The organism is Rheinheimera pleomorphica (assembly GCF_011634895.1).
GTDB classification, from domain to species: domain Bacteria; phylum Pseudomonadota; class Gammaproteobacteria; order Enterobacterales; family Alteromonadaceae; genus Alishewanella; species Alishewanella pleomorphica.
The window spans coordinates 1-56,344 of the sequence record NZ_SIRR01000025.1 but is presented as its reverse complement, the minus strand read 5'-3'; the positions used below and the strand labels follow the sequence as shown (position 1 = coordinate 56,344).

The following is a 56,344-nucleotide window of genomic DNA, read 5'->3' as shown; positions in this document are numbered from 1 at the left end:
GCCAGTACCGCCAGTGCAGAGGAGGTGGTGGTTTTGCCTACACCGCCTTTACCGCCAATGAGCAGCACGCGTTTATTGGTTAACAGCATTTAATATTGTCCAGTGGTGAGTGTTCCATGCCCATGCGGGTATGCCAGTCGTGAAAGCGCTCGAGCAGCAGCGGCTGCAGCTCGAGGGTGTAGTAACTGGCGGGGTTGGGTACGCCCATCATTTCAGAGAAGATAAGCAGCATAAATAAATCATCCTGCTCACGTTTGGCGCGCGCTATCGCACTGCGATAGGGCGCGTTATAGGCTTCTTCAGCGTAAAAACTGGCCTTTTGGAACCAGGCCTTGAATTTATCTAAACTCATGTGTTTTGCGTGGCGGTTTTCGCTTTGTTGGCTTTAATCTGCTTGGTCAGCGCTGAGCTGGATTCCAGAATAACCAGCACAGCCGCCACCAGAATAATTAAGTCCAGCGTAAACAGGAACCAGTCGCCCTTATCATAGAAGCTTTTCAGCTGGATTAATAACCCCAGTGTGGTCATGGTGAGCAAGAACATCAGTGGCGCTAAGGTGTACCACATAGGCCGGCCCAGTTTTACCAGCATTACCGTGATCACCAGCAGGGTTAAACCGGCCAGTAACTGGTTAGTGGTGCCAAACAGTGGCCAGATCATTAAACCGCCTGAGCCATCACCCCCGGCACCAAAGGCCAGCAGTAAACAAGAACCAACTGCCAGCAGGGTAGCCGGTGCCGCTTTTTGCATCCAGCTGATGTTATAAATGCTGCCCCATTCCTGAAAAATATAACGCTGCAGGCGCAGGCCGGTGTCCATAGTCGTACCGGCAAACAGCACCACCATTACCGTTAACAGCGTTTGCGACAGCACCGTATCTAAGCCTAAGCCATTTTGCAGAATATTCGCGCCACCTTTGATAAAGGCCGACACGCCGCCCTGGCCAAAGCTGTGGTAAATCGCCTGCCAGTCGGCCAGGGTAGCAAAACCGGCGGTGGCGGCAATAATGGCAGCCAGTGCCAGTGAACCTTCGCCGACAGCGCCGAAGTAACCGACAAAACGCACATCCGGCTCTTTATCAATTTGCTTAGAGGTAGTGCCGCTGGACACCAGACCGTGGAAGCCTGAGATAGCGCCACAGGCGATAGTGACAAACAGCAACGGAATAAGTGATGGGGTGCCCTCTGGCACATCAGTATTAAACGCCGGGGCAACGACATCAGGGCTGGCCAGAATAACGGCGCCGTATAACAGGCCCAGGCCAATAAACAACTGAATACCGTTGATGTAATCGCGCGGTTGCAGCAGCATCCACACCGGCAGTAAGGAAGCGATAGCGGCATACACAAACAGCAGAATAATCCAGCTTTGGTTGTCGCTTAGCGGGCCGACCATCTCAGGCAATGAGATAGGCAGCATAGGGCCGATATAAATCATACCGTACAGCGCCACTACACCGACGATAGTGACCAGCAGCAAGCCCATATTTTTGCGGTAAATTAACTGGCCGATAATCAGTGCTACCACGATGGCGCCCCACACCGGAATAGTTGCGCTGGGGAAATTAATTAACTGGCCGGCAATCACCACGGCAAATACCGCGTTGACCATCAGCAGCACCAGGAAAATGACAATCATAAAAATACTGCGGGCACGGTTACCGACGATATCGCCGGTTAAAGCACCGATAGATTTGGCTTTGTTGCGGCTACTGGCCCAGATGGCGCCGGCATCGTGTACACCGGCAAAGAAAATAGTGCCGAATACCACCCACAAAAAGGCCGGAACCCAGCCCCAGATCACGGCAATGGCCGGGCCGATAATAGGCGCGGCACCGGCAACTGAGGTAAAGTGATGGCCCCATAAAATGTACTTGTTAGTAGGAACATAGTCGACGCCGTCTTGCATCTCATGTGCCGGCGTTCTGAAATTAGGGTCAACTTTAAAGATTTTCTCGCAAATAAACTTGGAGTAGACGAAGTAACCCAGCGCCATAGCGCCAAGCCCCATCAACATCAGAAAAATGGCATTCATCGTTTAGCCTCAGTTGCGGTTGATTTTATTGTGGTTAGGGTCAGCCAAGCATAGTACAAAAAGGCTAGACTAGTGGGTATTAGACTAAAGTCGCGCTAGTCGCTGCGCTGGGTTTGATCGCGGCCGGCGGCTTTGGCCTGGTATAAGGCATCGTCGGCCCGGCCCAGGCTGATATTCAGTGGTTCATCAGGGCGATACTGGCTGATACCTATGCTGCAGGTTATACGCATTTTTTTCGGCGTTTCGGGAAACTGAATATCCGCTATCGCCTGACGTAGCCGCTCGGCAATGGCAAAGGCTGCGTCAGCGTCAGTATCAGGCAGCACTATTAAAAACTCCTCGCCGCCGGTACGGCCAAAATGATCCTGCGCGCGTAGCATCGACGCGACTGTCATACACATTTGCTGCAGCACAATATCGCCAACATCGTGGCCATATTTGTCGTTAACTTGCTTGAAATGGTCTAAATCCAAGATCAAGAAACAGAGCGACTGCCCGGTATCCAGCGCTTTAACCCGCTCTTGCTCGGCTTGCATCATAATGCGGCGGCGGTTGGCAATTTGTGTCAGCTCGTCGGTCATTGCCAGCCGGTGCAGTTTACGGTTACGTTTTTTCAACGATACGGCAAAGCTAAACAGAATCACAAACAGTAAGGCTATCAGGCTAAGGGCGGCATATTGCCAGCGCTGTGCCATCTGCAGTGTGCTGACATGCTGTTCAACCAGTTGTTTCTCGGCTTTTAGTTGATCATTACGCTCTTGCTGACGTGCCGAGTCGAACTGGAAACGCAGCACATTGCTTTGTTGTTCACGCGATAACGTCAGTTGTTGCTGGTTCAGGCTGACATACTGCCGCAAGCGCTGGTAGGCCTGCTGATATTGACCGGCGTGGGCCAGGGCGGTGGCTTTGGCATTGTGTAACAGCAACATATAGCGCGGGTTGTTTTCAATGCTGAGTTGTTGCTCTGCCTGTTGCAGTTTTACCAGTGCTTGCGCAGCGTTGCCCAGCGCTGTTAAGGTTTCAGCGTTGTACAATGCCAGCAAGCCTTGATACGTTGCCAAGGCAGACAGATCGGGGGCTTTAAGCTGCGCCAGTTCAGTTTCGGCTTCGTTGGCCAGTTGCAAGGCCTCAGGGTAGCGCTGTAACAGGTTGTGGATCCACACCAGATTGACCTTGGTGTAGCTGCGCCATAAGGGCTCGTCTATTTGCTGATATACCTCCATCGACTGCTCAAACAGTGCCAGAGCCTGTTCATACTGGCCTAGCTCAGCATAAGAATACGCTTTTTCATGCATAATCAGCGCATGGCGAAACTGCTCATTGGGCGCAGTAAATTCTTGCTCGGCCTGCTCAATATAGTTCAGCGCATCCTGAAATAAGCCCATGCGCCGGTACGTTGCGGCAATAGATAACACCAAATCGCTGATATAGGGTTTGTAGCCTAAACCGCGTTGCAACTGGTAAGCCGTAACATAGTGCTGCATGGCATCGGCGTAATTACCCCTATAAGAGGCAATATTACCCAGCAAGGCCAGACTGACAGCAATACTAAGCGGATTTTCGCTGTCGCTGGCCGCTTGATAGCTTAGCTGAGCCTGTTGCTCAGCACGCTGTACCTGACCAATTTGGCTATACAGGTAGTAGCGGCAAACATAATAATCTGCCAGCGCAGCATGATCCTGACGCTGTTGGGCGGCAGAGATTTTGTCGTCGCTATAGCGGATCCCGGCCTGAGGTTGGTTATAGTAGCGTAACAGGCAGCTTAGCCGGTCCAGCATATGGCGCCGGTTGGCGTCATCAGGCGGCAGTGCAGCCTCAAGTTCAGCTAATGCTTGCTGGTAATCGGCAGCGGAAAAAAAATAACGCTGGCCACTTTCAATCTGTTGTACCAAGGCATCAAACTGCGCTGGCTGCTCAGCCAGTGCAGTGTTAATAAAAAGCGTTAGCGCAAAATATTTATACAAAGATATTTACCTGAGAAAACAGTACCTTTATCAGCATAGCTGAAACCGAAGTTGCCACGATGATAAATTTCGTGCTGCCATCAGGGCTTTTTCACCCAGTTACCGTCCAGCAAAATAAAGTGGCCGGCACTGGTACGCTCTATGGCTTTTTTGCCGGCCATGGCTTCAACATCGGCTACGGCGATATTATTTTGCTGTGCTAAGCGGGCATACTCGGCGCGGCGGGCGTCATTAATTAATTTAACGATATCGGCCGCATCTTGGCTGTTTTGCACCACCCCCAGGTAACCGTTGGCTTGCTCGCCCACTAAGCCCTGAGCTTTAGCATTACCCAAAGCTGCCATGGCCTGCTGCAAATTCATGGCCAGTACCGGCAGGCTTAGCGCCAACAGCGCAGGTAATAACAGCAGCTTTATTTGTTTAATCAGTTTCATTGTGTGCTCCTTAGAATAAACCACTGTCATCACTGAACAGCTCGTCCAGCTGTTTGTCGACTTTGATATAAATTTCATGCTGAATTTTTACATTCAGATTGATATTAATCGGCTCTGCCGGCATCGCCACCTGCACTTTGGGGGTACAGGCGGCCAGCATCAGCAGCAATAAGGCTGCGCTGCCCGTTGGTTTTATCATGGTTGTGCTCCGTTAGCGCGTGTCGCGCCTGACTGTTGTAATTTCTGTTGTACCCGCTGCTTTATTTTGTCACTGATTTGGCTGCTAAGTTGCAAGCTGGTGATCAGTGCCGGAATATCTTCTTCCAGATTAATATTCAGATTTATAGGCCGGCCGTTTTCCAGTGCCGGGTTATTGCCCTGCAGCTGCAGGGCCAGTAATAACTTACCACTGGTATCATAGCTGACTTTACTCGACAGCACCGAGTAGTGAAAGTCGTCCAGCGCGTCCAGCACCAGTTTCATGCCCTGATTGTTTGCTGCCATGCTTTGTGCTGCCGGCGGGCGATACTGCAAGGTGCCGCCGGGGCTTTCGGCAGCGATAACACCATCGGTGATGCTGGCACCGCTGCGGCCTAATAACAGCGGTATAGTGCCTGATATACGGCCATTGCCGCTGATATCAGTACTGGGATGCTGCTTAAGCAGTTGGCTAATATCAATGTGCTTTAGGTTAAGTTGCAGCTTTTGCCCGGGTAAGGATAAATCCAGCACTTGCGGCTGCATAGCAATGTGGCCACCCATCGCCTGCAATTGCAGCTGTTGTATATCCAGCGTGCCGCTTGCTATGGCCCCGGGATGAGCCTGGTAATGCGCCGTTGCGTTGAGCGGTCCGGCAACAACACCATGATTGATCTGTGCCAGGCTGGCGTCGCTGGTGCTAAGCAGAAATTGCTCTGGCGTGTAATGCAGCTGCACTGCGGCGCTGAGATCCTGAAACAGGCTACGGTCATAAATACCGCTGATACCGGATAACTGCAGCTGTGCTGTGGCATGTAACGCCGGTAACAGGCTTAGCGTACCGGTGGCGCCAAGGCGGCCACGGTTTAGCTCCAGCAACGGCGGCCAGGCGGCCAGGCTGTCGCTAAGCGGATTACCGGCCAGTAAAAACATATCGCCCAGTTGCCAGTCGATACTGATGTTGTCAGACGCATACTGCACTTGATGCGACAGCTGTAAACTGGCGCTATTGGTTAAGTTGCCCTCAAGGCTGAGCCTGGACAAATCACCCTGCAGTTTAGCCTGCCATTGCCAGCTAAGCGGCTTAATAGCGCTATGGGTAAGCTGGTCGAGGCTCAGCTGTATATCTGTTTTCAGCTGCAGCGCCGTAAAGCCGGCATCTCCGCTAAACTGACCGGCACTGCTCGTTAGCGTCAGCAGGTTTAGCCTGGTGTCTTTTGCTGCTATGGCGGCAATCTCAGCGCTTAGCTGCTGCACATCCAGTTGCCAGCGGTCAGCCAGCCAGTAAGCGTTAAAATGGCTTTGCAGTTTAAGGTTATCGAGCCGGGCCTGAGCGCTTGCCAGCTGCGCTTGTGTTAGCGTCAGCTTGGCATCCTGTACGCTGACACTCAGCGGCGGCGTTGGGTTTAATGTGGCATTGGCGTTAAACGCCAAAGCAGTATCACCGCGGCTGTTTAGCGCAATCTGCAGCGGCAGCGCTGTTAACTGCACCGGCCCGTGGCTTTGACTGCTGATGGCGATATCCAGCGTATCGGCACCAATGCCAAGTTGCGACAGCGCTTGCGGTATCTCAGGCTGGCTTAGCCTGAGCTGGCTGTTAAGCTGATACCGGCTGAGCTCGCCTTGTTCAAGCGTCAGGGCAGCAGTGAATTGCCCCTGCAGCATACCGATGCCGGGTAGGGCAACCGCAGAGGGCAGGCGGGCCTCTAACTGCCATTGGCCGCTGCTTGCTGTGGTCAGAGCGGCCAGATTTAGCTGTTTCGGTACACTTAACTGCCATTGGCTCTGCAGCGATACCGGCGCATTAAACTGGCTTAGCGCATCCTGTGGCAGTCCCACCTGCCACAGCGCCAGCTGCTGCGTTAGCCAGGCGGAGGGCGGTGCTATCTGAAGGTTAATGTCGCCATTAATATCCAGCTTATCGCCAGAGGCCGGCGTCAAGTGCTGCTTTAGCTGTAGCCTGGTACTGTTATCAAGCTCAATGTCGCTATAAAGTACGGGCAACTCTGCCACTGTGTAATACTGTCCGGTCAGTTTAAGCCGGTTAATGTCGACGCTATTAGCGTCAGACAGCTGTAGCTGATAGGTTAGCTTGCCTGATTGCTGTGCTGCTTGAAGTGATAACTGATAGCGGCACTGAGCACCGCCGCAGGGTAGGTTAAGCCTGAGTTTATCCAGGCTTATCGTGTCTGGCAAACTGGCAGGCAGCTGCCAGTTGTTGGTTAAGCCGGCAGTAGGGGCCTTATCTGCAGATGTGTTAGCGCTAACAGGCCAGGCTAAAAGCCTGACATCAGCCTCTGAGACGGCCAGTGCTGTCAGTTTTGCATTATTAAAACGCCAGTTCAGCTGCAGATCGGTAAGCCTTACCTGCAATGCCGGCTCTGGCAGCGTGAAGCTGATATTCGTCAGGCGCACGTGGCGCAGCCCCAGGCTGCTTAGCTGATACTGCAGGTTTTGTAGCGGCAGGTCGGACAGGGCTTTTTGCAGGTACCAATAGACCTTAGCTGTTAACAGCAGCAATACAGCCAGGGTGGTAAGCAGTATTTTTTGCCACCTGCGCATAGGAAATCCTTTTGTTTATTCGCTGAAGACTAAACCGAACCTACTGAATAGACAATGAATATATCAGGCCGGGCGGTTTATCTCTATGCACAGTGGCAACCCAGGCCGCAATAAAAAGGGCAGCCTGTGCTGCCCTTACCGTGGTTATTGCGTTTACTGGCGCGCCCCGGCTGAGGCATCGCGTACGGCGCGAAACTCATTGCCTTCATGCCAGTTTGGCCAGTTGCGGCTATTAGCAAGCTCATTACCTACCTGATAATACAGCATTAAATCCTGCTGGGCACCGCGTAAATCCCAATCGTCGCTCCATTCATCGCCTACCTTGTGGTAACAACATTTATTGTACTCAGCGCGCTGGGCTTTGCCCCATTCAGCGCCTTTTTCAAAGTGATCATTACCGCCTTTAGCGTACAAAATAGGCACGCCTTTTTTCGACAGGTTAAAGTGATCTGAGCGATAAGCAATACCGGCTTCCGGGTTATGTTCGCGCACCGCATAGCGGCCTTGCTGCTTAGTGTACTTAATTAAGATATCTTCAGCATTGTTATTACCCATACCAACAATCACCATATCTTTCATCGGGCCGTACACGTTCATCACGTCCATATTAATACCGACGACGGTTTTCTCCAGCGGGAACACAGGGTTAGCCGCGTACCAGGCAGAGCCTAATAAACCGCGCTCTTCTGCCGTTACGGCGACAAACACTATTGAGCGCTCAGGCTGCTGTTGCTGGGTAAAGTATTCGGCCAGTGCCAGTAAGCCAGCGGTACCTGAGGCATTATCCTGAGCGCCATTAAACACTTTGTTGTTTGGATTAGAGAAATCCATGCCCAGGTGATCCCAGTGCGCCATATACAGCACATATTCATCCGGATACTTGCTGCCTTCGATATAGCCGACCACATTGCTGGAGGTGAGCTCGCGCAGGTTGTTTTTCACGCTAACAGAGGCTTTTGCATTTAACGGCACAGGTGCAAAGTCTTTTTCCAGTGCTTTTTTATGCATAGTGGCTAAATCGGTGCCAATGTTGGCAAACAGCTTTTCGGCCGATTCAGTAGTGACCCAGCCTTCGACTTTGGCGCGGTCCATGTTTTTGTTGTCATTGATTAAGTCAAACTTAATCGGCGAGCCGTGCGCGACCACCCCCCAGCCGTAGCTGGCGGCATCGGTTTCATGGATGATCAGCGCCATCGCCGCGCCCTGACGGGCAGCTTCTTCATATTTGTAGGTCCAGCGACCGTAGTAGGTCATGGCATTGCCGTTAAACAGCTGAGGGTCCTGGGTGGCAAAACCCGGATCGTTAACAAACATCACCACGGTTTTACCTTTAACATCTAAGCCTTCGTAGTCATTCCAGCCGTATTCCGGGGCCACTATGCCATAGCCGACAAAGACCATATCGCTGTCAACGACATCAACCTGTTCAGTCACCCGGGTGGTCCAGGCGGTCATTTCATCACGGTAGCTAAACTGGGCGGGTAAGTTATCGCCTTTTAAACTAATGGCGGATACCTGCACCGGGTCAATCTGCACCAGCGATACCGGTTGTTTGTAGCTGTCACCGTCTATAGGCTTTAAACCGATGCGGCGGAAATTATCTTCTAAAAAGGCCACGGTTAACTCTTCGCCTTTGGTCGCCGGAGCCCGGCCCTGAAACTCGTCTGAAGCCAGGGTTTTAATGTATTCGCCCAACCGCGGATTAACCTCTGTTAGGGTAAATTCGGCTTGCGGCGCTGTAACGTCAGCAGGCGCGGCGGTTTTTACGTCAGCCGGTTGTTCAGAACAGGCACTGAGTAAGGCGGCTGCAGCTAATGCGCTGGCCAGTAAGGTAAACCTGGATTGGGTAGTCATAATCACTCCGTGGTTTTTATCGTTATAGGTCGCTGTAGGTTCAATATTGGGTTGCAAAAGCGGTTTATCTTAACGTAACTAAAAAGCAGCGACCAGTCGCCTAATCGCTGCCAGCAGGTGCTTAGTCCTGATAACCCCAGGGCGTAGGCGGTAAGGCGACCGGTTTGGTTAAATCAAAGTCAACGCGAAACTCGCGGCCGTCACGTACCAGCCGGTAACTAAATGTTTGCGGGTAAATGTACATTTGCCAGGTGTTGCCATTAGAAGCCGGAATGCCCAAGCGCACAAACAGCTCTTTCGAGTACTGATCGGCCGGAAAGCTTTGTACTGTCGGCCAGCCGGCATCCAGCGTATGGCCGCCGTACATGGTGGAGACATCATGGCTGCCGTCTTTATTGCGATGATCATGCTTTAAACTCAGGCCTGAGCCAGTTTTCGTGATGATCCAGGTGCGGGAATGATTGTCACCAACATGGAACGGGATCTGCAGTTGACTGTCGGTACATTTACGGACATGCATAATTAGCTTACCGTCAAAGCCATCGCTTTTCGGGTTGTCCATTACCACTTTGCCTTGATAGGCTTTACCGCAGTGTGCCCGCAGATTATCAAAGTAGGCATCGTGGCTGGCAATAGACACCAATGGTGCTTGCTGCACAATATTATTTGCACTTGCTGCCATCGCGGTGATGGACAATGTCAGGGCCATGGCGGTGGTGAACAGAGGTTGACGCATAGGTTTTCCTTATTGTTCTTATCTAACTGCGCCGGACTATACCCTGAGTATGTAATAGCTGCAAACCGGTGTTACTCTTATGGCAATTGAGACAGGAGCGTACAAATGCAGAATGAACTGGATGGTAAATTTTTACTCAGTGTGTTTGGCAAAGTAGAAAAACATGGCCGCGCCATTACCAATGAGCTGGGGGCGGGCTTTGAGCTGGATGGTATTACCGTTAATGCCGGCTTTGATGGCTATGAGGTGTATTTAACCGATGGCAAGGTGCAGTTATCGCTGGGGTTTCACAACAAATGGCACAGTGATGCTAAAACTGAAACAGATATGGATGCCTTTGTCGCAGCGCTTAAAAAAATTAACCGCAACTACTGATTTATTTAATCTGTGCTAAGGATTTGTTCAGCTTATCGCGTTACCATAGCGACAAAGTATAAGCACCGGCAGGCGCAGCAGCGGGTGCGACAAAAAACTTTGTTTAGACGGCTAAAAGGCTATTGCCTGGCAAGAAAAAACAGGGTAAGGTGTCGCCCGTCAATCATATCTGATAGACCAGAAGAGGCGCGTTAGCCAGGTAGTTCAGGACAGATGTCTATACATCGTAGCCTGAATAAGGGGGACTAACGCCGAGGGAGCTACTGTTATAGAGCGGTAGCTTCCGGTCGTTAAGGCTGAATCCTTACGACTGTCACCTGAATTTCGGTGGAGAGCTTCTGGCCTTTGTTAACTACAGTTTACAGAAATTACAGAAGCTGTCTGTGCCATTCTCGTTTTGCTGTTAGCAAATGCCATGCTCTGCTTATTATGTTTTATAAGGAGAGGCACCCTTGTCCAAACTTATTGTTGCAAAATTCGGCGGCACCAGCGTCGCTGACTTTGATGCGATGTCACGTTGTGCTGACATTATTTTATCTGATGCTGCCATTCGTTTAGTGGTGGTCAGCGCCAGTTCCGGCGTCACCAACCTGCTGGTTGATATTACCAAACATACCGACGTAGCTGAACGCTATGCCTGCTACCAGGGCATAGAGCGTATTACGCTGGCGGTGTTAAACCGTTTACAGCAGCCAGACAGCGTAGCGGCTGATATTGACCAGCTGTTATCGGCGTTAAAAGAGCTGATAGAGCAAAGTGGCGCTGTGTATAGCGCTGCGCATAAAGACGAGATCCAATCCTTCGGTGAGCGTTTAAGTTCAGTGCTGTTTGCCCAGGTGCTGCGTGAGCGCGGTGCGCCGGGGCTATGCTTCGATGCGCGCCGGGTTATGCGTACCGACAGCCGCTTTGGCAAAGGTGAACCGCAAATTGGCCAGATCAGTGCGCTGTGTGCTGTACAATTGCAACCGTTATTGGCTGATAACGTAGTGGTAACCCAGGGCTTTATCGGTGCTGATGAGGTGGGGCAAACCACTACGCTCGGCCGCGGTGGTTCTGATTACAGCGCAGCACTGCTTGGCGAAGCGCTAAGCGCAGCCGTGGTACAGATCTGGACTGATGTCGTCGGCATTTTTACCACTGATCCGCGTTTAACCGAGCAGGCCCGTTGCATTAAAGAAATCAGCTTTGATGAAGCGGCCGAAATGGCCACCTTTGGAGCCAAAGTGCTGCATCCTGCGACGTTAATACCGGCAATGCGGCGCAATATCGGTGTTTTTGTCGGCTCCAGCCGCGAGCCACAAGCCGGCGGCACCTGGATAGCCAAAGAGGTTAAAGATCGCCCGCCGTACCGTGCCATCGCGCTGAGAAAATCCCAAACCCTAATCACCGTAAAAAGCCCGGCCATGTTGCATGCCGCCGGCTTCTTAACCCGGGTGTTTGATATTTTAAGCCGGCATCAGATTTCGGTGGATCTAGTCACTACGTCAGAAATCAGCGTGGCATTAACGTTGGATGAAGGCGGCATGACCAGCGCTTTTAGCGCGTCGGTAGAGCCGGCACTGACAGAGCTGCGCAGTTTTTGCGAGGTGTCGGTAGAGCAGGGCTTAAGCCTGGTGGCGGTGATTGGCAACCATTTACACAGTAGCAAGGGTATTACCGGCGATTTATTTAATACACTGGAGCGCATTAATATGCGGCTGATTTGCCATGGCGCCTCCAAGCATAATCTGTGCTTTTTAGTACAGGACAATGATGCACCGGCCGTGGTGAAACAACTGCACCAGAATTTATTTAGTGCAGCCTGAGCAAATACCCGCAGCAGTAAGCGTTAAGACGCTGCTGCGGGGTTATCCTGCCCGGTGGTGGCAGCAAGCGGAGCCTTAACCAGGCCTTCAGAACGCCCGATAACCAGCGCTACCATGGTATCGCCGGTTACATTGGTGGCTGTGCGCATCATATCGATAATCCGGTCTACCGCCGCAATAAACGCAATACCTTCTATCGGCAACCCCACTACACTTAAGGTCACCGTTAGCATGACCATGGCCGTGCCGGGTACTCCGGCGGTGCCGACCGAGGCCAGTGTGGCGGTACCTGCAATCAGCAGGTAATCGACAGCCGCTAATTCAATACCATACAAATGGGCAATAAAAATGGCGGCAATAGCCGGGTAAATACCACCACAGCCATCCATATTAATGGTGGCACCCAGCGGCAGCACAAAGCTGGCGTAATCTTTTGACACGCCTAAATTTTCGGTGACCACTTTATGACTTACCGGCAAGGTACCGTAGCTGCTGGCGCTGCTGTAGGCGACTAACTGCGCCGGTAAAATGGCTTTGAAGTAATCCCGCAGGCCTATACCGCCAAATAACTTAACCAGGCCGCCATAGGTAAACAGGATATGGAGCAAGCAGGCCAGATAAATTGCCAGAATAAACTTACCCAGTGGTAGCAGAGTGTCCAGGCCGTAGTTGCCGACTACCCAGGCCATTAAACCAAACACACCAAGTGGCGTCAGCTCCAATACCATGCGGGTGATTTGGTACATAATATCGGCGCCGGACAGTAGCACTTTTTTCATCGGTGCGGCTTTGTCACCCAGTTTATTAATGGCAATACCGACTAAAGAAGCAAACACAATAATTTGCAGAATATTGCCATTTACCATGGCAGCCAGCGGGTTGGTGGGAATAAGGTTAGTCAGCACATCAGCAACCGGTGGAATATCACGCGGTTTTACTTCCGCCGCCGTAAGCTGCACAGCATCGCCCCAATTGACTAACGAGCCGATAGCTAAGCCAATTAAACTGGCAATAAATGCGGTAAACAAAAACAGACCTACGGTTTTAAACGCCAGCCGCTGCATTTTCCTGCTGTCGGCCAGTGAGGTAATGCTGCTGATCAGAGCAAAAAATACCAGTGGCACCACCAACATACGGATGGCATTGATAAACAGTGTGCCCAGTGGTTTAAATACTGTTGCGGTTTCGCCAAACAGCACGCCGGTAGTCACGCCGAGCAACAGCGCACCAAGCACCCTTTGCCAAAATGGGATAGCGAACCAAAAACTAAACATAAATTACTGCCATAACATAAGATTTCGACATTATAGAGACGAAAGAAGCAGCCACAAGGCCGCTTTTCTATATGTTATAACCAGCTGTTCTGGATCGGTTTGGCGTCTTATTCGTAGGGCAGTGGGTCGGTGGTGTTATTCAGCGCAAAGGCTTCTAAGCGCTCCTGACAAGAGCCGCATTTGCCACAGGCTTTCTCGCGACCGTTGTAACAGGTCCAGGTTTGGCTGTAATCCAACCCCATGGCCAGGCCGTCGGCAAGAATTTCAATTTTCGTCTGGCTTAGGTAAGGGCTGACAATATCGACCGGCTCATAGTTGGCTATCTGACAAACATCATGCATTTTTTGCACAAATTCCGGCCGGCAGTCCGGATAAATAAAGTGATCGCCGCTGTGCGCGCCGTAATATACCTGATTAGCGCCAATAGACACGGCATAACCCACCGCTAACGACAGCAAAATCATATTGCGGTTTGGCACCACGGTGGATTTCATATTGTCTGCGGCGTAATGGCCTTCCGGGATGTCGATATTGTCGGTTAACGACGAGCCGGCTAACAGCTGGTTGATGGCGGAGATATCGACAATCTTGTGTTTGATACCCAGTTGCAGGCACACCGCAGCCGCGCATTGCAGCTCTTTTACATGACGCTGACCATAGTTAAACGATAAGGCATACACATCATGGCCTGCTTGCACCGCTTTATGCAGTACGGTAAAGGAATCCATCCCACCGGAATAAATCACCACAACTTTGTTCGGCATAGCAGGCTCTCTCTTGTATAATACAGCGTAAATTTATGACGTTCCCGCGCTGCGGGGCGCGCATTGTACAGTAATTCAGCCACAGGCTAAAGGGTAAAGCACAGCGTGTATAAAGTTAACGAGGTTTTTGAAACCATTCAGGGCGAGGGCAGCTTTACCGGCGCGCCGGCTATTTTTATCCGGCTGCAGGGCTGCCCGGTAGGCTGCAGCTGGTGCGATACCAAACACACCTGGGAAATTAAAAACGAGCTGCGCCAGAGCCTGGGCGATATTGTGATTAAAACCGCAGAAACCGAGCATTGGGCTGGGGTTACAGCGGAAGAGCTGCTGGCGCTGTTTGCCAAAGAGGGTTATCAGGCGAAACATGTGGTGATAACCGGTGGCGAGCCTTGTATGTATGATTTAAACCCGCTGTGCCAGTTGCTGCACAACGCCGGCTACAGTACACAAATTGAAACCAGCGGCACCTTTGACATTCAAGCGCCGGCGCAAACCTGGGTCACGGTATCGCCAAAGGTGAATATGGCCGGGGGTTATAAGGTGCTGCAAAGCGCGCTGGACAGAGCCAATGAAATTAAACATCCGGTCGCGATGCAAAAGCACATCGACGAGCTGTTGCAGTTATTGCAACATACTGACACTGCCGCTAAGCTCATTTACTTACAGCCGATAAGCCAGCAGCGCCGGGCGACAGAACTGGCTATTGCTAAATGTAAGCAACACAACTGGCGGTTAAGCGTACAGGTGCATAAATACCTGGGGATCAGTTAATTAAGGGATAGGTTAAATGCAAACCTTAACAGAGTTTTTTCAGCGCTATGCCAGTGCTTATGTCAATGCCGACACGCAAGCCTTTGGTCAGTTTATTTCACTGCCCAGCATGTTACTGGCGGGGGATAAAAAGACTATTTTAGCCGACACTGACAGTTTGCATAACCATGTGTTATCGCAGGTGGAAAAATACCGGCAGCTAGGCGTGATTGATGCTGAGCCGGTACTGCAGCATCAGCTGCGTTTGTCTGAACAACTGCAGTTTGCCAGTGTATATTGGCGCTTTTATGACGGCACCGGCAAGGTATTGTTTACCTGCCATACCTCTTATACCTTGCAAAAATCTCAAGAACAATGGCAGGTGGTGGCGATTATTCTGGATGATGAACAGGCCGCTTACAACAGGGTAGCCGGCACTCAGGCCTGATAAGACAGCCAGGCCTGCAAACTGTCCAGACAAGGTGCCGGGCTGCTTTGTAACGCCAGCTGTTGTTTTAATGCCGGTTGCATCGGCAGAATTTCCAGATAGCGGGACGCCAGCCAGGCGGCATCAGCATAGTTGGGGCAAGGATAGAGCTGCTGCAGCGCCGGATATTGCTGCAGCAGCTTTTCCATTTGCTGCACCAGCGGCTGATACTCGGTGCTGATTTGCTGTGCAGGCCAATTGTCGATGCCGGTTACTTCAGCAATGTGCAGCTGATCGGCTTCTTGCCAGCGTTTGATGATTTGCACCTTTTCTACCCCGGCGATGGTGATACCCAATAAACCATCGTCCAGCTGCTCAAAATCCTCTATCTGTACCCGGGTTGCCAGCGGCAAGATGCGGTCGGCATGGCTTTGGCTGACATAGGGGTTGAGCTGTGCCATCGCGAAGTCGCGCTTGCCGGCGCTGGCCTCGCTGATCAAACGCACGTAACGCGGCTCAAATACCCGAAGCCGCATCCGGCCGCCGGGTAAAATAAAACTGTTTAACACAAATAACGCCAGTTGCTTCATCGTACTGCTGATATCGTTGTATAGTTGGCTGTTTATACGCAAAGGGCAGCATTCTGGTTTGCCGGAGTAGGGGTTTTATGACAACAGAGTATTGGTTTTATCTGCTAAGTGCGATTTTGATATTAAATTTACTGTTGTTGTTAGTGTTGGTACTGCGACGGACAGATGTCAGCGGCTTGCTTAACCAGTTTAAACTGGATCAGCTGCAGCAACACAGTCAGTTTCAACAGCAGCTATTACAGCAACTGCATCAACAACGCCAGCAACTGCAGCAGCAACAACAAGAGCATTTGTTGCAGGTATTGCAAAAAATCACCGATACCCAGCAAGCAGCCCGCTTTGAACTGAGTAAAAACCTGCAACAACAAGCCATTATGTTAGCCGAGCAGGTAAAACAGCTAACTCAGAGTATTGACCAGCGTTTAAAAGACATCGCCGGTCAGGTGGAAAAACGCTTAACGGATGGCTTTGAAAAAACCAATCAAACCTTTACCGATATTGTTAAACGCTTGGCGCTGATTGATGATGCGCAGAAAAAAATTACCGAGCTGTCGACGAATGTGGTTAGCCTGCAGGAAGTGCTGGCAGATAAACGCTCCCGTGGTGCCTTTGGCGAAGTGCAATTGACGGCGCTTATCCGCAATGTGTTGCCGGAGCAGCATTTTTCACTGCAACATACGTTAAGCAACGGTCGCATTGCCGATTGCATGTTATTTTTGCCCAAGCCCAGTGGCGATATTGCCATAGATGCCAAGTTTCCGCTGGAAAGCTATAAAATGATGACCGATCCACAATTAACAGCAGACGAGCGTAAGCAGGCGCAGCGGCAGTTTAAGCTGGATATCAAAAAGCATATCAATGACATTGCCGCTAAATACATTATTACCAACGAAACTGCCGACGGCGCTATTATGTTTTTACCGGCTGAGGCTATTTTTGCCGAACTGCATGCTTATCATGCTGATATTGTGGAAGAAGCATATCGCAAAAGAGTGTGGTTAACCTCACCTACGACTTTAATGGCGGTACTGACCACAGCGCGTAGTGTGCTCAAAGACGACGCAACGCGCCGCCAGGTGCATTTAATTCAGGAACACCTGATCAAGCTGGCTGAAGATTTTGACCGCTTTCGTGGTCGTTTTGATAACCTGGCCAAACACATTGATCAAGCGGCAGTCGATGTAAAACAGATACACACGTCGGCCACTAAAATTAGCAGCCGCTTTAGCCAGATTGAAAAAGTGGAATGGCTGGAAGAAACTGACTAGGCTTTAATAGTAACGATGTAAATAACAACAACGCCTGAGGGTGTAGTGAGGGCTGTTATGCGCAGTATTTTGTTGATGTTACTGCTGTTACCCTGCCTGTTAAAGGCGCTGGAACAGCCAGCATTGCGGGCTATTGTCAGCGACAGCAATACGCCGCCTTATGCCATTTTTGCTGCCGATGGTGTGCCGCAAGCCGGGCTAAGTAAAGATATTATCGACGAGCTGGCTCGGCAACTTGGCCGGCCGGTAACTTACCTGAATTTACCCCGTACCCGGGTTGAGCAATGGTTGCTGGAAGGGCAGGCCGAATTGGCCTGTTTCTTAAACCCTGACTGGGTAACACAACCTGATAAGCTGCTGTGGACCGATGCATTGTTTAGCACTCAGCAACTCTTGGTGCGGCTGCGTGGTACTGAACCGGTTAGTGCTATTCAGCATTTAGCCGACAAACGTGTTGGCACCACCTGGGGCTTTACCTACCCTGAGTTGGAGCAGGTGTTTCGTTTAGGCGATGTCATTCGTGACGATGCCCATTCACTGGAAAGTAATCTGCTCAGGCTCAAGCAAGGCCGGCTGGATGTAGTGATGACAGTAGATTTGTCGTATTTGTTTTATGTAAAAACCACACAGGATCAAAGCTTTGCAGCCGACCCGCTGTGGTCTGCGCCGCCTTCAGTGTATTGTGCTCTGAGCCAGCATAATGCCACTTTAGCGTTACAGCTAAAGCAGCAATTTACTACGTTGGTTCAATCGGGCTTTATTCAGCAGCGGCTGGCATTTTATATGGGCCGCTAAGTGTGGCATCAACGTTTAGGATCATCTTTTAGCTTGGGTATTTTCAGGCCTAGCTCCTGGCCGCGAAAACGGGCGTAATAGGTACAGCCAATAAACATCATGCTGGCCAGTAATAGCTCCAGCATGGACAGCCACAGGTGAATGCCTGAACTGACCCAAAGATTGGTTAAGCTGTGTAAAAAGTAAATCATCACAATAAAGTTGGCCCAGGCCATAGTGTAGGCATGGCCTTTAATAATGCCGTATAGCGGCAGCCATAACGGTAGCCATAACAGGCCCAGCAACACATAAGGGCTGCCCAGTTGTGGTGGTGCCAGCCACAGGATCCATAAGGGTTGAAGTAACCATAAGCCGAAAAAGCCAAGCCGGCCAAGCGTTAGATAACGCGCTGTTTTTACTGCCATTGGCACCGTGCTGCTAAGTGTCATTCTGATATCCTGTGTGGTTTTAACTGCTGGCTAAGCAGCGCCAGGCGTTTGCCAAACGCAATCGCCAGCCGTTGTTCGTCAATACTCAGTTTATTATCGGCATGATGGCCGCTGACATGGCTGGGGCCATAAGGCGTGCCGCCGCTTTGCGTTTGATGCAATTCAGGTTCACTGTATGGAATACCTGTCAGCAACATACCATGGTGTAACAGTGGCAAACTCATGCTAAGCAAGGTAGCCTCGTTACCACCATGCATACTGCCGGACGACGTAAAGACACCTGCTGGTTTATCGATAAGTTCACCTTTGAGCCACAGAGCGGTGGTATTGTCCCAGAAGGCTTTGGCATCGGCGACCATATTACCAAACCTTACCGGGCTGCCAAAGGCCAGGCCATCACACTGGCTCAGTTCTTTCTGGCTGACCACTGCATGGCGGCTGGCATGGTTGCTGTCCAGCGGTGGAATGCAGCGTACCAGCGCTTCAACGCCTGCTTGTTGTACGCCAATAGCAATTTTATCAGCCAACGCCGCCACAGCGCCATGACGCGAGTAATACAACACCAGCACATAACCACTCATGGTAGCAGCGACAACACGTTTGTCAGCGGGCGGCCAATCACAGCGCGCTCGCCATTAACCACGATTGGCCTTTCGATCAGTTTTGGCTGCGCCACCATAGCGGCAATCAGCTGTTGCTCGCTCAAGCTGGTGTCCGCCAGACCCAGCTGCTGATACTCAGCTTCTTTGCTGCGTAGCAATTGGCGCGCTGTGATACCCAGTTTAACCAGCAGTTGTTCCAGCTCTGCCGCTGTGGGCGGGTTTTTCAGGTATTCAACGACCTGCAGCGGTTGTTGCTGTTGTTGTAACAATTGCAGTGCTTCGCGGCTTTTTGAGCAGCGTGGATTATGGTAGATCGTTAACATCAGTTGTCCTGTCGGGTTATTAGAAAAAACTACATGCGGCGCAGGCGGTCAAACTCTGCCTGTAGCTGGCGCTTTTTGGCTTCCAGCCGGCGGTTCTCCAGCTTTTCTTCTGGTGCCAGATGATTCAGTGCTTCATTGATATCATCTATCGCGCGCGGGTAATTAGCCAGCTGATAGCTCAAATCGGCCCGTGCTTCATAAAAGCGGGCAAAGTCTTCGCTGGCCTTATAGGCTTCAGATAATAAGTCATAGGCTAAAATACTGTCACTTTTATAGAACAGCAGGCTCTTTAATAGGTGAATAGCCAGCCGGTGGGCGCCGGATTTCAGCGCAGCGTTAGCATAATTTAGTGTGACGACCTGATTATTGGGCCGCAGCATATATTGTTGTTCCAGCATATCCAGGCAGAGCTGATATTCTTTTTGTGCCAGTAAAATATCAGTATAGACGTCCACGTAATACAGGTTGTGCTGGTCTTGTGCCAGCAACTGTTCAATGTGTTTACGCGCCGCATCTAACTGGTTGCTATCGAGCAAAGCAATTGCCAGACCGTACTTATTCGCTTTGGTATTGCCACCGGGTTCGGCCAGTTTTTGCCGGAATACCGTTTCAGCATCCTGTTTGTTGTATTGGTAGCGCGCCTGTACCCGGGCTCTGCTTAAGGTAAAGTCCTGGCTGTCGGGAACAAAGCGACGCTGAAATTGTTCTGCGCGAAGGCGGGTGTCGCTAACCCGGCTTTGTGACAGCGGATGCGTTTGCAAAAATGACAGCTGCTGGTTAATAAACCGGCTTTGCTCAGTCAGTTTGCGAAAAAAGTCCGGTACCGCATGCGGATCGAAACCGGCATCGGCCAGTATCTGCATGCCGATACGATCGGCTTCCTGCTCATTGCTGCGGGTGAAGTTGATAGCGCTTTGCTGCGCGGCGCCTTGTGTCGCCATCATGGCTGCCATACCGGCGTCGGGGTTTACTGTGGCTAACACTATAGCGCCTAAAATCCCCGCCAGCGTTAAGGGAGCTTTTTGGCTTTGCGCTTCAACAAAGCGGGCAATATGGCGCTGGGTAACATGGGCAATTTCGTGCGCCATGACAGAGGCAAACTCGCTTTCGCTTTCTGCTATGGCTAACGTGCCGGTATGGGAGGCAATGTTGCCACCGAGTGTGGCAAAAGCATTGATGTTTTTATCCTGCACCCAGTAAAACTTAAACGGGAATTTTACGTCATTGGCGCGGGCGACCAAACGGTTACCCAACGCATTGATGTACTCATCCAGCAGGGGATCGTACACCATTGGCAGGCTGCCGCGTGTTTGGCGCATCATCACGTCGCCCAATTGCTTTTCTTTGTCCGGGCTGATAGTACTAAAAGCGTTACCGCCTAAATCGGGTAGGGTGGCACAGACAGGCCCGGCTAAGGTGAATATCAGCGCGAAGAGCAGACCCTGACGAAGAGGCTTGGTTACTGCATGGAAAGTCATAAAAAATAGCCTGCCCTAAACGAACATTAATACGATGATACCGCTGACTTTGTCTCAAATAGTCTGGATAAGTTCCCAGGTCAGCACGGGCTAATTTAACATATATTTTGTTTCAACAGACAGTTAAGCGCCAAATTGGTGCTTATCTTCGGTATACTGAGGCCTGCTCAGGCGTTATTGCCGCGTTATAGGATGCTGGAGTCTTACTATGCTGGACTGGTTAAAGAAGTGGTATGCACATAAGTTTTCCGACCCGCAGGTCGTGACACTGTTTTTGTTACTGCTGATTGGTTTTATGTCTATCTACTGGTTAAGCGGCATTTTAGCGCCGGTATTAGTTGCGATTGCTTTTGCTTATTTGCTGGAATGGCCGGTAGTACGGCTATGCCGGTTAGGCTTATCCCGCGGCATCAGCACGGTGGCTGTAGTGGCGGCCTTTGTTGGTGTGGCCACCCTGACATTGATGTGGATTATTCCGATAGTCTGGTATCAGGGCCGCAATTTACTGCGGGATTTGCCACAAATGATCGAGCAGGGCAAAGCCTATTTACTGGAGCTGCCTACCGCGTTTCCGGGCGTGGTCAGTGTCGAACAAATTAATATCCTGATGCACTCTGTCGATGAGCGCCTGATGGGCTTTGGCCGGGACATGCTGCAGCTGTCTTTGACGTCTATTGTCGATTTAGTCGCGCTGTTAATTTATCTGGTGCTAGTGCCGCTGATGGTATTTTTTATGCTCAAAGACAAAGCGCAGCTGACGGCCAGCTTTGTCCAGCTATTGCCGACAGAGCGCAAACTAATAGGCCAGGTGTGGCATGAAATGAATATGCAGATCATGAACTATATCCGCGGTAAAATTCTGGAAATCCTGATTGTCGGTGCCGCCAGCTATATCGTGTTTGCTATTTTTGGCCTGAACTATCCATTACTGCTGGGGGTGTTGGTAGGGCTGTCGGTGTTGATCCCTTATGTTGGCGCTGCGGTGGTCACGCTGCCGGTCGCTCTGGTAGCGTTTTTCCAATGGGGACCGACAGCGGAGTTTGGTTATTTAATGTTGGCCTACGGCATTATTCAGGCGCTGGACGGTAACTTACTGGTACCGGTGCTATTTTCCGAAGTGGTTAATTTAAACCCGGTATTTATTATTATTGCCGTGTTGTTTTTTGGCGGTTTGTTTGGCTTCTGGGGCATTTTCTTTGCTATTCCGCTGGCCTCTTTGGTAAAAGCGACCATTAACGCCTGGTCGGCGCGGGTGCATCCGCAGCCGGCCGACGTTTAACCTTATTTAGCGTTATTGCCAGTAAAAACGCGCCGTTAGTCCGGCGCTGAGTTGCCGGCCCGGCGCTGGCTCAATAGCCCGGCCATTGCTTTGATTGACAATGACAGAGCCGACATAAGCTTTGTCTGTCAGATTATCCACGGCCAGCCAGTAATCCAGTGTCAGCTGCTGTAGCTGTTGGCTATGGCGTGCGGCCAGGGCAAAACTCAGCGCGGCCGGTGCTGTGTCGCTATTGGCATCATTGATATACACCTTGCTGCGATAGCGGCTGTAAAGGCTTAACACCGTGCTGTTTTGCCAGGGCATATAGTCCAGCTGCCAGTTTGACTGGCGCTGTGCCACGCCGGGCAGGCTATTACCGCTGAGCTCGCCGGCATCAAACTCGGCGCTGAGATAGTGTGCACTAAGTTGCTGTCGCAGGTGGGCATTGTGCCGCCAGTTAAGCTGCAGCTCGACGCCGCTGCGCGCTGTTTCAGCCGCGTTGCGGTAACTGGTGCGCCCGCCAACAGCCTGAGCCACCAACAGCTCATCTTGGCTTTGAATGGCAAAGGTGCTGACACTGCCGCTAAGCGCAGGCAGTTGCCACTTCAGGCCGGTTTCCCACTGTCGGTTACGGCTGGCGTTAAGTGCCAGGTTGACGCCTTCACTATCAGCCTGATAAGCAATTTCGGCCAGGGTGGGGCTTTCAAAGCCGTGTGCAGCACTGACAAAGGCGCTAAGCTGAGTGTTAATACGATAGCTGATACCGGCGGCGAAGGCTTGGTTGTAAAACGCCTTAGTCCCACTGTCATCCGGGTTGTCTGCTGTTATGTAGCGGTCGGCTATTTTTAGCGTTAATTCGCTGTAACGCCAGCCGCCTTGCACCTGCCAGCGCTTAGTGGGTTGCCACTGCCCACGCACAAACAGGTCGCGGTTGTCCGCGCTGTCGGTTTGCTGCCGGCGCAGCGCACCGCGTTGGCCAAAGTCATTTACAAAGCCCAAGCGATCATCTTCACTTTGCATTAGGCTGGCGCCAATTCGCAGGTGATAGCTGTCACTGTGCAGCAGGCGGTAGTGACCATTGACACCACTGAACAGCCGGTCTAACAGCACTTCGCCACCGGCGGAAGTGGGGGCGCTGCCGGTAAAAGCCAAACGCTGATTAATTTGCCGCTCGCCGAGCCAGGCGCTGAGTTGCCACTGATCGTCTTGCTGATAGTCGGATAAACTCAGGCTGATCTGGCGCTGGCGGCTGTTTTTTTCGGTATCAAACAGCTGTGCGGCATCACTGGTTTGCTGTGGTTGCTCACGCCAATCGCTAAGGCTTAACCCCAGTGGATCTTGCAGTTGAGGGTCGCGGGCGTAATCCAGCCGGGCGCTAAGTCTTGCCGTGTCGGCCAGTGTGGTGCGATACAGCAGCTGCGCCTGCTGTTTTTCTGCTTGCGAGTGTGGCCGAAAACCGTCCGTAGTAAAGTGTTTGGCGCTGGCGCTTAAACTGCTATTGCCTGACACCCAATCGGCAAACACTTGGTATTGCCGGTGCTGTTCACTGCCAGCAACCGCTAACCCGGCGCTGTTTTGCGTTGGTGTGCGGCTGTACAGTGATAACACGCCGCCGGACGCATTGCCATATAACGCTGCCAGTGGGCCTTTGAGCACTTCTACGCTGTCGATATTATCCAGCAAGATGCTGGACAGCTGGCCCTGACCATCCGGCGTCGATATCGGAATACCGTCTTGTTGCAGGTATAACGAGCGGATACCAAAAGCACTGCGGCTGCCAAAGCCGCGCACACTGAGCCGGGTGTCCTGGGCAAAATTGGCCCGGCTGTCGGCTTGCACACCGCTGATGCTGCCGAATAACTGAGCGCTGTCAATTAATATGCCCTGGCCGGGAGGCAACGCCAGCTCAGCGGAGGCGGGGCTGGTTAGCCAGGCCTCACGCTGCAGCGACGCACTTATCAGGATCACTTCAGTAGCGTCGGCCGCTGCAGCCGGATCGGCTTGTGCCAGTGACGGTTTGCTGTAACTTAACATCAATGCCAGCATAGACAGCACGCTGCTGGCAGCGGTAACACCTGCGCGCAATGCTTATTGCGCCGGCGTGAGTCGCAGCACCTGGCCATCAGCGCTGTCGGTTAACAGATAAACGGCGCCGTCCGGGCCTTGCTCTATATCACGGATGCGCTGACCAATCATAATGCGCTCTTCATGACTGACGTTATCGCCACTAAGCTCCAGCCGAACCAGCTGACCAAATTTTAACGAGCCTACCAAAAGGTTGTCTTTCCAGGCACTAAACGGCTCAGCGGTATAAAATAGCATGCCGCTTGGCGCGATAGACGGCACCCAATAATGCAGCGGTTGTTCCAGCCCGTCCTGTTTGGTTTTGCCAATAACACCACCGCCGTATTCTTCACCGTACGTAATCAGTGGCCAGCCATAGTTTTTGCCGGCCTGAGCAATGTTAATTTCATCGCCGCCTTGCGGGCCATGCTCGTGCGTCCATAACTGACCCGTGGCAGGGTGTAAGGCCGCCCCCTGAATATTGCGGTGACCGTATGACCAGATTTCAGCTTTGGCATCGGCTTTGCCGCTAAAAGGGTTAGCCGCCGCCGCTTTGCCGTCGGTGGTTACCCGTACCACAGTGCCAATATGGTTGGCCAGGTTTTGCGCTTCAACGCGCTGGCTGCCGCGATCGCCCAGCGTAATAAATAAATTACCCGCGGTGTCAAACACTAAACGGCTACCAAAATGGTGACGGGCATCTACTTTCGGCTGCTGGCTGAAAATCACTTTGACCTCAGCCAAACTCCCGGCGTTTAACACGGCACTGGCAACGGCGGTACTGCTGCCACCATCGCCCGGTTCAGAAAAGCTAAAAAATACCCGGCTATCGCGGGCAAAATCAGGGGATAAGGCAATATCCAGTAAGCCGCCCTGACCTTTGGCTTCAATAGCCGGCAGGCCTGTTAATGCCGTTTTACTGCTGCCGTCGGCTGAAATAAGCAATAACCCGCCGTTGCGCTCGGTTACCAGCATGCGGCCATCAGGCAAAAATGTCATGCCCCATGGGTGCTTCAGACCGGATACCAGCGTTTGCACGTCAATTTTTGTCTTTTCGCTGTCAATTACGGCAGCGCTTAGCGGCCCGCTGAACATTGTCGCGATGGCCAGGCTGAGGATCATTTTTTTCATGTTAGGCTCCCTGAGCGTGATAGGCTGTGCTTAGCCCAGATAATCCAGCACCACCTGATGGTGATCTTTGGTTTTAAAACTATCAAACACTTTTTCTATGTTGCCGTCCTGACCGATTAAAAAGCTGATCCGGTGCAGGCCATCATACACTTTGCCCATAAACTTCTTTTCACCCCAAACGCCAAAGGCATCTGCGACTTTGTGATCTTCATCCGACAATAAGGTGAAGTTAAGTTGGTCGCGTTCAGTAAATTTGGCCAGCCGGGCCGGTGCATCGGTACTGATGCCAACCACGGTGACCCCTTTTGCTGCCAGTTCAGCTTTTACGTCGCGCAGGGCACAGGCTTGCACCGTACAACCGGGTGTCATGGCTTTGGGGTAAAAATACACCAGTACACGCTGCTGTTTTAACAGCGCAGATAAGGTAACTGGCTGCTGCTGTTGGTCGTTTAGGGTAAAGTCAGGTGCGGCTTGCCCTGCGGTTAAATAGTTCATTGGCTACTCCGTATTAAATCAGCTTTGGGCATGAAAGCTGCCCGTTAAATTCATCTCAGCCAGCAGCGCCATTACGGCGGCTTTTACTTGCTCGGGCTGCTCGCCCTCGGGTAATTCCAGCGTCATTTGGGTGTGCATCTGGCTTGGGCCATTGTCAGTGGTCAGCTGACTTTGCGACTGCAGCGAGCCAATATACACCTGATGACTTGCTAATAACCCGGTCATGGCGCCTAAGGTGCCAACCCGATCCGGGCCGGTGTATTCAAGTACATAACGCGCCGCCACCGGCTTGGGTTGATGCGCACTGGTACGCTTGGTCATCGTGGTCAGATCAAGTTCCAGCCCCAGCCCAGGTAATAGATGTTCAATCCGGCTAATGGCAGGCGGATCGCCTGACAGCAACATAATAAAGGTGAATTCGCCACCAAAAATGGCCATACGGCTGTCAGTGATATTGCAATTACAGTCGGTCACTAAACGTGCCAGCTTACTAACAATACCGGTGCGGTCTGTGCCGATGGCGGTTACTACAAGTTGTTGTGGCATAATATAAAAATCCTGAAAAACAACCAGATCATTATGAAGTGAAATTTACGCCGCCAAGTGTAGCATACCGGCAGACTATGTCATCCATCGCGTTGCTACTGTGCTATCCGTGCCAGGCTTCTTGTGTTTAGGCCGGTGTCTCTTTAACATAGACGCCCTTACTGGTTAATGAGGCTGTAATTGAGATGTTCAAAGGAAGTTGGGTTGCGCTTATCACACCTATGGTTGGTAATGGTGAAGTTGATTATGACAGCCTGAAACGCCTGGTCGATTTTCATTTACAAAATGACACGGACGGCCTGGTTATCATGGGTACCACAGGCGAGGCGGCCACGGTAAGCTTTGCTGAACAGCTGCAGGTAATAAAGGCAGTATGTCAGCAGGTTAACGGCCGTATTGGCGTAATAGCCGGTAATGGTGCTAATGCGACAGCCGAGGCTGTTGAGCGTACTAAGGCCTTATCATTGCTACCGATAGACGGTTTTTTAACGGTAACGCCGTTTTACAATAAACCGATGCAAAAAGGTATGGTGCTGCATTTTAATGCCGTTGCCGCGGCAACCAGCAAGCCGGTGTTACTGTATAATGTGCCGGGCCGCACCGGGGTCGATTTGTTGCCTGAAACCGTTGCTGAACTGGCAAAGACAGCCAATATTGTCGGTATTAAAGAAGCGACCGGCTCTATGCAGCGCCTGGCTGAGTTAACGCAGCTGTGCCCACCAGACTTTATGTTATTAAGCGGAGATGATGCCAGCGCCTGTGAATTTATGTTAAAAGGTGGCCACGGTGTTATTTCGGTGACCGCCAACGTTGCACCAAAACAGATGGCACTGTTGTGCCGTGCCGCGATGTCAGGTGATACCGCGCTGGCCGAGAAGACAGACCACGCTCTGCAGGCACTGCATCATGATTTATTTATCGAAGCGAACCCTATTCCAAGTAAATGGGCGCTGCAAAAGATGGGCCTGATTACCTCAGATGTGATGCGCTTGCCGCTGACACAGCTTGAACCAATTCATGGCGCCGTAATCGAACAGGCATTGGCAAAAGCCGGTATAGCGCTTTGAACGCGTGGCAACAGGTAATAACAGCGCACAGCACCATATTTAGGAGTAGTAACGTGCAACATTGGGTGAAAAGTAGTGTAGTGGCCAGCGTTTTGCTGACAGGATGTTCTTTGTTTCAATCAGAACCGGTACAAACAAACCAGCCAGCGAACAGGCTTGATGCGTTGCAGGTACCCTCTGGCTTACAAGCACCCGCACAACCTGCGCAGTTTGATATTCCACCGGCACCGGCGCAACAATCTGAAGCGGATGTACGCTCGCCAGCGTTGGTATTGGCGACCGCGGCCAGCAGCCGGGTGGAAGAAGGGGAAAAACTGGCTCGGGTATGGTTTGACCGTAACGATTATACCGGCGATTTGCTGCCATTTTTACAACAGATGCTACGTACGCAATTTACCGAACAAGGCATTGAATTGGTACCGGATGATAGCGGGCTTAGTTACACCACAGGCTGGATCAGCCGCTTTGACGAACAGGGTTTTTGGTTCTGGAAATCTGAGCAGGTAAAAGAGCAGGCTCGTTTTCGCATCACGCTAGAGCCCCGTCCACATGGCCGCTCAGCCAGTATGACGGTAAGCATGATCGAGCATCAGTATTTTACACCAGAGGCACAATTGTCTGGCCGCGATGCACAGCGTCAGGAAATGACCGTACTGAACCAAATCATTGACCGCATCGGTAAAGAAGAAATTGCGATAGCGCTAACCAATAAAGCCAAGGCGCCAGATGTTGCACTGGAGCCGGGTATGGATGCCGATGGTAATCCAGCCTTGCTGACCCCGCAGTCAATAGATGTTGCCTGGTCGCAGCTGGAAGCCGTGTTTGCTGAGCTTGGCTTAGAAGTTACTGACATGAACCGTTCTGCATTCACTTATTATCTGAGTTATGAAAAAACTGAGCCGGGATTATGGTCACAATTCTGGGGAAATAGTGCAAAGCCGCTGTTACCCGTGGCAGACGGTGAATACCAGCTTATCTTAAGCCGGGCGGATAAGCAGACCGCGCTCAGTTTACGTGACAAAAGCGGTGCTTATCTGAATGCTGAGACGGTACTGGCATTACATCAGCCATTTGTTGAAGCCATCAGACTGGCGCGGGTAGAGCTGTAACAGCATGGCATGTCGGCAGAACGCGATCTGCCGGCACAGGCCTGGGGTAGGGAATGATTAGACGATTATCGATAGCACTGGCACTAACGCTCAGTGTTGCTGTGATAACGCTGAGCTATGGTGTTAGCGCAGGTCAGGTGGCAAACCTGTACCAGGCCGACGTGGCCGCTGATGGTACCACCGAGCAATGGCAACAGCGCGCTCTGGCGCAGGTATTAGCCCGGGTAAGCGGTAACGCGCAAATCAGTACGGTGGCAGAAATCGCCACTGAACTTAAGCGAGCGTCAGGTTATATCAAGCAATTTGAAGCCGTTCGCCACTCAGACGGTAACCGCATGCGGGTGCTGCTTGATGCGGTTAAAGTAAACCAGTTGCTACAGCAAAATAATATCCCGGTTTGGGGCGCGATGCGGCCGGATATCCTGGTATGGCTGGTGCAGCAAAACGAAGCTGAGCGAAGCTTTGTGCGCTCGGCACAGCAGCCATTGAACCTGGCGCTGCAACAGGCCTTTACATTAAGCGCTTTACCGTTATTACAGCCGTTGTACGATATGGATGATGTGTTGTCACTGTCGGAAACGGATGTCTGGGCTGGCTTTTGGCAGCAGATTAACCAGGCCAGCCGTCGTTACAGCGCTGACGTGGTTGTCGCTGCCACCGTTGAACAGATAACGGACAACGCTGAGTCGACGCTACGTTTGTCCTGGCAGCGCCAGACAGAGGGTAAAACCTATCGTGAAGAGCTGACAGCACCTGATGAAGAGAGCCTGATGCTGGCTTTTGCTGCTGCTCTGGCCAATCAGTTGGCGCAACAGTACGCCAGCGTTATGTCGGCAGAAGGCGGTGCAGCTGTGCGGCTTAAAGTGCAGCAACTGAATAACCTGACAGATATTGTGCAGGTGCAACGTTTATTGCAACAGGTCGTTGGTGTCACTGAGGTGACTATCGCCGAGTTTGAAGCTGGCACGGCTTATTATCAGCTACGCAGCGATATTGCCGCAGAGGGCCTGTTAAATGCATTGCGGTTTAATCCGCAGCTGCAATTATACGCTTCGGATACCCCAACTGCAGCGCAGCAGGCTGTTGATCTCAGCAGTATGCCGGTGCTGGCGACGTTTAACTACAGCCGGCTCTGATGCAACCTTTGCAATACACCCTGGCAGTGACGCTGCCTGAAGATGAAACACTGGATAGCTTTTACGCCGGCGCCCAAACCGCGGCTGTCGCTTTTTTAAAAACCTATTTGCGCCAGCCGGCCCGGCAAAGTCCGGTGTACTTGTTTGGTGCCAGTGGCAGCGGTAAATCGCACCTGTTGTATGCGGCCTGTGTACAGGCTCAGGAACAGGGCTTGACCAGCCAACTGTTGACCTTAGATGATTGCCGTCAGTTAAGCCCACGCTTGCTGGATGATTTAGAGCAGCTGGATTTAGTCTGCCTAGACAATATTCAGGCCATCAGCGGTGAGCTGAGCTGGCAAACGGCGGTATTTGATTTGTATAACCGCATGGCGGAGCAAGGTAAGGCATTGATTATCGTTGGTAATCAGGCGCCGCAACAGTTGGGGTTGCAACTGGCCGATTTAGTCTCACGTTTGCAGGCCTGCACGGCTTTTCAGCTGCGTTTGCTGACCGATGACGACAAGCAAAAATTGCTGCAGCAAAAGGCCCGTTTGCGCGGCATGGAGCTGCCGGACGAAGTGGCACGCTATTTGTTGAATCATCAGGACCGTGATATTCGCGCTTTGGTAGCCATTTTGGACAAGCTGGATAAGGCCACCATAGTGCATCAGCGCAAGCTGACCATTCCTTTCGTTAAAGAAATCCTCAATTAATCCATACTGTTTGGCAGAAAAAGTACGCTAAACGCCTGCGTTTAGCTGTCGTTCTGGTGTATCATTAGCGGCTTTGACACCTATCAACGCTAGCTGCTTTGAGGACACAGATGAACCTGACAGCAATATTGGAAAACGCCTTACAGGCCGTTGCCGCCGCCGCCGATATTCCGGCCCTGGAACAGATCCGGGTTGAATTTATGGGTAAAAAGGGCAGCATCACAGAACTGTTAAAATCGCTCGGTGCCATGGACCCGGAGCAGCGCAAACAAGCCGGCGCACAAATTAACGAACTCAAGCAGCAAGTGCAGGATGCGTTAAATGCCCGTCGTGATCTGTTACAGCATGCGCAACTGGCCGCCAAGCTGGCACAGGAACAAATTGATGTAACCTTGCCTGGTCGTACGCTGGAATTGGGCGGCTTGCATCCGGTCACCCGCACCATTGAGCGCATTAGCGCCTTTTTTGCCGAGCTTGGCTTTGAAGTAAAGCATGGCCCGGAAATTGAAGATGATTTCCACAATTTTGATGCGCTGAATATTCCGGAGCATCATCCGGCACGTGCCGATCATGATACCTTTTATTTCAACCCCAAGCTGATGCTACGCACCCAGACTTCAGGTGTGCAAATTCGTACGATGGAGCAGCAACAGCCGCCACTGCGGATCATTTCGCCGGGCCGGGTATACCGTAATGACTACGATCAGACCCATACGCCGATGTTCCATCAGGTGGAAGGCTTAATGGTCGATACCAAGGTCAGCTTTACTGAGCTCAAAGGCATCTTGCATGACTTTTTGCACAATTTTTTCGAAGAGGATTTACAGATCCGCTTTCGGCCATCATTTTTCCCGTTCACAGAGCCTTCAGCTGAAGTGGATGTAATGGGCAAAAATGGCAAGTGGCTGGAAGTATTGGGCTGCGGCATGGTGCACCCTAATGTGCTGCGCTCTGTCGGCATTGATCCTGAGGTGTACAGCGGTTTTGCTTTTGGTATGGGCGTCGAGCGATTAACCATGCTGCGCTATGGCGTGACAGACCTGCGTGCCTTCTTTGAAAACGATTTACGTTTCTTAAAACAGTTCAGATAAGCGGAGTTAATTTAGATGAAATTCAGTGAAGCCTGGTTACGCGAGTGGGTAAACCCAGCCATTGACACCAACACCTTATCTGAGCAGTTATCCATGGCCGGTTTAGAGGTAGATGGCATTGAGCCGGTGGCCGGGGTATTTAGCGGCGTAGTGGTAGGCGAAGTGGTTGAGTGTGGCCAACACCCGGATGCCGATAAGTTACAGGTCACCAAAGTCAATGTAGGCTCGGGTGAGTTGCTGGACATTGTCTGTGGCGCCAAAAACTGCCGTAATGGCTTAAAAGTTGCGGTGGCGACAGTAGGTGCGGTACTGCCCGGTGATTTTGTCATTAAAAAGGCCAAGCTACGTGGCCAGCCGTCAAACGGTATGCTGTGTTCTTTTTCTGAATTGGGTATGGCGGACGACTCAGACGGTATTATTGAGCTGCCACAAGATGCGCCCTTAGGCCAGGATATCCGTCAGTACCTGCAACTGGATGACCGCATTATCGAGGTGGATTTAACGCCTAACCGAGCCGATTGTCTGGGGATTAAAGGCCTGGCGCGCGAAGTCGGCGTATTAAATAAACTGGATGTTTGTCAAAGCGACATTTCTCCGGTAGTGGCCACCCTCAGCGATAAAAAGGGAATTACCTTAAGTGCGCCCGCTGCCTGCCCACGCTATTTAGGTCGGGTGGTGCGTAATGTTAATGTGAGCGCACCAAGCCCGTTGTGGCTGACGGAAAAACTGCGCCGCTGTGGCGTGCGCAGTATTGATGCGGTCGTTGATATTACGAACTTCGTGTTGCTGGAACTGGGCCATCCGATGCACGCCTTCGACCTGGCAAAAATTGATGGTGATATTAATGTGCGTCTGGCCGAAGAGGGCGAAAAGCTGGTGTTGCTGGATGAAAGCGAAGTTAGCTTAAAAGCCAATACGCTACTGATTGCCGATAATAGTAAAGCCCTGGCAATGGCTGGCGTGTTCGGCGGTCTGCACAGTGGCGTAACGGCTGACACCACCGATATTTTCTTAGAAAGTGCCTTTTTTGCCCCACTGGCCATTGCCGGCAAAGCGCGGCAATACGGTTTGCACACGGATGCGTCACATCGCTATGAGCGCGGTGTTGACCCACAGCTACAGCATGCCGCTATGGAGCGGGCCACTGCCTTAGTACTACAAATCTGTGGCGGTGAAGCCGGCCCGGTAGTAGAAGCCGTGTCTGAGGCGCATCTACCTAAAACCGCTGAGATACATTTAACCGAAGCAAAGCTGGCACGCATTCTGGGTATTAGTATCGAAAAAACTGAAGTGACCGCCATTTTCAGCCGTTTAGGTTTGCAAGTCAGTGACACCGCTGACGGCTGGCAGGTAAGTGTACCGGGTTATCGCTTTGACATTAGCATTGCTGAAGATCTGATTGAAGAAGTTGCCAGGGTATATGGTTATAACAATATTCCTAATGTGGCGCCGCAAGCCGCGCTTAAAATGCGCAGCTTTAATGAAGCCCAGCTGGATGTGCAGCGCTTGCGTACTGTATTGGTAGACCGCGGCTATCAGGAAGCCATTACTTACAGTTTTGTTGATCCTAAGGTGCAGCAACAGCTATTCCCGCAGCAGCACGCTTTGGTATTGCCAAACCCGATATCGGCAGATATGTCGGCGATGCGGTTGAATCTGTGGCCGGGCTTACTGCAAACCGTACAGTACAACCAGAACCGGCAGCAAAGCCGTATTCGTTTGTTCGAGTATGGTTTGAAGTTTATTCCTGATACGACAGCAGAAGGTGGTGTACGTCAGGTGGCCGTACTGGGTGGTGTCATGGTTGGCTCCATGCATAATGAACACTGGAACATGGAAAACCGTACAGCCGACTTCTATGATGTTAAAGGTGATGTTGAAGCCCTGTTGGCACAAACCTCAGCAACTGAGCAGTTCCGTTTTGTGACAGCAGAGCACAGTGCCCTGCATCCGGGGCAAACCGCGGCAATATACCGCGCCGATACCCTGGTAGGCTATGTTGGTGCGCTGCATCCGGAAGCCGAACGCAAGTTGGGTATTAAAGGCAAAGCCTACTTGTTTGAACTGGAGCTGGCAGGCCTGGGCTTGCGCAATATCGTGCAGGCACGCGAGTTGTCAAAGTATCCGGCCAACCGGCGTGATTTAGCGGTTGTAGTGAAATCAGAGGTGCGTTTTGCTGATATAGCTGCTACTATAAAAAAAGTTGGCGGAAATCAACTAGTTGACCTAAAATTGTTTGACGTATATACAGGACCGGGTGTGGCAGAGGGTTTTAAATCGCTGGCCATTGCTCTGACCCTGCAGGATATAGCGCGTACCCTGGAAGATAAAGATATCCAACAGTTGGTAAATCAAGTAGTTAGCGCGCTTGGTGAAGAGTTCAACGCAACGTTGAGGGATTAAGAATGGCGCTTACCAAAGCCGATTTAGCAGAACGTCTGTTTACAAAGTTTGGTGTTAGCAAACGCGATGCCAAATTAATAGTGGAAGCTTTTTTTGAAGAGATCCGCGCAGCCTTAGAGGCGGGTGATCAGGTAAAGTTATCTGGCTTTGGCAATTTTGACCTGCGGGTTAAAAATGAGCGGCCGGGACGTAACCCGAAAACCGGTGAAGATATTCCGATCTCTGCCCGCTGTGTGGTAACTTTCCGCCCCGGGCAGAAGTTAAAGTCTCGGGTTGAAGTAGGCACTAGCAAGAAATAATCGTGTTAGCTTTGATGAAAAAACGGCAAGTAGCGCAGGCTGCTTGCCGTTTTTTTATGCAAACAGTAACCGGTAGGTAAAAAAATCCGATCCAAGATGACAGACGGACTGTAGTAGGACGTTAAATGGCAGTAGGTAAGGACTATGACGGTAAAAATAGGCATCAGCGCCTGTGTACTGGGCGATAAAGTACGGTATGACGGTGGGCATAAAGCGTCGTCATTTTGCATGCAGCAACTGGCACCCTTGGTGCAATACGTACCTGTGTGTCCGGAAATGGCCATTGGCATGAGCGCACCGCGTCCGGCGATCAGACTGCAATTGGACGCTGAGCACCAGGTGCATCTGGTGCAAAGTAATAATAGTGCGATCGACCATACCGCAGCTATGTTGGCTTTTACCGAACAAAAGCTGCCACAACTGGCGCAGCTCAGTGGCTATATTGTCTGTGCTAAGTCGCCCAGCTGTGGCATGGAGCGGGTGCGGCTGTTTGATGCCAAAGGCCAGCAGCTGGGCAAGCTGGGCGTTGGCCTTTATACCCATCAGTTAATGCAAAAATACCCCTGGTTACCGGTAGAGGAAGATGGCCGGTTGTTTGACCCGGCATTAAGAGAGAATTTTATCTGTCGTGTGTTTAGCTGCTATGACTACCAACAAACCATGCAGGACGGCTTTAGCGTCGGCAAGTTAGTAGCGTTTCACAGCCGTTATAAGTTTTTAGTAATGGCCCACAGCCCAACGGCTTATCGTGAGCTGGGCCGTCTGGTCGCCAATGCCAAACTTTTTGCTGCCGACGAGCTGCAACAACGTTATTTGCTGGCGTTGATGCAGGCACTGAAAAACATTGCTACCCGCAAGCAGCACGCTAATGTGTTGCAGCATTTGCAGGGCTTTTTAAAACACGGTTTATCCACGGAAGCGAAACAGGAGCTGGCCGATCTGATCCAACGTTACCGGCAGGGCTTTGTACCGCTACTAGCCCCGCTGATTTTACTGCAACATCATCTAAAGCAGCAGCCAAATGCTTATGTCAGTGCACAGCGCTACTTTGCGCCTTATCCGGAAAGCCTGGGGTTGAGAGCTTGATATGCAGCCGCTAACGATTGTTTGGTTTAGAAATGATCTGCGCTGTCTGGACAATATCGCCTTATGCAGCGCCATTGACTACGCCGCAGCGCATAACACGGCGGTAATAGGGTTGTTTATTGCAACGCCGGATACCTGGGCACAGCACCATATGGCGGCTATTAAGCAGGATTTTATCCGCCGGCGTGTCCGGGCATTAACAACCGAGCTTCAGGCGCTGAATATCCCGCTACTCGCCGTAGAAGGCAGCAGTTATCAGCAGCTCGCGCACTGGTTTGACGGGGTAAGCCAGCGTTTTGGGGTAACCGTATTCGCCCAGACGGAATATGAGCTGCGTGAGCAGCAGCGTGATGCCCGTGTACAACAAGTGCTTGAGGCCAATGCGGGCCAACTTATTCTGTTTGATAGCCAGTGCCTTATGCCACCCGGCAGTGTGCGCACTTTACAGGGCGATATTTATAAAGTATTCACCCCGTTTAAGCGCAGTTGGCTGGCCAAACTGCATCAGCAGGGGGTGCAGTGCTTTGGCCGCCCCAAAGCCGTTGCGCAACAAGTGCAGGCGCTGGATGAGTTTGCTGCGTTAAAGCCTGGCGATGGCAGCTCTGCCGACTGGCCGGTAACAGAAAGCGAAATCCTTGCCATGCTAAGGCACTTTTGTCAGGAAAAGGTCGCGTCTTACCAGCAACAACGTGATTTCCCGGCCATTGATGGTACCTCCAGGTTATCGCCTTATCTGGCTATCGGTGCCGTATCTGCTGCCCAGTGTGTCGCCCGTTTGCAACTGGAAGCTAAAGACAGCTGGGCACAGGAAAAAACCGGCGCTGAGGTCTGGTTATCCGAGCTTATCTGGCGTGAGTTTTACAAACATATTCTGGTGGCTTACCCAGAGCTGATTAAACATCAGCCATTTCAAAAAGAGACAGCCGCTATTGCCTGGAAAAATAACCCGCAGCTGTTTAACGCCTGGTGCAGTGGCCACACAGGTTATCCGATTGTAGATGCAGCCATGCGCCAGCTTAACCAAACCGGTTGGATGCACAACCGGCTGCGGATGATTACCGCCAGTTTTTTGGTGAAAGATTTACATATCGACTGGCGCTGGGGTGAGCGCTACTTTATGTCGAAACTGATTGACGGTGACTTTGCGGCGAATAATGGTGGTTGGCAGTGGGCAGCGTCAACCGGTACCGATGCGGCACCTTACTTTCGTATTTTTAATCCGGTGAATCAAAGCGAAAAGTTTGATCCACAAGGTGACTTTATCCGTTTGTATGTGCCGGAGCTTTGCAAAGTGTCAGGCAAGGCAATTCACTGGCCGCATAAGCTGGGCGGTGTTAAAGGTTATCCACAGCCGGTGGTGGATCACGCTGAGGCACGCAAGCAGACGTTAGCGCTTTTTGCAGAGGTAAAGAAAAACGCATGAATGCTATTGATACGCCACGTATTACACAGCTGCTGAATTTCTACAATGCGCTGTCAGCAAACAATATGCAGACGCTGGCTGATATCTATCATCCAGAGGTGGTGTTTATTGATCCGGTGCATGAAATCCACGGCCGGGCCGCACTGGCGCAGTATTTCAGCCATGCTTATGCGCGGCTACAGCACTGTGAGTTTATCGGTCTTGACCGGCTTGAGCAGGCTGAGCAGGGCTTTTTAAGCTGGCGTATGAAGTTTTGTCACCCGGCAATAGGCAATGGCAAAGCCGTTGCGGTGGATGGTTGCACAGTGCTGCGTTGGCAGGATGGACTGATAGTTTATCACCGCGATTACTACGATCTGAACGAGATGGTGTACCAGCATCTGCCGGTAATTGGCTGGTTAACGACTAAAGTAAAACAACGTATGGCCAATACCGCGCCATAGCGGAAAAGGTTGCGACAAAGTTAAAGGAGCAGTATGCGTATAGCAGTAGTGGGTGGCGGCATTTCCGGCATGATGGCGTGGTATTTGTTGCAGCAAAAACATGATGTTACAGTAATAGAAGCGAATGATTATCTTGGCGGGCACACCGCCACGGTCGATGTGGAGGTAGCCGGGACGCGCTATGCCATCGACACCGGTTTTATCGTGTTTAATAATTGGACTTACCCGGTGTTTAACCGCTTTATCGCTGAGCTTGGCGTGGCTTTTCAGCATACAACAATGAGCTTTTCGGTAAAAAACAGTGCGCAAAACCTTGAATACAACGGCAATACCCTTACCAGCTTATTCGCGCAGCGGCGTAATCTGCTGCGGCCATCATTTTGGTCTATGCTGTTACAGATTTTACGTTTTAATAAATTGGGTAAAAAACTGCTGGCAGAAAACCATGCCGATTTAGACATGTCGCTGGGTGATTTTTTGCTGAAGTATGATTTTGGCACAGCGATACGTGACAATTATTTGCTGCCAATGGGCGCGGCTATCTGGTCTGCCGGTTTAGCTGACATGCCAGCCTTCCCGCTGCGGTTTTTTCTGCGCTTTTTCAATAACCATGGTTTGCTGAATGTCAGTGACCGGCCTCAATGGGCCGTCATTAAAGGCGGCTCAAAGCGTTATGTTGAAGCGTTACAGGCAAAACTGGGCGCAGATAAGGTGAAATTGGGGCAGCGTATTAGCGCGGTGCAACGTGACGAGCAGGGCGTAACGCTAACCTTTGCTGATGGCCGCACTGAGCAGTATGACAAACTGGTTCTCGCGTGTCATAGTGATCAGGCATTGGCGTTATTAGGTAATGCAGCCACCCCTGACGAAACGGCTGTGCTCGGTGGCATTGCTTATCAGAAAAATGAAGTGGTATTGCATACCGATACCCGCTTATTGCCAAACCGCAAACGCGCCTGGGCAGCCTGGAACTACAATCTGGATGCCAATGTTAATGACCGTGCAACCCTGACATACAATATGAATTTACTGCAGGGTATTAGCGCACCGGTGACATTTTGCGTCACACTTAACAACACTCAGGCGATAGCGCCGGACAAAATTCTGGGTGTCTATCAATATGATCACCCGGTGTATAACCATTACACTTTGGCTGCACAGCAACAACGCAGCAAAATAAACGGTATCAGGCATACTTACTACTGTGGTGCGTATTGGTACAACGGTTTTCATGAAGACGGGGCCAGAAGTGCCGTTGACGTTGCTGCTTTGTTGGGAGTGGACTATTGATGCAAGCTGGCCACGCTGTATACCAGGGGGAAGTAGGGCACTTAAGGTTGAGCCCTCGCCAGCATGGCTTTAGCTATAACCTGGCGCAGTACTGGCTGGACTGCAGCATGCTGGATGATAAATCATTGGCTGCGCACGGTATCTGTTATGAGCGCTTTGGCGCCCTTAGCTACCGGCGACGTGATTATCTGCCGGGAGACACTGATTTGTTTCGGGCGGTGTGTGCCAGGGTTGCACAGTTAGGTGGCAACGTTGTGCCGGCAAAAGTATTTGTTTTGACGCCGTTGGCAAACTGGGGGCTGTATTTTAGCCCACTTACTTTGTACTACTGTTATGACGAACAAGGCGACTTTTGCTATTTGCTGGCTGAAGTGTCTAATACGCCCTGGAATGAGCGGCATTACTATCTACAAACCATTGTCGCAGGCCAGCAGCGATATCAGCATGCCAAAGCCTTTCATGTGTCGCCATTTAATCCTATCGCGATGCAATATCACTGGCAGATCAGCGCGCCTGATGCACTACTGCGTTGCAGTATTACTAACACTCAGGATAACAAACAAGTTTTCAGTGCCTGGATTAATCTGAGCCGGCAGCAACTGAGCGCTGCCTGGAAAAAGCGTTGGTTGATCCGCAATCCGTGGCAAAACGTACAGGTGATACTACGTATTTACTGGCATGCACTGAAGTTATTTCTAAAAGGGGTTCCTGTGCATGATCACCCAAAAACAAAGGATAACAATGCATGACAATGAGTCTGACTGAGAGCTCAGTGTTTGATAATCTGAGCTGGTTTGAACGCCTGTGTCGTAAGTTTGCCCTGGATTTTATCAGCCAGTTAAAACACGGCGATATTACCGTGGTAGAGGGTAACCAACGGCTGCGGTTCGGTGAAGAACATGCAGAACTTAAAACGGTAATCACCGTAGTCGACCCGGCGTTTTACCAGAAACTGGTGATGTCGGGTTCGGTTGGCGGCGGTGAAGCTTATATTTATGGCTGGTGGCGCTGTGATAATCTGACGGCGCTGGTACGTATTTTTGCGCTTAACCTGGCTGCGTTAGACAAACTGGATTCAGCCATCACACGTCTTGGCCGGCCATTATTAAAATTACTGAATTGGCGCAACCGAAATTCTAAAACACAAGCGAAAAAGAACATTGCTGCTCACTATGATTTGGGTAACGATATGTACAGGCTGTTTCTCGATGACAGCATGATGTATTCCAGTGCTGTGTATCCTGAAGCGTCTGCCGATTTGGCCAGCGCCCAGCAACATAAATTACAACTTATTTGCCAGCGTTTGCAGCTTAAAGCAACCGATCACTTACTGGAGATCGGTACTGGCTGGGGCAGTATGGCCATTTATGCTGCCCAGCATTACGGTTGCAGCGTGACGACGACGACGATCTCACAACAGCAGTATGATTATGCCAAGGCGCGTATTGAAGCCTTAGGCTTGCAGGATAAAATCACGCTGTTATTAAATGATTATCGCGATCTGGAAGGCGAATATGACAAACTGGTGTCTATCGAAATGATAGAAGCTGTCGGCGAAGACTACCTTGATACCTATTTCGCCAAATGTGCCAGCCTGCTCAAACCTGACGGCTTGATGGTGTTGCAAGCCATTACGATAGTTGACCAGCGTTATCAGCAATACGTGCGGGAAGTTGATTTTATTAAACGCTATGTGTTTCCAGGTGGTTGTCTGCCGTCCATTAGCCGGATGACAGACGCTATCAGCCGTAAAACCGATCTGGTGGTGCGTCAGTTGCAGGACATCGGTTTTGATTACGCCCGCACCTTAAAAGACTGGTGCGACAATTTTATGCATGCCCGTGATAAAGTGCATCAGCTGGGATATGACGATAATTTTGTCCGGTTATGGCATTTTTATTTGTGTTACTGCGAAGGCGGCTTTCGTGAGCGGGCAACCAGTGCAGTACACCTGGTATTGTCAAAACCTCAAAACCGCAGTGCTTAAGTAACCTAACTCAACGAATGTATCGAAAGTAAGGAAACAGCAAAACGCCGGCTTAAGCCGGCGTTTTGCTGTTACTCGGCAGGCACCAGTAGGATGCCATGTTCGGCGATAACAATCTTTTTGTCTTTATACAAGCTACCTATGGCTTGTTTAAACGCCTTTTTACTGACGCCAAAACTGGCATAAATCAGCTCAGGTGAGCTTTTATCGGTCAGGGCCAATTTGCCGCCATTTTGCTCAAGTTTCGCCAAGATCTGCGCAGTTAGTTGCAGCGCCTGTTTATAGGTTGCTGCGTTGAGACGCAGATCAATTTTGCCATCATCACGCACTTTGACAATGTAAGCGGTTAATTGCTCACCACGGCGCAGCGGTTTAAACACTTCATTTTGATACAGCACACCCCAATGCTGATGGTTAACCACAGCCTTATAGCCAATATCCGTTTGCTCACTGATGATAATATCCACCTTGTCACCGCTGTTGTACAGTGCAGGGGTTTTGTGCAGATGCCGGTCCAGTTTGCTTGAGGCGACAATACGGTTGCTGTTGTCGACGTAGCAGTATAGGAGATATTTCTGGCCTTCTTTTAACGGGATCTGCTGTTCACTAAACGGCACCAGTAAGTCTTTTTTCAGCCCCCAGTTAACAAAAGCTCCCACTTTAGTGGTCGCAACAACTTGTAACTGGGCTACTTCGCCAACTTTGATTTTCGGTTGCTCCGTCGTGGCAATCAGTTGATCTTCGGAATCAAGATAGAGAAACACCTCCAGCTCGTTACCAATTTCGAGTCCTTTGGGGGCGACATTGTTGGGCAGCAAAATTTCGCCCCAACTTAAGCCATCTAAATAAAAACCAAACTTAACCTGTTTTTTTACGACTAAACGATTAATTTTTCCAAGAGCCAGCATGCGCCATCCATCAACATTGCCCTAAACGGGCGACAATAATGGCGCTATTGTAGCGTTTTTTTATCGTGGCTGCTGCTTATTCACATCGCCATGCTAAACTGCGCGCAAATTTTGTTTGCACAGGCCCGATTTTAGTGAGTTCACCGGCTTTGTTACATCCGCGTAACCTGCACCAGGGGAAATACGACTTTAGCGCACTGGTTAAGGCTGTACCGGCCCTTAATGCGTTTGTTATTACAAATCCGAATGGCGAACTAAGCCTTAATTTTGCCGACAATGCTGCTGTAATTGCGCTTAATCAGGCATTATTAGCACATTATTATCAGGTTAAGTTCTGGCAGTTACCCGCGGGCTATTTATGCCCTCCCGTGCCGGGCAGAGCTGATTACGTGCATTATCTGGCTGATTTACTTGCCGGCCCGGGCCAGGATATTCCAACGGGCAAACAGATAACATTGGTTGATATTGGTACCGGTGCTAACCTTATTTATCCGATTATTGCCAGCAGTTGCTATGGTTGGCAGGTTATTGGCTCAGATATCGATATCGTCGCGGTAAAAGCTGCCAGAGCGATAGTGGCCAGCAACCCTGGTTTGTCCAAGCGGGTCAGTATTGTGCATCAACAACGTAATGCGATGTTTGACGGCGTTATTCGCCGCGATCACTTTGTGCACCTGACCATGTGTAACCCGCCATTTTATGCCTCTGAAGCACAGGCTAAAGCGGCCAGTGAACGTAAATGGAGTAATTTAGGTAAAGCAGAGCAGGGGCAGCAGCGTAACTTTGCCGGACAACGACACGAGTTGTGGTGTGAAGGCGGAGAGTTAGCTTTTATCAGCCAGATGATTAGCGAAAGTCAAATGTTCAAACAGCAGGTAGGCTGGTTTAGTAGCTTGGTGTCACAACAGAAGCACCTGGCAGTGCTGGAAAAGTTATTGCGCAGTGCAGGGGTGGCACAACAGCGGGTGATTAACATGCGCCAGGGACAAAAAGTCAGCCGGATATTGGCCTGGAGCTATTTTCCTGCGTCCCTGCCGCAACGCTAAATAAAGCGATTTAACGCACATATTTTACCTTGTTGGCAGCACTTTGTGCGCTGCCAAAGCGTTGCCAGACTTTTTCATGGACCACGTAGCCGACAGTGTTTACCGCCGGCTCTACTAACGCCACTAAGCCACCAAGGACAAAGCTGCCGGTAATTATATAGGTTACGGCAAAAGCGATACTAAAGTGCATAATGGCAAAGGTGATGGTTTTGGTCATATTCGTGTTCTCCGCTTGGGGCGATGACTAAATAATAGCGGTTCTCATTATTGTTTAAAGTGAAATAATATGCTTGGGCTAATCGGATTTACTGATACTAACGTATAAACGTAACGCAAATAGTAGGAGCACCCTATGGACTGGCGGCAATGGCTGGATGTGAAACAATATGAATTCTTACTGCAGTGGTTTATGCGTCGTCAGCGCGAGTTAAAATTAGCTGAGCTTAATGAGCCGTTAGCGTACGACGGCTTTAGCACCTATGACCAGCTATGTCAGCAAATGCTGAAAGAAGCAGCCATAGCCTACATTGAACGATTTTCCCAGCCTGTGGCGCCTATTGCTCTGACCAATATGTTGCACCTGGCAGAGTTAGAATTAGCCGGCCGCCCGAGCAAGAAAGCACAGAGCCCGGCTCATTAGTCGGTGATATTCTCGATACGCTTTAATGCATCGGTCAGCATCGGCAGGTCAAGTTTTTCATTCAGGGGCACCAGGGTGCCGGCAGACCAGACGCCATAACTGCCATCGGCACGCAGCACCAGCATTTTATCTTTTTTAAAGCTGATGATCTCTTCACCACTGATATTGAGCTTTGGCAGGTTGCGCGGCTTTTGCAAATTGTCGCCCAGCCAGCTGCTGTGAAAATGACAGCCGGCTTGCGACAGCAAGGTGGGCAGCATATCCAGATGCTGGGTAACAAGGTGTGGCTGCAATTGGCGCAGCGCTGACCAATTAGACCAGGCTTGTACCGGCGCCAGGTTAAACTGGCCAGGGCCGGCACTTAGGGTGAGTAACACAATATTGGTGTACTGACGATACAGCGATAGCTGCTGCTCAGGGGTATCGTCAAACACTATGGCAAAGCTTGCTGCCGGTGCTGTACCCAGCCAGGGCAGGCTCGCCACCGCCGTCGTTGCGCTGCGACTGATACTAACTAAGCCAACGGGTAATTGCTCCAGCCAGCCAGGCGGCTCAGCGAGCAGTGGCAATAAGTTTGCATCATCGGTACGAAACTTGCCATACAGCAGGTTAAGCAAGGCTTCATCGGCATGTTGCGGGGCAAAGTGTTGCTCTAGTGGTTGCAACGCCAATGACTGCATTGCAGATTGTTGCGTTGCATTTAATGCCCTGCTGACGATAATAACCGTGGCCGCTTTCGCCGTGCTCTGACATTGCAGCGCGTCAGGGTTGTTTACCGATGCCGGCAGGCTGAGTTTATCCAACTGCAACTGGGCTCGGTGGTTCAGATCTACCAACTGATAGCGTGCTAAAAAGGTTTTTGCTGTGGCCGGGTAAGACAGCGGCAATACATTGTCTTGCTTGGTGACATCATATTTCAGGTTAGCGTCGGCATAGATATGCAGCAGATGGCTCAACATAAAGCTGCCGATAAAAATACTCAATAACCATGCTGCGATGCCGGCTTGTTTTAACCGCTCCACCTTTTTCCAGCAGTAATTACTCAGCGTCAGCTCAATTGCCAGTAGCATACTGCCCACCACCAGCACGATCAGTACAAAGTTGCGCAAGTTTGTCACAATTTGCTGGCGTAGCAGATCTATAGCCTGTTCCAACGATGTGCTGCCAATGTGATAACCCAGATTAGCATAGACGTAAGCGTCAAAGATCAAAACCACCAGTGCAAGGGTCGCTAATATGGCGGCTAAACCTCGCACATGGCGCTGATAAGGAAATACCAACGACACAGGAAAGATGGTGAGAATAAAAAACAGAAAGCACAAAAAAGCGGTATGGCCAATCCAGTTTAATGGCAGGTACAGCCAGCCGAGCAAGGTAACGGGTAATGGCTCTGACAACCAGTATACCGATGTCACAACAAGCGCCAGCAGGATATTGAAAAAGCTGAACCAATGGCCCCAGTTAAGCAGGCGGTTGACCTTTTTCACCAGTGACAGGTTGTTTTCCAGCACCATAAGCGCTTAGCCAGCCTTGTGGTTTACGGCATCTGCTAGTGCCTGGTTAAAATGGCTTACCACAGCATCGCGTTGCGCCGCAGGTACACTGCTGTTGACGACATGGCTAATCGCATTGCCCAGACACATCAGACTAAGTTCGGTGGTCGCATTTTCGCTGTGTAATACGTCCAGCAGCTGATTTACCAGTTTTTCAATCTGCGCCGTGGAATACTTTGATACAATTGGCATGAATTATCCGCAAGTTATGTGGGTTAAACAGGTAGAATAGTATCAGAATTCAATTTAAACAGGAAAAGTTATGTCAGTAGATGTGCAGCAATTGGCGATAAATTACCTTGAGCTGGATGAGCAAACGCTTAGTAAAGCGCATTACCGGCCATCATTGGTTACGCCTACTGCAGCGGTTGCACACCTGGTGGAGCAATTGCATTTAGCCTATAACGGTAAACCGGCGAAGGGCTATGCGGCGTTTAGTGCAGAAAAAGATCCTCAGGTTGCGACAGTTCTTAATGATTGGCAAAAGCAGAACAGTGACTTTATGGTTTTGGCCAATACCGCAACGGCGGCGCTGGAGCAACAACTGCAAGCGCACCAGTTACCCGAGAATGGCTATTTTCTGGTCTGTCACTATCGTTATCTGGCCAGTGACTATTTACTGTTTTGTTTGCTCGGTAGCAAAGATCATTTCTCCCTTACTGAGGAATTGGAGCTGGCGACGTCGCGCCATTTAGATATAGCCCGTATGCAATTGGCTGCCCGTATCGATTTAACTGAGTATCAAAGCTCGCCAGAGCAAGGTAAATATATCAGTTTTATTCGTGGTCGCGCCGGTCGTAAAGTGGCAGATTTCTTCCTCGATTTTCTTGGTTGTGAAGAAGGGACCGATGCCAAGGTTAATAGCAAAGTGGTACTTGCCAGTGTAGAAGAGTATTTTGCCGCCGCTGATTTTGACAACAGTGAAAAAAACGATGCCCGTAAGCAGGTATTCAGCTATTGTGAAGAGCGGGCTAAAGCCGGACAGGATGTGGTGCTGAGTGAGTTATCGGCGGTGATTGACGAGCAGGAGCAACACGGTTTTTTGCGCTATTGCCAGGAGCAACAATTGCAGGTGGCCGAGCAATTCCCGGTTGAAGTGAAAGAGCTGAAAAAGTTGGTTAAGTTTTCAGGTCAGGGCGCTGGCTTATCACTGAGTTTTGAGCAAAAGCTGCTGGGTGATAGGGTGCAATATGATGCCCATAGCGATACCCTGTTAATCAAAGGCACGCCACCGAACCTGCGCGATCAGTTACAGCGTTTTATTCAGGGCTATTCGGCGTTTGACCGCGCTGAACAGACGTCTGACTAGACGCTTTTGTACTGTCACTTGTTGTATTGTCGCCGTTATGTGTTTTATCCTTTGGCTTTAACGGCGGCAACTTGAACTTAGCGGCATGTTTTAACAGCATAATATTGCCAATAATCACGCCAAAGGCCAGTGTCAGTGCCCAAAATAGCGGCCAGTTCATACCACCTCACAAATATTACTGATATAACGGCTATACAAGCTGTCCAGATATTGTAATACCACAGACTGGCCGGCGATAGGATGTTGGATCAGGCAGTTACGTAACAGTTCTGGGCTAAATTGGGCCAGGTATTGCGCAGCTACCGGTTGATAGCTCAGGTGCCAGGGTTCTGCCGCAACGCCACCCTGATAGTGCTGATAGGGTAAAAAGAAGCCAAACTGACGCGCATGTTGTGCCAGCCAGGTTGCCAAGCCGTAGAACGGGCCGGTTGGCCCATACTCTTGCCCGGTCAGTTGTAACTGATAGCTTTCAGTCACTGCGGCTGCGTCATACAGATCCAGATCGGTACCCCAGTGATGGCGGCTGGCACCGGGCAGGGCTGAGTAGAGTAGTATTGCCTCAAGTTTGGCCCGCCCCGCTAATTGCTCAATAGGCACCCGTTGGCCATCGTGGTCAAACACTGGCTTTTTCCCGTTGAATTTAGCCTGCCAGATATAGGCCTGACGCTCAAATGAGCGAAAGGATGACGCCACGCTAATTGCGATACCGTCGCGCCGTGCTGCCGCGCACAATGCCATAAAAGGCTCTGCCACGTCTGCATGCAGTTTAACGCCTTGCGCGTTAAGCACCAGGTGGCGCTCGGTTAAGCCGGTAAGCACAGCCTCATCACATAGGATCATAAGCTCAGCTCAAGTTGCTCCAGTACCGCTTCATACATTTTTGCCAGTTGCTCCAGATCTGTTACAGACACACACTCGTTAATTTTATGAATAGTGGCATTGCAGGGGCCAAGTTCAACCACCTGAGCACCGGTTGGTGCAATAAAGCGTCCGTCAGAGGTGCCCCCTGAGGTTTCCAGCCGGGGCTTAAAACCTTGCACCTGATAAACGGCTTTTACCGTTGCCTCCACCAGAGAACCCGCATCTGTTAGAAATGGCAAACCGTTTAATGTCCAGTCCAGTGTGTATTGCAGGCCATGTCTGTCCAATAACGCCGCTACTCGCTGCTGCAGTTGTTGCGCACTACTTTCGGTACTGTAGCGGAAGTTAAACATCACCTTGAGCTCGCCGGGTATAACATTAGAGGCGCCGGTACCTGCATGGATATTGGCTATCTGGAAGCTGGTGGAGGGAAAGTACGCATTACCCTGGTCCCATTGCTCTGCTGCCAGTTCAGCCAGTGCTGCAGCCGCTTTATGTACCGGGTTGTCTGCCAGCTGCGGATAGGCAACATGGCCCTGAACTCCTTTAACAACGAGCTGGCCGGTTAGTGAACCGCGGCGACCGTTTTTCACTACATCACCGGCTTTATGACTACTGGATGGCTCTCCGACAATACACCAGGTAATTTTCTCGTTACGTGCCTCTAAGGTTTCAATGACCCTTTTAGTGCCATTAATAAAAGGGCCTTCTTCATCACTGGTAATCAGGTAGGCTAAGTCAAATTTAGGTTCGGGATAGCGTAGCAAAAAACGCTCTGTGGCGACTACCATAGCGGCAAGGCTACCTTTCATATCGGCTGCGCCGCGGCCATAAAGGGTATCGCCAATAACGGTGGGTTCAAAGGGGGGCGTGTGCCACTGCTGCACCGGGCCGGTTGGTACTACGTCGGTATGACCGGCAAAGCAAAAAACCGGTTTGTTGGTGCCGCGACGGGCCCACATGTTTAGAGTGTCGTCAAAGTGCATTACTTCAATATCAAAACCAACGGCGGCTAAGCGCTGCGCCATTACTTGCTGACAACCGGCATCTTCAGGCGTCACCGACGGGCGTGAAATTAAATCTTTCGTTAGTTCAATCACTGCACTCATGCTGACAGTCCAAAAACGTGTTGATAGGTGGTAACAGAAAAGCCCAGGGTGTAGTGCCCGTTATGTTCTAGTAGGGGCCGCTTTATCATTGCCGGTTGTGCCAGCATTAATGCCAATGCTTTTTGCTCGGTCAAGTCAGCTTTGTCTGAGTCAGCCAACTGGCGGTAGGTGGTACCCCGGGTGTTGAGTAAATTCTGCCAGCCACATTTTGCAGCAAAGTGGGCCAATTGCTCCGCGCTCAAGCCGTCAGTTCGATAATCAATAAACTGATAAGGCAGCTGTTGTTGCTCCAGCCAGGCTCTGGCTTTTTTCATGGTGTCGCAGTTTTTAATGCCGTAAATTTTCGTCATTTGTCGTCTGTACCAGCTTGATGTTGGTTAAAATTGCTGTTGAGTGTAACGCGGTGTAATTCGATACACAAAGCCCCAGTTAAGACATTTGTGTTATATGACAGAACAGGATAACGCGCTTGTTTTGTCGGAAGGTTCTGGTAAATATGACATTTTAACTAATTCAGTATGAAATTACGGTTAAGGTGTTATTTTTCCATCTGATTTGCGCAGCAATAATGGTGCTGCCGTTGTGTTATAACACTTCTGGTTGTCCACAGAATTTGTGGATAACTTTGTGTGAAAAGCTGTTTAAGTTGTTTAGGTGTTTGTTTTATATGGTTATTTTATGTTGGCACATTTTTTGTTTGTTTATGTCATCGCAAAAGTGTTCTAAAAAGCAGATAAAACGCCAGCTTACTCTGTCCCGGGCACCCTGTTGGCAAGGAAAAACAGTTTATGCAGTTAAATATTGCCAGTTAAGCGCTTGCTAAATGGCTATTGCTATTAAGCATACCGCATCGCCAGCGGCATCCGGAGGGTGCGGGGATAGAGGTAAAGCTTAGCATTTTATGCTATCGTTTTTCTGTATGCTTGAAGCGGGAGTGAAACATGCAGTATTCATTGTACGCGACTGTACGTGCAGGTCGTGAATACAGTAAACAATGGCCGGCAAAACCGGAGCTTAATGGCTTATTTATTGAAAATAAGGTTATTCTGCTGACGTCAATTACCGGGCGGTTGCTACCTGCGCTGGCGTTGGCCGCGGGTGTTGTTCAGTATAGTTACCTGGGCGATGCGTACCTGCCGCAAATTGTCACCATGATGCTGTTTCTTGCATCGGTACCTTTACAGGGCTGGTATTGGTTGGGTATCAGAGCGGCAACGCCTTTGCCACCGGCTGTTGCTAATTGGGGGCAGCAAATTCGGCAAAAAATGCAGCAGCAGGGGATAGAGCTGGCGCCACTGAAACAACCCTGGCGCTATAAGGATTTGGCTTTATTACTGCAAAAGGCATATCAGCAGTTAGACCGAAGCTTTATTGGCCAGTGGCTGTAATAAATACAGCCACTGGGGACAAAAAACTTACTTAAATACCGACCAAACCGGTGCGTGATCAGAAGGGCGCTCCAGGCCACGAAGTTCATAGTCTATGCTGCTTTCTGTGCAACGACTGGCCAATGGGGCTGTCGCCATTATCACATCAATTCGCAACCCTCTGTTATCGTCAAAGCCTTTTGAACGGTAGTCAAACCAACTGAATTGGGTGTCAATGGTTGGGTGCAGAGCTCTGAAGGTATCAATAAGGCCCCAATCTTTAAGTTGCTGTAACCAGGCCCTTTCTTCCGGTAAAAAAGAGGTTTTTCCTTCTCTTAACCAGCGCTTGGCATTGGCGGCACCTATGCCTATGTCTAAATCAACCGGTGAAATATTGATATCACCAATAACGGCAATATATTGATCCGGTGTGTGGTTACTAAGCAGGTATTGCTGCAAATCTGCGTAGAATTTCGTTTTCGCCGGAAATTTGATCGGGTGGTCGCGGTTCTCACCTTGTGGGAAATAGCCATTAAGCACAGTAAGTGGGGTGCCATCCGGCATCGCAAACTGACCGATTAACATGCGTCTTTGCGCATCCGGTTCATCCGTTGGAAAGCCATATTGCATTTTACTGGCCGGGGCTTTGCTTAGTATGGCGACACCGTAATGGCCTTTTTGGCCAAAATGGTAAACGTGATATCCCATCGCCTGGACATCGGCCAACGGGAATTCGTCATCATGCACTTTAATTTCTTGTAAGCCGATAATGTCGGGCTGATGTTTGTCGATTAGCGCCTGCAGTTGATGTAGTCTTGCGCGGATCCCATTGATGTTAAAAGAGATGATTTTCATGCTATCAGTAACCTTTAGGTCGTGTTATGCGGCTGATGGCGTGGATCATAACACTTTATTTGCCGCTGTGGCACAATAGCGGCCTCATGTCTTGCATGGGGTATCAGGGCGGAGGAGTGAGTGACAGCAACGGTTATTGATGGTGGCCAGTTTCAGTACCAGGTGCAATTTAGTGCGCGCCGACGCAGTGTCGCTTTGCAGATCAAGCAGGGGCAGCTCACGGTAAGGGCACCTGTTGGCATTAGCTTAGAAGAAGTGAGAAATTTGGTTGACCTGAAGCAGCGCTGGATCCTCAAACACCTTAAGCAAAGTATCCAGCTGACAAAGCCCGACTGGCTGGCGCTGGGTAAACTGCCGATGCTGGGGAACCAACTTAGCTTAGATGTCCGTGTAGGGGCAAAATCAGCCGTGGCGTTAGCGCAGGATACGTTGCTCATCACAGTGTCATCCCGCTGCCGGACGGAGCGCCGACATAGCGTAATGACGAAGCTGATCCAACAATGGTACTGTGCCCAGGCGCTAAATTGGTGTTGTCAGCGGGTCCGGTATTGGCAGGAAAAAATGGCGTTGCAAGCCGGAGACATCGTGATTGGTAATTGGAAAGCAAAGTGGGGGTATTGCAAACACAACACTGAGCTGGGTTTTAACTGGCGCTTGCTGATGGCTCCGCAGTGGGTAGCTGATTATGTGATAGTGCATGAATTGGCGCATCTGACTTACTTCAATCACTCTGCACCATTTTGGCAATTGGTAGAGCATCATTATCCTGATGCTCGGGTTGCAGAACGGTATCTTAAGCAAAATCAACACTGGATGATGCTGTGAAAAAAAACGCCGGCGATTAAACCGGCGTAAACACTAGGACATCGAAACAGGAGAGAATCGTATCACCTAACAACTACTGCAGATTAAGACGCGGTAAAGCAGAAATAATTCAAAATTTTTTAAAATTTTTTCGCTGTCGGATTTTGCTTTTTTGCCAGCCTTTGGTTTAAGCTCCACGCCATCAACAGCGTACTACTAATAATCAGACAGCCTGCATGGCTGCAACGTTACCGGACCTAAGGTTATGACTAACATATTACGCCTGCAACAGCTGGCAAAATTGCTTGATATCACCAGGCTACAAGACGATGACACTGCGGCGGGTTTTAATAACTGGCTTGATAGTTTACCCGCTTTGCCTGCGGCTGCTTACTGTGTGTATCCGAACTACTTACCCGTTGTAAGGAAATGGGGGGGCTACAATGCACAAACCCAACTGGCCACGGTGGTCAATTTTCCAGACGGTGACTTACCCGTTGATACGGTGTGTGAGCAGATCCAGCAGGCAGTAGCATTAGGTGCGACCGAAATTGACTGTGTTTTACCCTATAAAGCGCTATTACGGGGTGAGCAGGGTTATGTGAAAAGCTTTTTATATGATGTGCGCCAGCAAAGTCAGGGGCAATGTTTAAAAATTATCATCGAGTCTGGCGAACTATTAACAGCACAACAAATTGCGAAAGCGACAGAGCTGGTGATTGATGGTGGTGCCGATTTTGTTAAATCATCGACCGGTAAAACTGCGTTGGGTATTACAGAGGAAGCGGCCCGTATTATGTTGACAGTGATTGCTGCGGCAGATCGGCAGGTAGGGTTTAAGGCCTCCGGTGGTGTAAGGACGCTGGAGCAAGCACTACAGCTATTGCAATGGTATGAAAACATTACCGGACGAGTTGCCACCGCTGAAGGAATGCGTATTGGTGCCAGTGCGTTGGCTTATGAGGTGTACCAAGCGTTAAACGCGCAGTGATCAGCGCCTGAACTCGTCGCGGAGTTTATCAAATTGCTGTAATAACTCTTTATAACGGATTCGGTGGTGTTCAGGCAGTGGCATGTTATCGACAATACGAAAGGTTTTTTTGCAGCGTTCAAATAACTCTCTCGATTTCTGCTTCTGCTGCTTGTTTAATTGTTGAATCGAGGCCTGGATTAGGTTAAGCGCGCAGCCCGTGTTCATTGGCGCCAGCTCAAGCGCGGCCTCGAATTGTTTAATGGCTGCGCTGAAGTTACCTTCTTTGTAACTGTTAATACCTGCTTTGTTCAGCTCTCCAAACTGTTGCTGCTTTTGATCAACAAAATCTTGCTGTTCGCTAAAGAGGGTCTTTAACAGCGGATTGTTCATCAACTCAACCGGCATCAATTTAGCAAGGGTGCTTGCCTGCTCAAACTCACCTATCTGGTTAAGCAAAAATATGGCGTCAGGCAATATCTGATGTTGCTCTGGTAACTGCTCAGCAACCGCAGCAAAGGTTTTTTTAGCCTGGTATTGGGCACCACTTAATGACTCGAGTCTGGCTTGACATAAGGCTTCGAACAGGTCGAAATTGATTTCGCGGGTCATACCTTCATCACGCTTTACCCGTTGTAAGGCTAATGACACTTCCTGTAGATATCGATTGCGTTGTGCGGGATCCTGGGTCCGTATTGCTGCATCGATAACCGTGCGTATGTAGTTAAGTAAATGAATAATATCTTGTTTGATTGAGCGCCGGGTGATCTCATACAACTGCTTACTTGCCGATACCTGCTGCGGCAGGTTATCAAGCTGTCGCGCAATGTCCAACACTAAATATTGCCGGGCCATGCTGTACGGGGCAATTTCAGCGGCAGCAAGAATGCTGTTAAAAGCGGCTTCTGTGTTGCCAAGAGCAAGGTGGTTTCGGGCCTGAATATCATAGGCTTCGGCAAAGTAACGATTATCGTCAATGGCTTCCTGGCATAGCAGCAGGCTTTCCTCAAAGCGTCGTTGTTCAAAGCAGAGCCTGGCTTGCAGTAATAACGCCCAGCCATTACGCCGCTGTGACAAGCTAGTCTGCAGAATTTGCTCTGCTTCGCTATAGCGTTTTAACAATAACAAATTTTCTACCAGAACCCGGCGACAAAATTGCTGATAACGGCTGTCACGACTAAGCTCTTGCAGACACAAATCGACGACTTGTGCTGCGTCGTCATCGTACAAGGCCTGATAGATGGCAGAAAGCTGTGCTTTTTTGCGTTGGATGCGTTGGATTCTGCTGCGTAATACGCTCTGTGAGAAAGGTTTTACCAGATAATCATCCGGTTCCAGCTCTACGGCACTCATAACCATAGGTACGGTATTCTCCCCGGTGACCAGCATAAAGATGCTGTGGGGCGCCAGAAGCTTTTTCTCGCGTAAATCTTCCAGCAATTGTTTGCCGTTTTTACCGATCCCTAAATGGTAGTCAACAAACAGGATGTCGTAGTTGATGTTGGCGCACTTTGCTAACGCCTGCTCACCGGTTGGCGCAAAGGCGACATTCGTCGCGCCCATAGAATATAAAATACCTTTAAACATCAGTTGAAAGGCACGTTGATCGTCAACAATTAATACACGTTGATTCTCAAGCGTTTTGTTATCCATTGGCACCACGTAAACCAGCACTAAATTTAGCTAAGTGTCGGAAATATCAAACACCTTGGCAAGTTAATTAGTAATTATTGTCGGAAATTTACTTAGTATGTTTAACTAGTTAAGTTGTTGGAGTATAACAGCGCTGGCAAGATGAAATGGTGGAGGGGGAAGGATTCGAACCTTCGAAGGCAGTGCCGGCAGATTTACAGTCTGATCCCTTTGGCCACTCGGGAACCCCTCCACGAGTGGACGGCATATTATCAAACTGACTTTTGATGTAAAGCCATTTACTAAACTTTTTTATCTGACTGCCGATAAATGCAGCAAGACGCAAATTAATCGGCTGAATAGCACTTTACTCTGATGATAATTAACGAGTGGCAACTTGATGTAAAGCTAAACGGCGCTGTGCAAAATGCAAGGCGTGCGGATTTTGCCTGGTACTTGGCCTTACTTTCGCCAGCGATAGAAGAGTCGGCACAGTTTTTTACGCCAGAGCCGGTAACAGAAACTCTGCAGCAGAATTTATATCAACAATTGGGTATTACACCTGAGCGCAGTCTGGCACTGTCTGAAGGCGATGATGACAAGCTGCAACAACACAGCGAAGCACTGCAAGCGGACAGTTTTGCCCAGCTAAGGTTGCTAAGTTACCTCAACCCGCCACCATTGTCACAATATGATGATAAAAAGCGTATCAGCGACCTGGTATGGCAGAATCTTAGTCTGCATAGTCGTAGACATTTGCAGCAGAATACGATGGACAAAAACCTTGCTGACCCCGCTGCTTTATATGAAGTTCTGGAAAAAATACATAGGCCTGAGCTTAGCCCTGAAGCTGCCTAATCCGCTAAGCGTTAGCGGATAACTTATGCTCAGTACAGAGTTTAAACTTCTTGTTACTACCGCAAGGGCACAGATCGTTACGGCCAATTTTTACCGGGCTGGCGTCTTGCAGAACACCATCGATATAGTACCAGCCATTTTGATAAACAAACCGGGAGCGCTCTGAAAACTGGCACAATAGATTATGCTGTATGTAGCTTACACAAAAATGCACATAGCCTTCGTCAGCATGCTCCTCTACTGAGTTTACGTTCAGCGAAACAAAATGACAGCTTTTAGCAAACTGAGACAGGGCAGTAACAGCATTGTCAGCGCGAGTAGAGACATGATATGTCTGATGTATGTAATTAATATCATGATGGCAATAGGCACTGTAACGTGAACGCATTAATTGCTCGCACGTTTTCGCTGTTGTTTGGCCGGATAACAATGGCCAACAGCATAACTCAAAGCTTTTTGCAGAACCGCAATAGCACAACATATATCAGTTTGCCGGATGTTGATTAAAACCCAATATTAACCCGGCCTGTTAGTATTGTCGCGTGCAAAGTGCTATTGCATTTAATGCGCATGTTGGCCGTAGCTCAGCTGTTCACGCTGGTAAAACCAAATATTGTTTAACAACGCTAGTTGCCGGCAAGACTCAAGCTGTTGTTCATTTAACTGATTTGCAAAATTAATCACTACTTTACAGTGTGAAGAGGTGAGTGCTTGTTGCAACGTAGCATTGATATCAGAGATCTGCTTCTGGTGGATAACCAGTACATTATTTAATGACAACTGGTATTGCTCAGCCCAGCTTTTATCCGGAAGTTGCGTCGGTGCAACTAACAGAATCCAGCCTTGCTGGTGCTGATGTTGGCGAAAAAGCTGTATTAAACTCAAATCAGAATATGCTGACTGAGCGCTATGTGTTTGAACGTGCGCATGTAAGGGCTGAACATCGTTATTGCTTTTTGCTGTAGCAGCCTTGGTGTATTTAACAGGGCGATTATACATGGCAACCTCTATATGGTTATTTATACAGTGTATGGACATACAGTAGTTTGCTAGTGTACATAAAGCAAGCATATTTTGCTTTGAACAGTAATTTTTTACTGGCTGGACCATTGCTGCTGCAAATTTGGTTAGAATGACCAGCTTATATTGAAAGAGAGTCAGCGATCGATGTTGTTAGAAAAGTACGTTAATGAAAGCGACGATGGTTTTAGCTTCAGCCGGAAGCAAGCATGCGAGTTTGCCAAGCAGGTGGCGACAGATTTTAATCCGATCCATGACGAAGACGCTAAGCGCTTTTGTGTCCCCGGGGATTTGCTGTTCTCCTATTTACTGACCCGGTACGGTGTTACTGAAAAACTGAGTTGTCAATTTGCCGGTATGGTTGGCGCTGATGTTTTGCTGCAATGCAAAGAGCAGGAAAACCTTATTTCTATTTGTGATACTCAGGGGAAAGTATATCTGTCACTACAACATAGCGGGGCTTGTCAGCACAATCTTGCGGTAATCGAACCCTTAATTCGTGATTATGTGAAATTTTCCGGCCAAAATTTTCCTCATATATTACAACCGCTGATGCAACAGCATCAGGTGATGATTAACCCGACGCGACCACTGGTTATTTATGAAAGCATGGCATTAAGTTTCAGCCGATTACCTGAACAAAAAGTTGATCTGAGCCTGACGAAATCCTCTTTGCTGGTTGATGGTAAGCGTGGTAATGCATTATTGGAGTTCTCTTTAACAGAACAAGGAGAGCAAATCGGAAAAGGCGAGAAACGTATGATCCTCAGTAATCTGATGCCATACGATGAAAGCCAAATGCAGCAAATGGTTGCGGAATATAACAACCGTAAAGCAGCGGTTCGGTAAACTGGAGCTCTTAGTTCATTTAATAAGCGGTTGAACGGTTTTCTAAAATAACCGCTTGCGCCTGTTTTAAAACGCCCTATAATGCGCGCCATGCCACGGGGCGCTGCACTTAGCAGGCTTCGGGTGAGATAAGACGGTTCGCAAAAATCTTTTAAAAAGACGCTTGACAGACTCTCTTAAATCACTAAAATGGCGCCCTCGCTTCACGGTGGTAGTTAACGCGGTGAAATGAGGTAAAAAGTCTGGTGTGACGATGTGTTTTTAAATAAGAATCATCGTCACGCTTGACTTAAAAACTGGGAAGTGTAACATACGCCTCCCGCTTCTTAAGCGAAGCACGCTCTTTAACAATTCGCAATCAATCATCTGTGTGGGC

At 50.1% G+C, this 56,344-nt stretch carries 60 protein-coding genes, 1 tRNA gene and 1 riboswitch (1 of these 62 cut by a window edge); of the genes, 28 read left to right on the top strand and 33 right to left on the bottom strand.

Features of this window, described 5'->3' with window-relative positions; translation table 11 throughout:
* The 9 genes from EYB30_RS15270 to EYB30_RS15230 form a co-directional block, all read right to left on the bottom strand.
* Positions 1-89, bottom strand: the start of a protein-coding gene (locus tag EYB30_RS15270) for an ArsA family ATPase (RefSeq protein WP_166839765.1). It extends 916 nt beyond the left edge of the window; 89 of the gene's 1,005 nt are visible here — the first part of the coding sequence; it begins with the start codon at positions 87-89; the stop codon falls past the left edge of the window.
* Positions 80-352: a cory-CC-star protein gene (locus tag EYB30_RS15265; protein ID WP_166839764.1), complete on the bottom strand. Its 273-nt coding sequence runs from the start codon at positions 350-352 to the stop codon at positions 80-82. The genes EYB30_RS15270 and EYB30_RS15265 overlap by 10 nt, the downstream gene beginning before the upstream one ends.
* Positions 349-2,034: a carbon starvation CstA family protein gene (locus tag EYB30_RS15260; RefSeq protein ID WP_166839763.1), complete on the bottom strand. Its 1,686-nt coding sequence runs from the start codon at positions 2,032-2,034 to the stop codon at positions 349-351. Before EYB30_RS15260 ends, EYB30_RS15265 begins: the two co-directional genes overlap by 4 nt.
* A gap of 95 nt (positions 2,035-2,129) precedes the next feature.
* Positions 2,130-3,998: a tetratricopeptide repeat-containing diguanylate cyclase gene (locus tag EYB30_RS15255; protein ID WP_166839762.1), complete on the bottom strand. Its 1,869-nt coding sequence runs from the start codon at positions 3,996-3,998 to the stop codon at positions 2,130-2,132.
* An 80-nt stretch (positions 3,999-4,078) separates the two neighbouring features.
* Positions 4,079-4,432, bottom strand: coding sequence for a YdbL family probable chaperone protein (locus EYB30_RS15250; RefSeq protein WP_166839761.1), 354 nt, complete (start codon positions 4,430-4,432; stop codon positions 4,079-4,081).
* 10 nt (positions 4,433-4,442) lie between these two features.
* Positions 4,443-4,631, bottom strand: coding sequence for a YnbE family lipoprotein (locus EYB30_RS15245; RefSeq protein WP_166839760.1), 189 nt, complete (start codon positions 4,629-4,631; stop codon positions 4,443-4,445).
* On the bottom strand, positions 4,628-7,192 hold the full coding sequence (locus EYB30_RS15240; RefSeq protein ID WP_166839759.1) for an intermembrane phospholipid transport YdbH family protein: 2,565 nt from the start codon (positions 7,190-7,192) through the stop codon (positions 4,628-4,630). Before EYB30_RS15240 ends, EYB30_RS15245 begins: the two co-directional genes overlap by 4 nt.
* A 153-nt stretch (positions 7,193-7,345) precedes the next feature.
* Complete coding sequence (locus tag EYB30_RS15235) at positions 7,346-9,046, bottom strand: M28 family metallopeptidase (RefSeq protein WP_166839758.1); 1,701 nt, start codon at positions 9,044-9,046, stop codon at positions 7,346-7,348.
* Positions 9,047-9,167: 121 nt separating this feature from the next.
* Positions 9,168-9,782 carry a hypothetical protein gene (locus EYB30_RS15230; RefSeq protein ID WP_206674666.1) on the bottom strand — a complete coding sequence of 205 codons (615 nt, stop codon included), beginning with the start codon at positions 9,780-9,782 and terminating at the stop codon, positions 9,168-9,170.
* 105 nt (positions 9,783-9,887) lie between these two features.
* On the opposite strand from EYB30_RS15230, the gene EYB30_RS15225 reads away from it, so the two are divergent.
* Together EYB30_RS15225 and lysC are read left to right on the top strand one after the other, a co-directional pair.
* The gene (locus EYB30_RS15225) at positions 9,888-10,157 is read left to right on the top strand and encodes a DUF3081 family protein (protein ID WP_166839757.1); all 270 of its coding nucleotides are present in this window, start codon (positions 9,888-9,890) and stop codon (positions 10,155-10,157) included.
* Positions 10,158-10,330: 173 nt separating this feature from the next.
* Positions 10,331-10,503, top strand: a riboswitch (Lysine riboswitch).
* Positions 10,504-10,609: 106 nt separating this feature from the next.
* Positions 10,610-11,962, top strand: a complete 1,353-nt coding sequence (gene lysC / locus EYB30_RS15220; RefSeq protein WP_166839756.1) for a lysine-sensitive aspartokinase 3 — start codon at positions 10,610-10,612, stop codon at positions 11,960-11,962.
* Positions 11,963-11,985: 23 nt separating this feature from the next.
* Here lysC and EYB30_RS15215 read toward each other — a convergent pair whose 3' ends face one another.
* Together EYB30_RS15215 and queC are read right to left on the bottom strand one after the other, a co-directional pair.
* Positions 11,986-13,236, bottom strand: a complete 1,251-nt coding sequence (locus tag EYB30_RS15215) for a dicarboxylate/amino acid:cation symporter (RefSeq protein ID WP_166839755.1) — start codon at positions 13,234-13,236, stop codon at positions 11,986-11,988.
* Positions 13,237-13,343: 107 nt separating this feature from the next.
* Positions 13,344-14,000, bottom strand: a complete 657-nt coding sequence (gene queC, locus EYB30_RS15210) for a 7-cyano-7-deazaguanine synthase QueC (protein WP_166839754.1) — start codon at positions 13,998-14,000, stop codon at positions 13,344-13,346.
* 105 nt (positions 14,001-14,105) lie between these two features.
* Between queC and queE the strand changes: the two genes are divergently transcribed.
* On the top strand, positions 14,106-14,771 hold the full coding sequence (gene queE, locus EYB30_RS15205) for a 7-carboxy-7-deazaguanine synthase QueE (RefSeq protein WP_166839753.1): 666 nt from the start codon (positions 14,106-14,108) through the stop codon (positions 14,769-14,771).
* Positions 14,772-14,787: 16 nt separating this feature from the next.
* Complete coding sequence (locus tag EYB30_RS15200; RefSeq protein WP_166839752.1) at positions 14,788-15,198, top strand: DUF4440 domain-containing protein; 411 nt, start codon at positions 14,788-14,790, stop codon at positions 15,196-15,198.
* Here EYB30_RS15200 and EYB30_RS15195 read toward each other — a convergent pair.
* On the bottom strand, positions 15,189-15,809 hold the full coding sequence (locus EYB30_RS15195; protein WP_241698054.1) for an LON peptidase substrate-binding domain-containing protein: 621 nt from the start codon (positions 15,807-15,809) through the stop codon (positions 15,189-15,191). The genes EYB30_RS15200 and EYB30_RS15195 overlap by 10 nt on opposite strands.
* Positions 15,810-15,844: 35 nt before the next feature.
* On the opposite strand from EYB30_RS15195, the gene EYB30_RS15190 reads away from it, so the two are divergent.
* A complete protein-coding gene (locus EYB30_RS15190; RefSeq protein ID WP_166839751.1) occupies positions 15,845-17,035 on the top strand; it encodes a DNA recombination protein RmuC in 1,191 nt (396 codons plus the stop codon).
* Positions 17,036-17,092: 57 nt separating this feature from the next.
* Positions 17,093-17,830, top strand: a complete 738-nt coding sequence (locus EYB30_RS15185) for a substrate-binding periplasmic protein (protein WP_166839750.1) — start codon at positions 17,093-17,095, stop codon at positions 17,828-17,830.
* An 8-nt stretch (positions 17,831-17,838) separates the two neighbouring features.
* On the opposite strand, the gene EYB30_RS15180 is transcribed toward EYB30_RS15185, so the two are convergent.
* From EYB30_RS15180 to bepA, 4 genes are read right to left on the bottom strand one after another with little or no spacing between them, the layout of a single operon-like run.
* Positions 17,839-18,258, bottom strand: a complete 420-nt coding sequence (locus EYB30_RS15180) for a DUF2069 domain-containing protein (RefSeq protein ID WP_166839749.1) — start codon at positions 18,256-18,258, stop codon at positions 17,839-17,841.
* The gene (gene wrbA / locus EYB30_RS15175; protein WP_166839748.1) at positions 18,255-18,839 is read right to left on the bottom strand and encodes an NAD(P)H:quinone oxidoreductase; all 585 of its coding nucleotides are present in this window, start codon (positions 18,837-18,839) and stop codon (positions 18,255-18,257) included. Before wrbA ends, EYB30_RS15180 begins: the two co-directional genes overlap by 4 nt.
* A complete protein-coding gene (gene arsC, locus EYB30_RS15170; RefSeq protein ID WP_166839747.1) occupies positions 18,836-19,183 on the bottom strand; it encodes an arsenate reductase (glutaredoxin) in 348 nt (115 codons plus the stop codon). Before arsC ends, wrbA begins: the two co-directional genes overlap by 4 nt.
* A gap of 29 nt (positions 19,184-19,212) precedes the next feature.
* Complete coding sequence (gene bepA, locus EYB30_RS15165; protein ID WP_166839746.1) at positions 19,213-20,661, bottom strand: beta-barrel assembly-enhancing protease; 1,449 nt, start codon at positions 20,659-20,661, stop codon at positions 19,213-19,215.
* Between the two features lie 208 nt (positions 20,662-20,869).
* Here bepA and EYB30_RS15160 point away from each other — a divergent pair, with 208 nt between their 5' ends.
* Positions 20,870-21,940, top strand: coding sequence for an AI-2E family transporter (locus tag EYB30_RS15160; protein ID WP_166839745.1), 1,071 nt, complete (start codon positions 20,870-20,872; stop codon positions 21,938-21,940).
* A 12-nt stretch (positions 21,941-21,952) separates the two neighbouring features.
* Here EYB30_RS15160 and EYB30_RS15155 read toward each other — a convergent pair whose 3' ends face one another.
* The 4 genes from EYB30_RS15155 to EYB30_RS15140 are packed head-to-tail and all read right to left on the bottom strand — an operon-like array spanning position 21,953 to position 26,158.
* Complete coding sequence (locus EYB30_RS15155; protein WP_241698053.1) at positions 21,953-24,007, bottom strand: TonB-dependent receptor family protein; 2,055 nt, start codon at positions 24,005-24,007, stop codon at positions 21,953-21,955.
* Positions 24,008-24,010: 3 nt separating this feature from the next.
* Positions 24,011-25,117 carry a PQQ-dependent sugar dehydrogenase gene (locus tag EYB30_RS15150; RefSeq protein WP_166839744.1) on the bottom strand — a complete coding sequence of 369 codons (1,107 nt, stop codon included), beginning with the start codon at positions 25,115-25,117 and terminating at the stop codon, positions 24,011-24,013.
* A gap of 30 nt (positions 25,118-25,147) precedes the next feature.
* On the bottom strand, positions 25,148-25,612 hold the full coding sequence (bcp, locus tag EYB30_RS15145; protein WP_166839743.1) for a thioredoxin-dependent thiol peroxidase: 465 nt from the start codon (positions 25,610-25,612) through the stop codon (positions 25,148-25,150).
* A gap of 18 nt (positions 25,613-25,630) precedes the next feature.
* Entirely contained in the window at positions 25,631-26,158 is a 528-nt protein-coding gene (locus tag EYB30_RS15140; RefSeq protein WP_166839742.1) for a glycine cleavage system transcriptional repressor, read from the bottom strand.
* 185 nt (positions 26,159-26,343) lie between these two features.
* Between EYB30_RS15140 and dapA the strand changes: the two genes are divergently transcribed.
* The 13 genes from dapA to EYB30_RS15075 all read left to right on the top strand — a co-directional run bounded on the left by dapA (position 26,344) and on the right by EYB30_RS15075 (position 40,187).
* The gene (gene dapA / locus EYB30_RS15135; RefSeq protein WP_166839741.1) at positions 26,344-27,225 is read left to right on the top strand and encodes a 4-hydroxy-tetrahydrodipicolinate synthase; all 882 of its coding nucleotides are present in this window, start codon (positions 26,344-26,346) and stop codon (positions 27,223-27,225) included.
* A gap of 110 nt (positions 27,226-27,335) precedes the next feature.
* Positions 27,336-28,334, top strand: a complete 999-nt coding sequence (gene bamC / locus EYB30_RS15130) for an outer membrane protein assembly factor BamC (RefSeq protein ID WP_206674665.1) — start codon at positions 27,336-27,338, stop codon at positions 28,332-28,334.
* A gap of 53 nt (positions 28,335-28,387) precedes the next feature.
* On the top strand, positions 28,388-29,470 hold the full coding sequence (locus EYB30_RS15125; RefSeq protein WP_166839739.1) for a DUF2066 domain-containing protein: 1,083 nt from the start codon (positions 28,388-28,390) through the stop codon (positions 29,468-29,470).
* Positions 29,470-30,165 carry a DnaA regulatory inactivator Hda gene (gene hda, locus EYB30_RS15120; RefSeq protein ID WP_166839738.1) on the top strand — a complete coding sequence of 232 codons (696 nt, stop codon included), beginning with the start codon at positions 29,470-29,472 and terminating at the stop codon, positions 30,163-30,165. The genes EYB30_RS15125 and hda overlap by 1 nt, the downstream gene beginning before the upstream one ends.
* 110 nt (positions 30,166-30,275) lie before the next feature.
* Positions 30,276-31,256 carry a phenylalanine--tRNA ligase subunit alpha gene (pheS, locus tag EYB30_RS15115; protein ID WP_166839737.1) on the top strand — a complete coding sequence of 327 codons (981 nt, stop codon included), beginning with the start codon at positions 30,276-30,278 and terminating at the stop codon, positions 31,254-31,256.
* Positions 31,257-31,271: 15 nt separating this feature from the next.
* Positions 31,272-33,659 carry a phenylalanine--tRNA ligase subunit beta gene (pheT, locus tag EYB30_RS15110; RefSeq protein ID WP_166839736.1) on the top strand — a complete coding sequence of 796 codons (2,388 nt, stop codon included), beginning with the start codon at positions 31,272-31,274 and terminating at the stop codon, positions 33,657-33,659.
* Positions 33,660-33,661: 2 nt separating this feature from the next.
* A complete protein-coding gene (locus EYB30_RS15105; protein ID WP_008223539.1) occupies positions 33,662-33,958 on the top strand; it encodes an integration host factor subunit alpha in 297 nt (98 codons plus the stop codon).
* Positions 33,959-34,102: 144 nt separating this feature from the next.
* Positions 34,103-35,044, top strand: a complete 942-nt coding sequence (locus tag EYB30_RS15100; RefSeq protein ID WP_166839735.1) for a YbgA family protein — start codon at positions 34,103-34,105, stop codon at positions 35,042-35,044.
* Position 35,045: 1 nt separating this feature from the next.
* A complete protein-coding gene (phrB, locus tag EYB30_RS15095) occupies positions 35,046-36,467 on the top strand; it encodes a deoxyribodipyrimidine photo-lyase (protein ID WP_166839734.1) in 1,422 nt (473 codons plus the stop codon).
* Positions 36,464-36,910, top strand: a complete 447-nt coding sequence (locus tag EYB30_RS15090) for a nuclear transport factor 2 family protein (protein WP_174978756.1) — start codon at positions 36,464-36,466, stop codon at positions 36,908-36,910. The genes phrB and EYB30_RS15090 overlap by 4 nt, the downstream gene beginning before the upstream one ends.
* 33 nt (positions 36,911-36,943) lie before the next feature.
* Complete coding sequence (locus EYB30_RS15085; protein WP_166839733.1) at positions 36,944-38,200, top strand: NAD(P)/FAD-dependent oxidoreductase; 1,257 nt, start codon at positions 36,944-36,946, stop codon at positions 38,198-38,200.
* Positions 38,200-38,949 (top strand): DUF1365 domain-containing protein, encoded by a 750-nt coding sequence (locus EYB30_RS15080; RefSeq protein ID WP_166839732.1) that lies wholly within the window; start codon positions 38,200-38,202, stop codon positions 38,947-38,949. The genes EYB30_RS15085 and EYB30_RS15080 overlap by 1 nt, the downstream gene beginning before the upstream one ends.
* Positions 38,946-40,187 carry an SAM-dependent methyltransferase gene (locus tag EYB30_RS15075; protein WP_166839731.1) on the top strand — a complete coding sequence of 414 codons (1,242 nt, stop codon included), beginning with the start codon at positions 38,946-38,948 and terminating at the stop codon, positions 40,185-40,187. Before EYB30_RS15080 ends, EYB30_RS15075 begins: the two co-directional genes overlap by 4 nt.
* A gap of 71 nt (positions 40,188-40,258) precedes the next feature.
* Here EYB30_RS15075 and EYB30_RS15070 read toward each other — a convergent pair whose 3' ends face one another.
* Positions 40,259-41,095: a CvfB family protein gene (locus EYB30_RS15070; RefSeq protein ID WP_166839730.1), complete on the bottom strand. Its 837-nt coding sequence runs from the start codon at positions 41,093-41,095 to the stop codon at positions 40,259-40,261.
* A gap of 134 nt (positions 41,096-41,229) precedes the next feature.
* On the opposite strand from EYB30_RS15070, the gene rlmF reads away from it, so the two are divergent.
* A complete protein-coding gene (rlmF, locus tag EYB30_RS15065) occupies positions 41,230-42,141 on the top strand; it encodes a 23S rRNA (adenine(1618)-N(6))-methyltransferase RlmF (protein ID WP_166839729.1) in 912 nt (303 codons plus the stop codon).
* Positions 42,142-42,151: 10 nt separating this feature from the next.
* Here rlmF and EYB30_RS15060 read toward each other — a convergent pair whose 3' ends face one another.
* Positions 42,152-42,358, bottom strand: a complete 207-nt coding sequence (locus EYB30_RS15060; protein ID WP_166839728.1) for a DUF2061 domain-containing protein — start codon at positions 42,356-42,358, stop codon at positions 42,152-42,154.
* 135 nt (positions 42,359-42,493) lie between these two features.
* On the opposite strand from EYB30_RS15060, the gene EYB30_RS15055 reads away from it, so the two are divergent.
* A complete protein-coding gene (locus EYB30_RS15055; protein ID WP_166839727.1) occupies positions 42,494-42,781 on the top strand; it encodes a hypothetical protein in 288 nt (95 codons plus the stop codon).
* On the opposite strand, the gene EYB30_RS15050 is transcribed toward EYB30_RS15055, so the two are convergent.
* Positions 42,778-44,295, bottom strand: a complete 1,518-nt coding sequence (locus EYB30_RS15050) for a DUF3413 domain-containing protein (protein WP_166839726.1) — start codon at positions 44,293-44,295, stop codon at positions 42,778-42,780. The two genes, EYB30_RS15055 and EYB30_RS15050, sit on opposite strands and share 4 nt — an antisense overlap.
* A 6-nt stretch (positions 44,296-44,301) precedes the next feature.
* Positions 44,302-44,526, bottom strand: a complete 225-nt coding sequence (locus EYB30_RS15045) for a YejL family protein (RefSeq protein WP_166839725.1) — start codon at positions 44,524-44,526, stop codon at positions 44,302-44,304.
* A gap of 70 nt (positions 44,527-44,596) precedes the next feature.
* On the opposite strand from EYB30_RS15045, the gene yejK reads away from it, so the two are divergent.
* On the top strand, positions 44,597-45,643 hold the full coding sequence (gene yejK, locus EYB30_RS15040; RefSeq protein ID WP_166839724.1) for a nucleoid-associated protein YejK: 1,047 nt from the start codon (positions 44,597-44,599) through the stop codon (positions 45,641-45,643).
* On the opposite strand, the gene EYB30_RS18830 is transcribed toward yejK, so the two are convergent.
* From EYB30_RS18830 to EYB30_RS15020, 4 genes are read right to left on the bottom strand one after another with little or no spacing between them, the layout of a single operon-like run.
* Entirely contained in the window at positions 45,594-45,743 is a 150-nt protein-coding gene (locus tag EYB30_RS18830; protein ID WP_479683208.1) for a hypothetical protein, read from the bottom strand. The genes yejK and EYB30_RS18830 overlap by 50 nt on opposite strands.
* Before the next feature lie 56 nt (positions 45,744-45,799).
* Positions 45,800-46,483, bottom strand: a complete 684-nt coding sequence (locus tag EYB30_RS15030) for a M15 family metallopeptidase (RefSeq protein ID WP_166839722.1) — start codon at positions 46,481-46,483, stop codon at positions 45,800-45,802.
* Positions 46,480-47,613: a succinyl-diaminopimelate desuccinylase gene (dapE, locus tag EYB30_RS15025; protein WP_166839721.1), complete on the bottom strand. Its 1,134-nt coding sequence runs from the start codon at positions 47,611-47,613 to the stop codon at positions 46,480-46,482. Before dapE ends, EYB30_RS15030 begins: the two co-directional genes overlap by 4 nt.
* A complete protein-coding gene (locus tag EYB30_RS15020; protein WP_166839720.1) occupies positions 47,610-47,963 on the bottom strand; it encodes an ArsC family reductase in 354 nt (117 codons plus the stop codon). Before EYB30_RS15020 ends, dapE begins: the two co-directional genes overlap by 4 nt.
* Before the next feature lie 591 nt (positions 47,964-48,554).
* Between EYB30_RS15020 and yfbV the strand changes: the two genes are divergently transcribed.
* Complete coding sequence (yfbV, locus tag EYB30_RS15015) at positions 48,555-49,001, top strand: terminus macrodomain insulation protein YfbV (protein WP_166839719.1); 447 nt, start codon at positions 48,555-48,557, stop codon at positions 48,999-49,001.
* A gap of 27 nt (positions 49,002-49,028) precedes the next feature.
* Here yfbV and xthA read toward each other — a convergent pair whose 3' ends face one another.
* Positions 49,029-49,835 carry an exodeoxyribonuclease III gene (gene xthA, locus EYB30_RS15010; protein ID WP_166839718.1) on the bottom strand — a complete coding sequence of 269 codons (807 nt, stop codon included), beginning with the start codon at positions 49,833-49,835 and terminating at the stop codon, positions 49,029-49,031.
* Between the two features lie 120 nt (positions 49,836-49,955).
* Here xthA and EYB30_RS15005 point away from each other — a divergent pair, with 120 nt between their 5' ends.
* Together EYB30_RS15005 and deoC are read left to right on the top strand one after the other, a co-directional pair.
* Positions 49,956-50,660 (top strand): M48 family metallopeptidase, encoded by a 705-nt coding sequence (locus EYB30_RS15005; RefSeq protein ID WP_166839717.1) that lies wholly within the window; start codon positions 49,956-49,958, stop codon positions 50,658-50,660.
* A gap of 244 nt (positions 50,661-50,904) precedes the next feature.
* Positions 50,905-51,630, top strand: coding sequence for a deoxyribose-phosphate aldolase (gene deoC / locus EYB30_RS15000; protein ID WP_166839716.1), 726 nt, complete (start codon positions 50,905-50,907; stop codon positions 51,628-51,630).
* Here the strand turns inward: deoC and EYB30_RS14995 are convergent, their stop codons facing one another.
* Together EYB30_RS14995 and EYB30_RS14990 are read right to left on the bottom strand one after the other, a co-directional pair.
* Complete coding sequence (locus EYB30_RS14995) at positions 51,631-53,262, bottom strand: tetratricopeptide repeat-containing response regulator (RefSeq protein WP_166839715.1); 1,632 nt, start codon at positions 53,260-53,262, stop codon at positions 51,631-51,633.
* Positions 53,263-53,409: 147 nt separating this feature from the next.
* Positions 53,410-53,494, bottom strand: a tRNA-Tyr gene (locus EYB30_RS14990).
* A 122-nt stretch (positions 53,495-53,616) separates the two neighbouring features.
* On the opposite strand from EYB30_RS14990, the gene EYB30_RS14985 reads away from it, so the two are divergent.
* A complete protein-coding gene (locus EYB30_RS14985; protein WP_166839714.1) occupies positions 53,617-54,099 on the top strand; it encodes a VC2046/SO_2500 family protein in 483 nt (160 codons plus the stop codon).
* A gap of 4 nt (positions 54,100-54,103) precedes the next feature.
* Here EYB30_RS14985 and EYB30_RS14980 read toward each other — a convergent pair whose 3' ends face one another.
* On the bottom strand, positions 54,104-54,580 hold the full coding sequence (locus tag EYB30_RS14980; protein WP_166839713.1) for a YchJ family protein: 477 nt from the start codon (positions 54,578-54,580) through the stop codon (positions 54,104-54,106).
* An 80-nt stretch (positions 54,581-54,660) separates the two neighbouring features.
* Positions 54,661-55,209, bottom strand: a complete 549-nt coding sequence (locus EYB30_RS14975) for a SulA-like leucine-rich domain-containing protein (RefSeq protein ID WP_166839712.1) — start codon at positions 55,207-55,209, stop codon at positions 54,661-54,663.
* A 36-nt stretch (positions 55,210-55,245) separates the two neighbouring features.
* On the opposite strand from EYB30_RS14975, the gene EYB30_RS14970 reads away from it, so the two are divergent.
* Entirely contained in the window at positions 55,246-55,968 is a 723-nt protein-coding gene (locus EYB30_RS14970) for a DUF3581 family protein (RefSeq protein ID WP_241698050.1), read from the top strand.
* Positions 55,969-56,344 lie beyond the last annotated feature (376 nt).

Coding starts and splice junctions, on each gene's coding strand:
- deoC (WP_166839716.1), top strand. CDS start 50,905: ATGACTAACATATTACGCCTGCAACAGCTGGCAAAATTGCTTGATATC.
- EYB30_RS15200 (WP_166839752.1), top strand. CDS start 14,788: ATGCAAACCTTAACAGAGTTTTTTCAGCGCTATGCCAGTGCTTATGTC.
- queC (WP_166839754.1), bottom strand. CDS start 14,000: ATGCCGAACAAAGTTGTGGTGATTTATTCCGGTGGGATGGATTCCTTT.
- yfbV (WP_166839719.1), top strand. CDS start 48,555: ATGCAGTATTCATTGTACGCGACTGTACGTGCAGGTCGTGAATACAGT.
- EYB30_RS14980 (WP_166839713.1), bottom strand. CDS start 54,580: ATGTTGTGCTATTGCGGTTCTGCAAAAAGCTTTGAGTTATGCTGTTGG.
- arsC (WP_166839747.1), bottom strand. CDS start 19,183: ATGTTAACGATCTACCATAATCCACGCTGCTCAAAAAGCCGCGAAGCA.
- EYB30_RS15070 (WP_166839730.1), bottom strand. CDS start 41,095: ATGCTGGCTCTTGGAAAAATTAATCGTTTAGTCGTAAAAAAACAGGTT.
- dapE (WP_166839721.1), bottom strand. CDS start 47,613: ATGAGTGCAGTGATTGAACTAACGAAAGATTTAATTTCACGCCCGTCG.
- EYB30_RS15185 (WP_166839750.1), top strand. CDS start 17,093: ATGCGCAGTATTTTGTTGATGTTACTGCTGTTACCCTGCCTGTTAAAG.
- EYB30_RS15235 (WP_166839758.1), bottom strand. CDS start 9,046: ATGACTACCCAATCCAGGTTTACCTTACTGGCCAGCGCATTAGCTGCA.
- EYB30_RS15050 (WP_166839726.1), bottom strand. CDS start 44,295: ATGGTGCTGGAAAACAACCTGTCACTGGTGAAAAAGGTCAACCGCCTG.
- EYB30_RS15265 (WP_166839764.1), bottom strand. CDS start 352: ATGAGTTTAGATAAATTCAAGGCCTGGTTCCAAAAGGCCAGTTTTTAC.
- wrbA (WP_166839748.1), bottom strand. CDS start 18,839: ATGAGTGGTTATGTGCTGGTGTTGTATTACTCGCGTCATGGCGCTGTG.
- EYB30_RS15045 (WP_166839725.1), bottom strand. CDS start 44,526: ATGCCAATTGTATCAAAGTATTCCACGGCGCAGATTGAAAAACTGGTA.
- EYB30_RS15245 (WP_166839760.1), bottom strand. CDS start 4,631: ATGATAAAACCAACGGGCAGCGCAGCCTTATTGCTGCTGATGCTGGCC.
- EYB30_RS15085 (WP_166839733.1), top strand. CDS start 36,944: ATGCGTATAGCAGTAGTGGGTGGCGGCATTTCCGGCATGATGGCGTGG.
- phrB (WP_166839734.1), top strand. CDS start 35,046: ATGCAGCCGCTAACGATTGTTTGGTTTAGAAATGATCTGCGCTGTCTG.
- bepA (WP_166839746.1), bottom strand. CDS start 20,661: ATGACTTTCCATGCAGTAACCAAGCCTCTTCGTCAGGGTCTGCTCTTC.
- EYB30_RS15160 (WP_166839745.1), top strand. CDS start 20,870: ATGCTGGACTGGTTAAAGAAGTGGTATGCACATAAGTTTTCCGACCCG.
- EYB30_RS15240 (WP_166839759.1), bottom strand. CDS start 7,192: ATGCGCAGGTGGCAAAAAATACTGCTTACCACCCTGGCTGTATTGCTG.
- EYB30_RS15260 (WP_166839763.1), bottom strand. CDS start 2,034: ATGAATGCCATTTTTCTGATGTTGATGGGGCTTGGCGCTATGGCGCTG.
- EYB30_RS14975 (WP_166839712.1), bottom strand. CDS start 55,209: ATGGTCCAGCCAGTAAAAAATTACTGTTCAAAGCAAAATATGCTTGCT.
- pheT (WP_166839736.1), top strand. CDS start 31,272: ATGAAATTCAGTGAAGCCTGGTTACGCGAGTGGGTAAACCCAGCCATT.
- EYB30_RS15180 (WP_166839749.1), bottom strand. CDS start 18,258: ATGACACTTAGCAGCACGGTGCCAATGGCAGTAAAAACAGCGCGTTAT.
- EYB30_RS15100 (WP_166839735.1), top strand. CDS start 34,103: ATGACGGTAAAAATAGGCATCAGCGCCTGTGTACTGGGCGATAAAGTA.
- EYB30_RS15125 (WP_166839739.1), top strand. CDS start 28,388: ATGATTAGACGATTATCGATAGCACTGGCACTAACGCTCAGTGTTGCT.
- EYB30_RS15250 (WP_166839761.1), bottom strand. CDS start 4,432: ATGAAACTGATTAAACAAATAAAGCTGCTGTTATTACCTGCGCTGTTG.
- EYB30_RS15055 (WP_166839727.1), top strand. CDS start 42,494: ATGGACTGGCGGCAATGGCTGGATGTGAAACAATATGAATTCTTACTG.
- EYB30_RS15105 (WP_008223539.1), top strand. CDS start 33,662: ATGGCGCTTACCAAAGCCGATTTAGCAGAACGTCTGTTTACAAAGTTT.
- EYB30_RS15215 (WP_166839755.1), bottom strand. CDS start 13,236: ATGTTTAGTTTTTGGTTCGCTATCCCATTTTGGCAAAGGGTGCTTGGT.
- EYB30_RS15090 (WP_174978756.1), top strand. CDS start 36,464: ATGAATGCTATTGATACGCCACGTATTACACAGCTGCTGAATTTCTAC.
- pheS (WP_166839737.1), top strand. CDS start 30,276: ATGAACCTGACAGCAATATTGGAAAACGCCTTACAGGCCGTTGCCGCC.
- bcp (WP_166839743.1), bottom strand. CDS start 25,612: ATGAACTATTTAACCGCAGGGCAAGCCGCACCTGACTTTACCCTAAAC.
- dapA (WP_166839741.1), top strand. CDS start 26,344: ATGTTCAAAGGAAGTTGGGTTGCGCTTATCACACCTATGGTTGGTAAT.
- EYB30_RS14995 (WP_166839715.1), bottom strand. CDS start 53,262: ATGGATAACAAAACGCTTGAGAATCAACGTGTATTAATTGTTGACGAT.
- EYB30_RS15140 (WP_166839742.1), bottom strand. CDS start 26,158: ATGCCACAACAACTTGTAGTAACCGCCATCGGCACAGACCGCACCGGT.
- EYB30_RS15020 (WP_166839720.1), bottom strand. CDS start 47,963: ATGACGAAAATTTACGGCATTAAAAACTGCGACACCATGAAAAAAGCC.
- xthA (WP_166839718.1), bottom strand. CDS start 49,835: ATGAAAATCATCTCTTTTAACATCAATGGGATCCGCGCAAGACTACAT.
- EYB30_RS15030 (WP_166839722.1), bottom strand. CDS start 46,483: ATGATCCTATGTGATGAGGCTGTGCTTACCGGCTTAACCGAGCGCCAC.
- EYB30_RS15075 (WP_166839731.1), top strand. CDS start 38,946: ATGACAATGAGTCTGACTGAGAGCTCAGTGTTTGATAATCTGAGCTGG.
- EYB30_RS14985 (WP_166839714.1), top strand. CDS start 53,617: ATGATAATTAACGAGTGGCAACTTGATGTAAAGCTAAACGGCGCTGTG.
- EYB30_RS15080 (WP_166839732.1), top strand. CDS start 38,200: ATGCAAGCTGGCCACGCTGTATACCAGGGGGAAGTAGGGCACTTAAGG.
- EYB30_RS15230 (WP_206674666.1), bottom strand. CDS start 9,782: ATGCGTCAACCTCTGTTCACCACCGCCATGGCCCTGACATTGTCCATC.
- EYB30_RS15225 (WP_166839757.1), top strand. CDS start 9,888: ATGCAGAATGAACTGGATGGTAAATTTTTACTCAGTGTGTTTGGCAAA.
- EYB30_RS15060 (WP_166839728.1), bottom strand. CDS start 42,358: ATGACCAAAACCATCACCTTTGCCATTATGCACTTTAGTATCGCTTTT.
- EYB30_RS15150 (WP_166839744.1), bottom strand. CDS start 25,117: ATGAAAAAAATGATCCTCAGCCTGGCCATCGCGACAATGTTCAGCGGG.
- yejK (WP_166839724.1), top strand. CDS start 44,597: ATGTCAGTAGATGTGCAGCAATTGGCGATAAATTACCTTGAGCTGGAT.
- hda (WP_166839738.1), top strand. CDS start 29,470: ATGCAACCTTTGCAATACACCCTGGCAGTGACGCTGCCTGAAGATGAA.
- EYB30_RS18830 (WP_479683208.1), bottom strand. CDS start 45,743: ATGCTGTTAAAACATGCCGCTAAGTTCAAGTTGCCGCCGTTAAAGCCA.
- EYB30_RS15190 (WP_166839751.1), top strand. CDS start 15,845: ATGACAACAGAGTATTGGTTTTATCTGCTAAGTGCGATTTTGATATTA.